The sequence below is a fragment of the Echinicola shivajiensis genome (assembly GCF_018642165.1).
Lineage (GTDB): Bacteria > Bacteroidota > Bacteroidia > Cytophagales > Cyclobacteriaceae > Echinicola > Echinicola shivajiensis.
The window spans coordinates 1-57,671 of sequence record NZ_JAHHZM010000017.1 but is presented as its reverse complement, the minus strand read 5'-3'; the positions used below and the strand labels follow the sequence as shown (position 1 = coordinate 57,671).

The following is a 57,671-nucleotide window of genomic DNA, read 5'->3' as shown; positions in this document are numbered from 1 at the left end:
TTGGACATAAAAAAACCGAGCAGCTAAGGCTCGGTTCTCTGTTTAATATATTCAACTGTTAATTAAGCCAGCCAGCTGGCTACATCCTCCTTGCTAGGATTATTGGCTTTTAACTTCAGTTTTTTCCTTCTTCCACACACATCATTGAATAACTTATTGACATCTTGTTCCTTAAGTTGATCAATGGTATGAATATTTAGATCACGAATGGCTGGAACCAATTCAGGGTCAATTCCTAGTGCTACGAAATCCTCATCTGTGGCAATCTTCACTTTCTTCTCTGGTCTCATTTGAGGGAAGAACAGCACCTCCTGAATGGTTGATTTATTAGTAAGCAACATTGTCAATCGGTCAATTCCGATTCCCAAACCTGATGTAGGAGGCATACCATATTCCAAAGATCTCAAGAAATCCTCATCCATGGCCATCGCTTCATCATCCCCTCTTTCCGCCAGCTTCAACTGATCTTCAAATCGCTCCCTTTGATCAATAGGATCATTAAGCTCTGTGTAGGCATTGGCAATTTCCTTACCATTTACAAACAGCTCAAATCTCTCTACCAAGCCTTCTTCAGTTCTGTGCTTCTTGGCCAATGGAGTCATTTCAATTGGGTAATCAGTGATATATGTTGGCTGGATCAAATTAGCCTCTACCTTCTCTCCAAAAATCTCATCGATCAACTTACCTTTACCCATGGTATCATCTACCTCAATCCCCATATCGGCACATACCTGACGTAATTCCGCTTCATTCATTTTGCTAACGTCAACTCCAGCATATTCCTTGATGGAATCAAACATGGTCAACCTTCTATAAGGCCCCGCAAAATCGATCACATTTTCTCCAACCTTCACTTTAGAACTTTCATGAACAGAAAGGGTAACTTTCTCCAAAAGATCCTCTACCATTTCCATCATCCATATATAGTCCTTATAGGCAACATAGATCTCCATTGAAGTGAACTCTGGATTATGGGTTCTGTCCATTCCTTCATTACGGAACATTTTTCCGAACTCATATACACCATCAAAACCACCTACGATCAAACGCTTCAAATAAAGCTCATTGGCAATCCTTAAATATAAAGGCATATCCAAGGAATTATGGTGAGTTCCGAATGGCCTTGCTGCTGCACCACCATGTACAGCTTGCAAAATCGGCGTCTCCACTTCTAACCAACCATGGTCATCAAAATATCTCCTCATATTGGAAATAATTTTAGACCTGGTAATGAAGGTGTTCTTCACTTCAGGGTTAACGGTCAAGTCTACGTAACGTTGACGATACCTCAATTCAGGATCAGTAAACCCATCAAATACATTACCTTGCTCATCTCTCTTCACCACCGGTAGTGGCTTAACTGACTTAGAAAGCAAAGTAAGTTCAGTCACATGAAGTGAAATCTCACCTGTCTGAGTAGTAAAAATATATCCTTTTACTCCTATAAAGTCTCCAATTCCCAAGAGCTTTTTAAAAACAGTATTATAAAAGGTTTTGTCTTCACCCTGACAAATATCATCCCTTCTCACATAAATCTGTAATCTCCCTGAAGCATCCTGGATTTCAGCAAATGACGCTGACCCCATAATCCTTCTGCTCATCAAACGACCAGCTATAGAAACATCCTTATAGTCATTTTTATTATTTTCATAATTTTTATGGATGTCCTTAGAAGTGACATTTACAGGAAACTTAACAGCAGGATATGGGTCTACCCCCAGCTTTATCAAGGCTTCCCTGTCTTTTCTTCTTTCTATCTCTTGTTCGCTCAGTAATTGCATAGACTTGGATATATTTATTTTTATTTTTTAATGGATGCTCTTCGCGCCATTTCTTTTTTTATCAATTCAAACTCTCTACTGCTCTGTCCAGAAACACTGGTGTTTTCTGCAGCTCTTCTATATAGATAAGGCATTACTTTTTCCACAGGACCATAAGGCACATATTTAGCCACATTGTATCCTGCAAAAGCCAAATTATAGGAGATATTATCACTCATACCGTAAAGCTGAGCGAAAAACACCCTATCATCAGATGGTTTAACACCATGCAAATTCATGAGCTCTGTCAAAATGATATTACTCAATTCATTGTGGGAACCGCTTACCAAATAAATCCCCTGCTTATTTTCCATACAGAATTTAAGCGCATCATTATAGGAATTATCTGAATCCTCCTTGGTATCGTTGATTGGACTTGGGTAACCTTTATCTTCAGCTCTGTCTCTTTCTTTCTCCATATAAGCACCCCTTACCAATTTGGCCCCTATATAATAACCTCTCTCTTCTGCCTCAGCATAAGCTTTCTTTAAAAGCCCCAACATATCCTTACGATACATTTGGTAGGTGTTATAGACAATGGCTTTTTCACGATTATACTTTTCCATCGCCTCGTAAGCCATTTCATCAATCACATCTTGAAACCAACTCTCTTCCCCATCAATCATGATCCTTACATCATATTCATGGGCAGCTTTGCATAAACTGTCTACCCTGGCCTTTGTTTTTTCAAAAGCCATAGCTTCCTTATCAGAAAGTTCCTTACCTTCCTGTACCTTGGTCATAATCTTGGAGGATCCTAAACCAGTTACCTTGAACACCGTGAAAGGTATTTCCTTTGCTCCAGCAGACCTCCTAATGGTACTGAGGATTTCATCACGTGTAAAATCATAACTTTTTTCTGTCCCTTTCCCCTCAACAGAGTAATCCAGAATAGTACCTATTCCATATTGCTCTAACTCCTTGATGGACTTTTTACAATCATCAATGCTCTCTCCTCCACAAAAGTGGCCGAACATTGTTTTTTTCATGATCCCCTTTACCGGCAACCTCAGCTTAAATGCTACATCTGCTAGGCTAGTCCCCAGCTTCACAGCCATATTACTGTCCATGACGGCAAAAATAAGATACATTTTTCTGAGCTCTACATCCGTCCTGGACGCAAAAGCTATTTCTGTGTTTTCAAAAGAAATATTGGGCTTAGTATTCATCTTTTTGAATCAAGGTGCAAATATATTAAAAAAACGTCTATTGACTTTATTTTTATACCTTATAAATAAGTCGCAAGAAACTTGCCATCCTAAACTAAAAACAATCTCTTTAATCCAATCCATTTATTCGCTTTCCCCTCATCTCCAACACTTTTAAAATTCCAACCAAGCAATTCACAAAAAATCAAAACAGGATTTCTCAAAATCTAAACTCAAACCGCTGAAAACAATAGATAATATTGAAACTCGCCAATACAATTACCTTAAAATAATTGGCATTTTTTAAGGTATTCATAATGGTAAGGAGGAAAAAGTATAATATTATGAAAAATTAATTCATGTTTTATTGGTTATTTAAAATCCAGCTCTTAATTTTGGGACAATGATTAAACAAGCAGCTACATATTTTATCTTTTTTTTCTTTTACTTTCGACCTCAAGGCCGAATCGGAGCTGCTTATTGTCTGGATAAAAAATAAAATTCATACATAAACCAAAAAGCCCGATTCGAAAGAGTCGGGCTTTTTTATTTCAATCAAACAAATGAAAGATCACTTAAAAACGTCAGAATGGGGCTTAGGACTTAACGGTCATGTAATTATCGCTGGTCCTTGTAGTGCAGAAACTCCAGAGCAAGTTGAAAAAGTTTGCCTGGAAATGAAAAAAGAAAACATAATCCCTTCAATGTTCCGTGCTGGAATCTGGAAACCAAGAACCAGACCAGGAAGCTTCGAAGGTATTGGTGAAGATGGTCTTAAGTGGATGGAGATTGTAAGAAATCACCTTAACATCCCTATTACTACTGAAGTTGGTAACACTGCTCACGTTGAGTTAGCGCTTAAGCACAAAGTTGATGTGCTTTGGATCGGTGCCAGAACTACAGTAAACCCTTTTGCTGTTCAGGAAATCGCCGAAGCCCTTAGAGGTACAGACATTCCTGTAATGGTTAAAAATCCAATGAACCCAGACCTTCAACTTTGGATCGGTGCTTTGGAAAGACTTCACGCAGTAGGTATCCACAAGCTAGCTGCCATCCACAGAGGATTCAGCGATGCTTACGATAAGCGTTTCAGAAACAAGCCAAACTGGTCCATGCCAATCCACTTGAAGAGAGAATGGAAAGGCATGGAAGTGATCAATGACCCTAGCCATATCGTAGGTAAAAGAGATGGTATCTTGGAAGTTTCACAAAGAGCTATCAATTTCGGACTAGACGGTTTGATGATCGAAACTCACCACGATCCAGACAATGCTTGGAGTGATGCAAAACAACAAGTAACTCCTGCTCAGTTGAAAGAAATCCTTTCTAAAATTGATTTCAAAAACACCTTGGATTCACAAAATCCAGATGAGCAACTTAACGACCTAAGAACTGCTGTAGACCACTTGGATGATCAATTATTGGATCTATTCGCTGAAAGATTCTCTGTGATCGACCAAATTGGTGCTCACAAAAGAGAACACAAGCTTACAGTATTTCAGTCTGACAGATGGAAAAACGTAATGGAATCAAGAACCGAGAAAGGCGTTAAGAAAGGTATGAGTGAAAAATTCATGAAAGAATTACTTTTCACTATTCATGAGGAGTCTGTAAAAAGACAAGAAAAACAACTTAGAGAAGGTGACGCTGTAAAAAAAGAAGCGTAAAAAATTATTTATATATAAAGTATCAATCCCTTGGAATCAATAATTTTCTCGACTCAAATTGCTGCAGACCTAGAGCGGTATCTAAAAACCAAAAGTTTTTCCAAACTAGGCCTAATAGCTGATAGCAATACCTATCAAGCTTGTTATCCACTGATCCAGGAAATCCTCCCAGAACATGAGCATTTCCAATTCAAAGCTGGAGAGGTCAACAAAACCTTGACCACCTGCACCGAAATATGGCAATGGATGACAGATTGTGGATTTGACAGAAAATCACTGATCATCAATTTAGGAGGTGGAGTAACTGGAGATATGGGTGGATTTTGCGCCAGCACCTATAAACGCGGCGTAAAATTCATCAATATCCCCACCTCCCTTCTTTCCCAAGTGGACGCCAGTGTAGGCGGAAAACTTGGGGTAGACTTTAACGGCTTCAAAAACCATATTGGTGTTTTTAACGAACCTGAAGCCGTTATCATTTCAGATGTCTTCCTAAAAACGCTGCCCTTACCTGAATTAAGATCTGGCTACGCAGAAGTAATCAAGCACGGTTTGATCCAAAACGCCAATTATTTCAATTGCCTAAAACTTGACAATTGGGAAAACCAAAGCTGGAAGGACATCATCGAAAAGTCAGTACAAATCAAAAAGGAAGTGGTCACCAAGGACCCTAAAGAGGAAGGCCTAAGAAAAATCCTCAACTTTGGCCATACTGTAGGCCATGCAGTAGAATCATTTTATCTGGACACAGAAAGACACCTTCTCCACGGAGAAGCCATTGCCATAGGAATGATCGCTGAGGCATATCTTTCTCATCATCACATCAGATTGCCCAAGGAAGATCTTGACACCATCACCGAAACATTATTCAAAGTTTTTGGCAAGGTGGAAATTCCAAGTGAAGACCTGGAAACCATTGCCCAACTTTGCTTTCAGGACAAAAAGAATGATGGACAAACCATCAACTGCTCCCTACTGAAAAAAATAGGTGAATGCGATTATAATATAGCAGTAAGCCTTGAAGACATCATCTCTTCTTTGAATTTTTACAATTCACAACACCCATGAACAAAATCACATTAAGCACCAAAGCAAGCTTTGGAGAAGTAAACATCCCTTTGCCATCTTCAAAAAGTGAAAGCAACAGGGTTTTGATTATTGATGCCCTCACCAAGGGGGGAAATCACATTACCAACCTAGCTGAAGCCAGAGATACCCAAACAATGATCCGGCTATTGGAAGAGGATCCGGAAATTTTGGATGTCTTGGATGCGGGGACCACCATGAGGTTTTTGACTGCTTATGCGGCACTAACCAACAGAAACAAAACTTTGACCGGTACACCTAGAATGTGCGAACGTCCAATTGGCATACTAGTAGATGCACTAAGAAGCCTGGGAGCTGAGATAGAATATAAGGGCAAGGAAGGCTATCCCCCAATGGAGACCAAAGGATTTTCCAAACAGTTGACCAACCATATAAAAATCAGAGGAGATGTCAGTAGCCAATATATCTCTGCTTTGATCATGAATGCCCCCCTACTTCCTGAGGGCCTAACCTTGGAATTGACGGGAAAAATTGGGTCTAGAACCTATATAGAAATGACCCTGAAATTGATGGAGCAATTTGGCATCCAATACAGTTTCGAAGAAAACATTATTAAAATTGCTCATCAAGATTACCATAACACGAATTTTGCGGTAGAAAGCGATTGGTCGGGAGCCAGTTATTGGTTCAGCCTCTTAGCTTGTGCAGATGAAGGGCAGTTCTTCCTTAAAGGACTTAAAAAAGACAGCCTTCAGGGAGATTCAAAAATCGTGGAAATCATGGATCGCCTTGGTATCAACAGCGAATTTAACGAAGAAGGAATCCTATTGACAAAAAAAGCAGTCAGCGGCTTGGAAAGTTTTGACTTTACCCACTGCCCTGATTTAGCTCAAACCGTGGCAGTAACCTGCGCATTGATTGGGCAGACCAGCAAATTCACCGGACTGGAAAGCTTGAGAATCAAGGAAACCGACCGTATTCATGCCCTTCAACAGGAATTGGCCAAATTTAACGCCAAATTGGTAGAGGGAGAAAATGAGGTCTTCACGCTTATTCCTTCCACAGGTATACCTGAAGAGGTCAATATCAGCACTTATGATGACCACAGAATGGCCATGGCCTTTATGCCATTAGCGACCAAAACCAAGGTCACCTTTGATGATAAGGAAGTTGTCAACAAATCCTACCCGAGCTTTTGGAAACATTGCCAATTGGCCGGACTGGAGACCATATTAAAATGATTGCTGCCTGACCTAACAAGTCAGGCAGTTTTCTTTCATGTCATTTTTTATGGAATAAAGACATAAATTGTTTTTGACTTTCTGGCATCCTTCATCTAATTTCACAACAAAAAAATTAGCGGTTCACCGCCCAATCCACAACAACTACAAAATTGAAAGCAACCCAAGAAAAAGTAGCCATACAAGGTATCAAAGGTTCTTACCATTATCAGGTGGCCCGCACTACTTTTGGCCAGGAGGCAGAAATATTGGAATGCCTGACCTTTGCGGAACTGGTCAGAAAAATCACAAGTGAGGAAGCCACTATCGGTGTACTCGCGTTGGAAAACTCCATTGCAGGAGCGATTCTCCCTAATTATGACCTTATGGACAGAAACAACCTGAGGATCACCGGAGAATTTTACCTGCCCATTTCCCATCAGTTAATGGCTTGGCCAGGGCAAAGCATCCAAGAAATCCAAGAGGTCCGCTCCCATCCAATGGCCTTATTGCAGTGTAAAGCTTTCTTTGAAAAGTATCCGCATATCCGTTTGGTAGAAGATCTGGACACTGCTTCAGTGGCTAAGACCATCCATGAGGAAGAGTTAAAAGGAGTAGCAGCCATTGCAGGAAAATCAGCAGCAGAATTTTATGAATTGGACATTCTGGCTTCAGATATTCAAACCATCAAAAACAATATCACCCGTTTTTGTATAGTCACTAAGGACAAGGGACAGGTACCTGCAGAAGGTTTTGACAAGGTTTCCCTAAAATTGGTCATCCAAAATGAAAAAGGAAGCTTGGCCAAAGTGCTCAATATTATGAGCGAAAACAATCTTGACCTAACTAAAATCCAATCCCTACCGGTTATTGATAAACCATGGCATTATGCCTTCTTTATTGATTTAATTTTTGAAAAACTTTCCGATTATCAGTTAGCCATGCAAAAAATACAAGATGCAGGCCATCAGATAAAAATAATGGGAGAGTACAAAAACACCAAAATTGCCTAAACATGATCCAAGCAGCAAATCGCCTGAATAAGGTCAAAGAATACTATTTTTCCAAAAAGCTTAGAGAGGTGGCCAGATTAAAATCTGAGGGCCATGACATCATCAATATGGGAATAGGAAGCCCAGACCTTCCGCCACACCCATCTGTAATAGAAGCACTAAACAAGACAAGCCAGCTGGACAATGCCCATGGCTACCAAAGCTATCAAGGAGTTCCTGCCCTCAGGGAAGCCATTGCTGCATTTTATGAAAAACATTATGGAGTCAGCCTGGACCATGCCCATGAAATCCTACCCATGATGGGATCTAAGGAAGCCATCATGCACATTTCTATGGCTTACCTGAACCCGGGGGACAAGGTTCTTATTCCTAATCCTGGCTACCCTACCTATACTTCGGTAACAGAATTGGTGGGAGCTGAAGCAATATATTATGACCTTAAGGGAGAAAACCAATGGCTGCCAGACATGGATCAGCTAGAGGAATTTGCTAGCAAAGGAATTAAATTGATGTGGATCAATTACCCCCACATGCCTACAGGTGCCAATGCTAGCAAAGAGACATTAAAACAGTTGGTAGATTTTGCTAAAAAACACCAGATTCTTTTGGTCAATGACAACCCTTATAGCTTTATCCTCACCAAGGAACACATCAGCATTTTAAGTATCGAAGGTGCCAAGGAAATCGCTTTAGAATTGAACTCCTTGAGCAAAACCTACAATATGCCGGGCTGGAGAGTCGGCATGCTCTGTGGAGATAGCCACTTTGTAAAGGAAGTATTAAAGGTAAAAAGTAATATGGACTCAGGTATGTTCCTAGGCATTCAACAAGGTGCCATTGCGGCTTTGAACCTTGACAATTCCTGGTTTGAACAAATGAACGATATCTACGAAAAACGTAGGGCTCTAATATGGAAGCTAGCGGAAAGAATAGGCGCTTTTTGTGACAAGGAAAGCTCAGGGATGTTCGTTTGGGCCAAGCTAGCAGACAAAACCGATCCTCATTCCTTAGTGGATAAACTGCTGTACGAAAACCAAATATTCATTACTCCGGGAGACATCTTTGGCAGCAATGGAAATGGGTATATAAGATTTTCACTTTGTGTGCCTGAAGACATTATCCAAAAAGCATTTGACAGAATAAACAGCGCTTGGACCAAATAAATTGAGAAGCATGAGGAAAATACATATAATAGGACTTGGCCTCTTGGGCGGCTCATTTTCACTGGGCTTAAAATCAGTACTTCCCGACCTCACTATTACGGGTATGGACCATAATAAAACCCACCTGGATCAGGCGCTCAAACTAGGGATCATCGATGAGGTAAAGGAAAGCCCTGACCAAGACACCGATATCGTTGTGGTGGCCATTCCAGTAAATACTATTATTCCAGTTCTCAAAGATTTATTGGACAAAGTGAGCGACCAAACCCTAGTAATGGATTTTGGTTCAACCAAAGAAAACATATGTACAAGCCTTAGTGATCATCCCAAGAGAAAAAACTTCCTTGCCGCACATCCTATAGCTGGTACGGAATACTCTGGCCCCCAAGCAGCATTTCCTGATTTGTTAAAGGAGAAAATCATGATCCTTTGCGAGATGGAAAAAACCGATCTCCACCTTAAAGCAAAGGCCTATAAGGCCTTTGAAGCCTTGAACATGAAAATCAGGTTCATGGAACCTCATGACCACGATAATCAACTGGCTTTTGTCTCCCACCTTTCACATATCAGCTCTTTTATGCTAGGAAAAACAGTGCTTGACAAAATGCAGGATGATAAAAACATCCTTGATATGGCAGGAAGTGGCTTTGCTTCTACTGTAAGATTAGCCAAAAGTTCTCCAGAAATGTGGTCTCCTATTTTGCAAGAAAATAAGGACAATGTACTTGAAGCCCTTAATGGTTATATCAAAAATCTAACTGAGTTCAGGGACCTTTTAGCCTATGAGCAATTCGAAGATCTTCGTAAAAGCATGAAAAAGATCAATCAGATCGGGGAAATCCTAGATTTCAAAAGTTAATTCAAACTGTTTTTTAAAGAATTAAAGTAAACCGGAGCATACCGTAAACGGCTACCATACCAGGAAAACATTTCACCATCTACCAAAACAGGCTTGGCATTTGGGAACCTATCCTTAAAGAAGTCCATATGTTTTTCTTTGAAGGGAAACGGCTCAGAACTTAGCAAAATATACTCCGGGTCCAGGTCTTCAATATCCTGAATTTGAAGACTTGGGTACCTTTCCCCTCCGAGCACATTCCTAAACCCTATCATTTCCAGCATATTATTTATAAAAGTATTTTGACCAGCTCCTATAAATGGATCCTGCCAAATAAGATATAATACAGAACCTTTAATCTTTTCCAAATCTTGGAATGAGGATTTAATTTCGCCTACCAAATTTTGTACAGCCTTCCCACTGCCAGTAATCTCCCCTATGGATTCCATCATTTCATAAGCATTGGACAAGTCATATATATCACTCATCCAAACAGGAAACTCCTTTTCTAATATTTCTATCCCCTCTTTATAGTTCTCTTCTTTATTGCCAATGATCAAATCGGGTTGAAGGGAACGAATAGTATTAAACCTAAAATTCTTGGTCCCACCAATAATTGTCTTTTGCTGCTTTAGCTCCTTGGGATGAACACAAAATTTGGTAAGCCCCACTATTTGATCTGATAAGCCCAAGTCTATCAATAATTCCGTCTGCGATGGCACCAGTGAAATAATCCGACTTGGTTGCTTGACAATCTTTACCTCTCGGCCCATTTGATCCTTGTAAAGTTTTTTCTCCATTTCTAATAAATCTCTTCAAATCAAAAAACTACCTGTTCCCAATGGTTTATATAAAAACATAAAACCTAACACTTATGCTGAAGCTCAAATAACACGATAAAATCAATAAAGACCAAAGCCCCTCCATAAAGGTTCCAGTCCTTTAATTGTGAAATATTATGGCACAAAAAAAATCCCTGAAATATCCAGGGATTTTTTCAATACCAATTAACCGCATGAAGATTTTTTTCGCTCCTTTTAATCAGAAAATCCATTTTGGAAATTCAGAGTACAAGCTTGCTACATTTAACGCTTTCGAAAAACAAGTTTATCAAAAGGAGACATGGCACAATTTACAATAAAAAAGTATACAATTAAATTTTTCTTTCAATTTATTTACTATTTTTCTTCGTTTTATTTCTTTAACAAAAAGACAAAGGAAAAATCTGTTATATAAACGAACATTCTCCCAAATTGACTGGACACAACAATTCCCATCACCCCTTCATAAGGAACCAATTTCTCCATGATAGATAATGAAATAGAAGTTTATAATCCCACTAGATAAAATCGGGAAACTCTTGGATCTGCTTATAGGAGCCAGTAGTATGATTATACTGAAGGCAGATATGTTGTATGCCATTGCTGATCGCCATAAACTCTGCGCCAATGGTCTTATTGTAGACACATACCTGTTCTACCACATTTTGGTTTAACTTCACTTCTGGGGCTTTACATTCAACCAAGAAAAAGGGCTTACCTTGCCTATTGAGTACCAAAATATCAAAGCGCTTGTTCAGCTTATTATATTTCACTCCCTTTTCAAGGGAAAACAAACTTTTAGGATACTTTTTATAAGCAACTAAATAAAAAATGATATGCTGTCTTACCCATTCTTCGGGAGTCAAAACCAAATATTTCTTTCTTAATGAATCAAAAACACATAACTTTCCATTTTCAGAAGAAATTTGAAAGTCAGTTGTAGGCAAATTAAGTGGTTTATTCAAAAAAGGGTAATCAGCTGCTGTCATGCTACAAATATCACTGCTTCAAAACGGAAATAAAACTAACCTTGTAAAAAATGAATTTATCTACAGCAAAATATTTATTGGCGAACCTTTGTTTACTACTTTTTGCTTGCCAAGAAAAACAAAAGGTAGACCTTATCATCCATAATGCGGTCATTTACACGGTTGATCAAGATTTTTCAAAAGCTGAAGCCCTGGCTATTTCAGAGGGAAAATTCATAGATATAGGAAAAAACAGTGAAATATTGGAAAGGTATGAGGCCCCCAATATATATGACTTCAACGGACAATTCATTTACCCAGGCTTTATAGACGCCCACGCCCATTTCTACAGATATGGAACCAGTCTAAAGGTCATTAATCTCGTTGGTGTTAAATCTCCAGAAGAAATGTTCAACCGGGTAAGGGAACACAGAAAAAATCACCCCAATCAGGCTTGGATTCTCGGAAGAGGTTGGGATCAGAACCAATGGGAGGAAAAAACCTTTCCCAATAAATCTGCACTTGACAAAGCCTTTCCAAACACACCTATCTTATTAACCAGAATAGATGGACATGCTGCACTTGCCAATCAAAAAGCTTTGGACATGGGAGGTATCAATGAAAGCACACAAATCCTGGGAGGAAAGGTAATCCTAAACAATGGAAAGGCCACGGGGCTTTTAGTGGACAATGCCATTGAAATAGTTAGTGCTAAAATCCCTGCCATTAGTGAAGCAGAGTCGCGTCAAGCATTACTGGATGCACAGAAAAACTGCTTTGAAGTAGGCCTTACTTCAGTAGTCGATGCTGGAATAGACAAAGGAACCATTGATTTAATGGAGTCCATGCAAAATTCGGGACAACTTAAAATGAGAATATATGCCATGATCAACCCCACAAGGGAGAATAAAGCGTATTATTTCGAAAGAGGCCCCTATCAAAACGAATCTATAACCATTAGAAGCTTTAAGATTTATGGTGATGGTGCACTTGGATCACGAGGGGCCGCTCTTTTAGCTCCCTATCATGATAGACCAGATGAAATTGGCATTTTGCTGAATACCTATGAAAACTTTTTGAACACTGCTGAAGAACTTTATGAGCATGGATTCCAAATGAACACCCATTGTATTGGAGATTCTGCCAACAGAACCTTATTGGATATATATGCCAAAGTTCTGAAAGGAAAAAATAACCTCAGATGGAGAATTGAACATGCACAAGTGGTCAGCCCAGAAGACCTTATCAAATTCGCGGAATACAATATTATCCCATCAGTACAACCTACACATGCCACTTCTGACATGTATTGGGCAGAGAACAGGTTAGGACAGGATAGAATAAAAACTGCCTATATTTTCAAGGATCTTCTTGAGCAAAACGGCAAAATTGCACTGGGCAGTGATTTCCCTGTAGAAAGCATTAATCCTATATTTGGATTCCATGCTGCAGTGGCAAGACAAGATGCTAATGATTGGCCAGAAGACGGGTTCCAATCAGAAAACAAATTGAGTAGAGAAGATGCACTTAAAGGGATGACCATTTGGGCCGCCTATGCCAATTTTGAGGAAAGGTTAAAGGGAAGTATTGAGAAGGGAAAACTGGCAGATTTTGTTGTACTAGAAAGAGATATAATGACCGCACCTGAAACAGAATTAAGAAACCTGAAAGTAAAGTCCACCTATATTGGAGGCGAAAAAGTTTATTGATCAATTCCATTATTCTGAAAGGGTCAAATAAGGCCTAAGTCTGTCCAGCCAGTCCTTGGTAAAGATCTTAATATCGAGTACATCATCCAAGGACTGGTAATGGCCATGCTGTTCACGATAGGCGATTATTACTTTTGCCTCTCCGTATTTCACATATGGATGAGCTGACAAATCCCGCACCGTAACATGATTTAAGTTGATCTTCTTTTTTATTAGTGGATTGAAATCAAAATATTCAAAAATTCCTTTAGCGACTTCCTCTTTTAAGCCATAAACCTCTAAAAGCTGGGACTTTTCATGCATCCCACCTAATTGCTCTCGGTACTTAACGATCCTGGATGCCAAGGTATTCCCAATACCAGGAACAATCTGAAGAAGAGAAGAATCGGCTTCTGAAAAATCAATTTTATTGATTAATTCTCCTTCACGTTTGGGCTTTTCCCATCTTCCAGTATCGGCAATAACACTTTTCTTGTTGGCTACCTTCTCCTTTCCATCCTCTCTATCATGATATGAATTTTTAATGAACACATTATCCGATTTCCGTTTTACCATCATCAAGTATTCTTCATATTTAATTTTGGCATCACGTTCCCAATACCAATCCAAAACACTCGGGATCCAAGCAAGAATAAACAATAAGGGAACTACTAATAAAAATCCCCTCGATTCTCTTTTTGTAAAACCTAGATAGGCTTTCAAGAAATAAAAAATGCTCTTCCTCATAAAAAATAACCTTTAATTGAAATAATACCTCCCTAAAAAACAATAAATTGGAGTTATGATAGAATTTGACTATCACCTATAATATAAATGTATTGGAATTATTTTCAAAGATTTAGCATTATTGCATTGGATTAGGAATAAAAAACCACGCTTCTTATTTAGACAGATTTTAAATTACATAGAGGAAGCTGAAATAATTCATTTCGTGCCTATTCTGTAATAAATTTGCAGTTTAATAACACTTAAATAATGCAGCATAAGTTTAGAGCCATAAGTCTATCATACAAAAATGCCCCTGTAGAAATCAGGGAAATCATTGCTTTAGACAATAAGGCCATTCAATCACTTCTGGTAAAGCTAAAGGAGTTTTTCAATGTGAAAGACACCCTTATCTTATCTACCTGTAACAGGACAGAGGTGTACTATGCGCATGAACTTGACTTAAGTGTTGAGATCATCAAATTGATCGGATCTGAAAAATGTGTCCACAATATCGTCTCGTATCTTGAATTCTTCACTATCATCAATGATGATAAAAAAGCCATCGAACACCTGTTTAAGGTATCAATGGGACTTGAAGCACAAGTTGTGGGAGACATGCAGATATCCAATCAAGTAAAAAGAGCTTATCAAGCAGCTGCAGATGAAGAAATGGCCGGTCCATTTTTACACCGCTTGATGCACACTATTTTCTTCACCAACAAAAGAGTAGTTCAAGAAACTGCATTCCGTGATGGTGCTGCGTCGGTTTCATACGCTGCTGTCGAGTTGATAGAGGAACTTACTTCGAATACTAGAAACCCAAGAATCCTATTAATGGGTCTGGGAGAAATTGGTGAGGATGTAGCCAAAAATATGGTTTACCTTCCTGAGGCGGAAGTAACCTTAACCAACCGTACATTTGAAAAAGCCCAGAATATGGGAGCAGAATTAGGCTTCAAGGTCATTCCTTTTGATGAAGTCTATGAAGCCATGGAATCTGCTGATGTAATCGTATCCTCTATTTCAACAAAAGATCCTTTCATCACCAAGGAGCTAGCCAAAAAATTAGACATTAAGAGTTATAAACTATTTGTTGACCTTTCAGTACCAAGAAGTATCGAAACGACGATTGAAGATGTCCCTGGCGTATTGCTTTATAATGTAGACAATATCCAAAGCAAAGCTACCGCAGCTCTTGAGAAACGATTAGCTTCCGTACCTCAGGTGGAAAGTATCATTGAACAAAGTATTGAGGAATTCTACGACTGGAAAAAAGAAATGATGGTTTCCCCAACCATTAACAAGCTAAAAAATGCGCTTGAGCAAATCAGAAAAGAGGAGCTTGAACGCTACTTGAAAAATGCCAGCGAGAAAGAATATGCTATCATTGACAAGATCACTAAAAGCATGATGCAAAAGGTCATAAAAGTACCAGTAGTACAGTTAAGAGCAGCATGTAAAAAAGACCAAGCTGAAGAGATGATTGACATTATCTCCGATTTGTTTGATCTCGAAAAAATAAATACCAAGCACTAATATTCATCTTCCTTTGTGTGGTGGGCAGGCTCAAAAACACATCAGTCTATTCACCTGTTTCATGATTTTTTTACCACACAAATAAACATTTTTTGAAAATACGCACATTCCTAATACTTTTAGGAATTCTATATTAATAAGTAAGCATCTATGAGCATTTATGGGAAATGGGCCTTGGCCATTTCAATGTTTTTAATAAGTATCAATCTTTGTCAATCCCAGATTTACGAAGTATATGATCAGCAGTATAATATGGTCCAAAAAATCAATAACGACCATATTTTCCTTTTGGGCGAATCCATTCGGGTAAGCGACAAAGACAAAAAGCTAAAACTTCTCAATCATAGCTATGAACCTTTCATTGAACTGGAAGGGGCTGAAATATACCAATACCTCAACCCATGGATCATTGTAACCAATGAGGGTAAATTTGGGGCGTACCACGAATATGGGGAACAAATACTCAAGCCGGAATATGACCATATTGACACCCACTATAACCAGTTATTGGCCAATAAAGGCAACACCTATTTCCATTATGATATAGGCAGTAAGAAATTTCAATCTTTAGGGAATTTCCAAAATGCATTCATCGCCCAAAACGGACAAGTAATAGCTAAAATCCCTTCAGGTTACTTACTACCTCTCTCTCCGAATCCCAATCAGATTTATCAAAGCTTAAGTTCGGTATCCAATGGAACGATCATTTCCCATGAACCATCCGGTTTTGGCATGATTAACAGACAGGGAAAATACATTCTCGAACCTATTTTGGATAGCTTGTACCATCTGGAAGGCGAGTATTTCTATGGCTATAACGAAAACCAATACATGTTGATCAAGGCCTTGGAAGATGATGCTGACATTCGTTACAGCAGCTATCATAAAATTAGCTTAGAAGATGATGTCATATTGGAATATATACACGGAAAACTGAGAAGGGTCATGAAAAAAGACGGCATCCTTTTGGACATAGTAGGCATGAAAGAGGTTGTCCGTAAAGATCCAGAACACTATAATGTGTACTTCAAGAATGGAAAGGTAGGACTGCTTGACCAAAAAGGAGTATGGAGAGTAGTGCCGATGGATGGAGTCACTGCTATTTACCCAGGAAAAGAAGATCTATTCGGGGCTGTAAAAGATCAAAAATTCGGTTTTGTAAACAGAAGTGGAAATTTGATAATCCCTTTTCAATTTGATGAAATCAACAAATTCTCAGAAGGCTTTGCAGGTATAAAAACTGGCAATCAATGGGGCTATATAGACCGCAGTGGAGCACTCGTCATTCCTTATCAATTTGATGAAGTAGGCGAATTTAATAGAGGTTTGGCCATTGTTAAGAAAAATGGAAAGTCTAACCTAATTGACAAAACTGGAAAAATTCTCCTTCAAGATTACTACAACACCATCTCACTTTTGGATGACTATTATTACATCACTGAAGAAAACAACCTATATGGAATAATTGATCCGCTAGGTCATGAAATCAGTTCTCCCTGTTTTCAATCTGTCAGAAGAGATGGCTACGATAGAATCATTGTACAGAAGAACAACAAATTCGGAATATTAAAAGAAAACGGTGAATTGGCCTTGCCGATTTACTACCAAGCCATTTTGGTAGACAACGCTACGAATAAAATACTGGCTGAAGACATTTATATCCCACCTGTAATAGAAGAACCTAACGGGAAAAAGAAGAAAAAACGGAATAAGTAATCCAAAAAGAAAGGCGCTGAATTCAAATTCAGCGCCTTTCTTTTAAAATTCAAAATAGGATCTTAGGAGTTATTTTTCTCCTTTGGATTTATTGTCTCCTTTCTTTCCTTCGTCAGGTTTTGCAATGGAATCCCTCATTTCTGTATCAGACTTGATATTCTCCATCTTATAGTAATCCATGATACCAAGGTTTCCACTGCGAAAGGCCTCAGAAATAGCCTTTGGCACTTCTGCCTCTGCCTCTACTACTTTCGCTCTCATCTCCACATTACGGGCTTTCATTTCCTGTTCAAGGGCTACAGCCATTGCCCTTCTTTCTTCAGCCTTTGCCTCTGCTACTTTAAGGTCAGCAGACGCTTGATCAATTTGTAACTTCGCACCAATATTAGTTCCTACATCAATATCTGCGATATCAATGGATAGGATCTCAAAAGCAGTCCCTGCATCCAAGCCTCTTTCAAGTACCAACTTGGAAATTTTATCGGGATTTTCAAGAACGCTTTTGTGAGTTTTGGCTGAACCAATTGAAGTAACAATTCCCTCTCCTACCCTTGCCAGGATGGTATCCTCACCAGAACCACCCACAAGCTGAGCAATATTTGCCCGAACTGTCACCCTAGCTTTGGCAATCAACTGAATCCCATCAGCTGCAACAGCCGCAACACTAGGAGTGTTGATCACTTTTGGGTTTACCGAGATCTGAACAGCCTCGAATACATCCCTACCCGCAAGGTCAATTGCTGTTGCCTGCTTAAAAGAAAGATTTATATTAGCCTTGTCAGCCGAAATTAACGCACGAATTACATTGGGAACGTTCCCACCTGCTAGATAGTGAGTTTCCAGCTCATTAGTAGTCAAAGCAAGTCCAGCTTTGGTTGCAGTAATCAATGAATTAACGATAATACTTGGCGGCACTTTACGGATTCGCATTCCGATTAATTCCCCAATTCCCACCTTCACATTGGCAAAAATTGCCGTAATCCACAGGTTGACTGGAACAAAATAGAGAAAAATAAATAGCAATATCAGCCCTCCAAAGGCTGCAACTAAGATGAGTGCTGAATTAGAAAATTCCATAGTTTATTGTTTAATGATAATTCTATTGTTTTCAAGTTGATGTATTTCCACTTCCGCCCCAGCTGAGATAAAACCTGAATTGGATTTGACTTCATATATTTTATCTCCAAACTCTGCCTTGCCATATGGTTTGATATCGGAAATGGTCTTGCCCCTTTGTCCTACCTGCAATCCTTCCAATCGATCATCATAAGTTCGGCTAGAAATCGTATCTTTTAATGAAAATCGCTTCCAAACCCCGGATTTAAACCCATAAAACACCACGATTACATTTGCCAAGATAGTACCTCCAAGAACCATAAGTGCAGTTTGGGATTCATAATTTTGGAAAGTAAAATAAATACCCAAACCACTAAATAGAAATCCCAAAACACCAACAAGGGTAGTTCCAGGGACAAAAAGCACTTCCAGTAAGACCAATGCCAAGCCAATTAAAAGAAGACTTATAATGATTACCCAAGTCATAAAAATTAAAAATTGATTTGTTGAAAATAGAGAGATTTTTCGGGATTATAAAATGAAAATAAATTTTGATAAACCGCCAATTTGAAAACCGTCTTCCTAAAAAACAAAACTGCCTCAACTGGTCCTTCAAGCAAAATCAACTTACTGAAGAACCATCTGAGGCAGCTTAACTTCTGGAGATATAATTTAATAGGCCTTAGCGAAAAGCACCCTTCCTTTAGACGGGTTTCCAGTCAACACACACTTTCCTTCCTCTGCTTCCTGATCCAATGGAATACAACGTATCGTTGCTTTGGTCAAATCTTTGATCTTTTCTTCTGTTTCTGAGCTTCCATCCCAATGGGCTGAAACAAACCCGCCTTTTTCTTCCAATACCTTCTGGAATTCCTCCCAAGTATTTACCTTGGTAGTTTTCTCCTCTCTGAACTGAAGTGCTTTTTGATAAATATTCTCTTGGATCTCATCCAGCAATTCCACCACTAACTTTTCTATTTCAACCTCTCCAAGCTTCACCATCTCCTTGGTCAAAGTATCTCTTCTGGCTACTTCAATGGTATTGTTGGCAAGATCTCTTGGCCCCATTGCTATCCTCACAGGAACTCCCTTCAATTCGTATTCTGCAAATTTCCAACCTGGTTTATGGGTATCCCTATGATCAAACTTAACCGATATGCCCAAAGGTTTTAATTTATTCATGATCTCATGGGCCTTTTCCTCAATAGCTTGCAATTCTTCCTCACTTCTAAATATAGGGACAATTACAACCTGAATCGGAGCCAATTTAGGAGGCAATACCAAACCCTTATCATCCGAATGAGCCATAATCAAAGCCCCCATCAAACGTGTACTCACCCCCCAGGATGTGCCCCATACATGCTCCAATCCGCCTTCTTTAGTGGCAAACTTCACATCAAAAGCCTTTGCAAAATTCTGGCCTAGGAAATGGGAGGTTCCAGCCTGCAGGGCCTTGCCATCTTGCATCATAGCTTCTATACAATACGTTTCCTCCGCTCCTGCAAATCGCTCGTTCTCTGTCTTAATACCTTTCACCACAGGCACACCCATATATTCTTCGGCAAACTGGGCATAGACATTCATCATTTGTTCAGTTTCCTCAATAGCTTCCTCACGAGTAGCATGGGCAGTATGCCCCTCTTGCCACAAAAACTCTGCTGTCCTTAGGAACAACCTGGTTCTCATCTCCCATCTCACCACATTGGCCCATTGGTTTACCTTCAAAGGCAAATCCCTATATGACTGAATCCAGTTTTTATAAGTACTCCAAATCACCGTCTCTGATGTAGGACGGACAATCAGCTCTTCTTCCAACTTTGCTTCAGGATCTACCACCACACTTTTATTATCGTCTGAATTCTTCAATCTGTAATGAGTAACCACAGCACACTCTTTGGCAAAACCTTCCACATGACTTGCCTCCTTGGACAAGTATGATTTAGGAATAAAAAGCGGAAAATAAGCATTGCTATGTCCAGTATCCTTAAACATCTGGTCTAGTTGCTGTTGCATCTTTTCCCAGATCGAATAACCATAGGGCTTAATGACCATACAACCTCTCACAGCGGAGTTTTCCGCCAAATCAGCTCTTTTCACTAGTTCATTGTACCACAGGGAGTAATCCTCACTTCTTTTTGGCAGACCTTTGCTCATTTGTATAATTTGTTGTTTTGAAAAAACTCTTTAACTTTAGTTCCTATTTTGGGAAGCAAATATAAATTAAAAAATCATAACCATCTTCCGAAGAGCACGTATATAGTGTTGAGTGTTGTAAACTAAACTATTATGAATAAAATTTTCACATATCGATACCTTGGTTTCCTTGCCGCCCTGGGAATGGTTGGCTGTAGCAGTAGTTACAGTGCTATGAATGGAGAATCAGACGACATGTATTTTATGGCTTCGGATGATGCAGTAGTAACTGCTAATGCGGTTTCCAACAATACACCTAATAACTTCAGTAAATACTCTGAAGTGGATGATTCAAACCAATATACTCAGGAAAGTTTTTCGGCAAAAAATGTCAATCCTGAATATATTGCAAAATATCAAGTTCAAAACGATACCGTCGCAGATGATATTGTTTATTTTGATGATGCAGCTGTAGAAGGCAATACCGGAGGAGAAGGTGATGTCAATGTTTACAATAATTTTTATGGCTACAGCAATCCAAAAGGTTCCAGTTCATGGAACACCAATCCATGGATGTACAGTACATTAGGGTTCTACGGAGGTCCTTATGGCTTTTATCCTAGTTTGGGCTTCGGTGGATTCTACGATCCATTCTGGGGCCCAGGATATGGTTTCAGACCAGGATTCAACCTTTCCATTGGTTTCGGAATTGGTTTTGGAAGCCCTTGGGGATACAGACCTTATTATAGCCCTTTCTATGATCCTTTCTGGGGTCCTAGCTATGCTTACGGAGGATATTACGGTGGTTACTATGGCGGATATTACGGCAGACCTGTCATTATCAACAATATCTATTCAAATGAAAGCAGAAGGATTGTAAGAGCCGCAAGTTCAAGAAGAGGAAGTACAATTACCTCTGCAAGTTCAAGAAGGGCTACTTCACCTGCAGCATCTAGAACTGATGCAAGAAGAAGCGTAGTGAACAGGGTGGATGCAAGTAGCAGAAAAGCCTCTTCAGATTTCAACAGATCTCAAAACGATTACACTAACGGTAGAAGTAGAATCACCTCTGCTAATCCTAGCAGAAGGACTGCGAACTCTGCAGTTATGACACGCCCTAGCAGCAGCGAAAGAACAAGAAGTGCATACAGCCCAAGCAGAAGTACTTCAACGAGGTCAATAGCACCTTCTACAAGCAGATCAAATAGTTCTAGTTATTCTGCACCTAGCAGCAGAACCAGAAGTTCTTCACCATCATACAATAGAAGTTCTTCACCTAGTCGTTCAAGCAATAACACGTATTCAACACCTACTAGGACCAGAAGTTCCAGTAGCTATACACCTTCAAGAAGCAGTAGCTCATCGTCTTCCAGGAGCTCAGGAAGCGCTACTAGAAGCTCAGGAGGTTCAAGAAGAGGGGGAAATTAATCCCCCTTTTTTTACAACTTTTTCTATCCCTTTCGTTAAAATATTCGAGTATCCTGACAATAAAACTTAATGGCCAGTCATTTGGCCGATGGGATTTCTATTTTAAAAATTTATGAGAATTAGTATTAAGACAATTTTAGGCTCAGTCCTTTTAGGAGTTTTATCCATCAATTTATCAAAAGCCCAAACCTTTGATGACGCATTACGCTACAGTTATTTCAATGCGACGGGCTCTGCAAGAATAATGGGACTTGGCGGAAGCCAGTTCGCACTTGGTGGTGACATTTCCAATATCTCTGGCAACCCAGCCGGTTTAGGCTTCTTCAGAAAGTCTGAGTTTAGCTTAACCCCTTCTTATGAAAACTGGCAATCTAATTCTAGTTTCATAGACCAAAAACAATCAGATAACACAGGGAATTTTGCCCTTCCCAACGTGAGTATAGTACTTAGTACTGTGAAAGATCCACTAAACAGAGACAATTGGAGAGGTCATTCCTTTGGTATCAGCATCAACAGGATCAGTAATTTCAACAATTCTTATGGTTACTTCTCCAATATTCAAGGCCTGAATTCTCTCTTGGATTATTATGTGGATGACTATAACGAGTTTGGGGCACCACCAGTGGGAGATCCAGCTGGTTTACCTCTTGATGTCGGCATAATTGGTCAAAATGGCAACAATTTCTATCGTTCTGACTACACTTATGAGCCTGACGACTTTGTTGATCCAATCTACCCATTCCAAGATGAGTTCATTGAAAACGAGGGCAGCTTGAGCCAAATTACCTTTGCATATGGTACCAATTATAAAAACAAACTGTTCCTAGGTGGATCAATAGGTGTTACTTCATTTAATTTTTCTTCGTTTAAAACTTATAACGAGGAATTTATTGATGGAAATGACAACACCTCATTATATTACTCTTTGAGAGAAAACCTACAGCATAATGGCACAGGAATCAACCTCAATGCTGGATTAATCTACAAACCCATCGACCAGATCAATTTAGGGGTCTCTTTTAGTTCTCCTACCTGGTACAGATACGACGAGAATTTTGATGCTGACATAAATGCAGAATTTTTCGATTTGGAGGGGAATCCTGAAAATCAAGAATTTGCACAAAGTGACATTTACTACTCTGTAATTAACCTAAGAACACCGACTAAATTAAGTGCAGGTGCGGCTTTCTTTATCAATAAAAATGGATTTATTACAGCGGATATTGATTATCTAAACTATGGTTCAATGCACCTTTCATCACCGGATTATAGGCTTGATGGAGCAAATGATGAAATTGATAATTCCGCAGGAAATGTCCTGAACTATAGAGTTGGCGCAGAATACAGGATAAAAATACTAAGATTAAGAGCCGGCACAGCACTCTATGGCGATCCATACAAAAACACTGAATTTGACAGAACCAAAGCCCAGTACACAGGTGGCATAGGTGTGAAACTAGCTAAAATGTACGTAGACTTTGCCTTTGTTCATAGTCAGTTCGACACCTATTATTCACCATATCCTGGTGCTGACATTTTATCCATAGATAATAAAAGCAATAAAGGAATGCTTACTTTAGGATTTAATTTCTAAAATAAGTCATCAATTCAGAAACCAGAAACTCAGTGGTAATATCATCTCCACTGAGTTTTATTTTCGCCTTTTGATAAAACTCTTCCCTTTCAGTCAATAAATCCTGAAGCTTTTGTGAGATTTCGGGGGTATCCAAGCCCTGAAACATAGGGCGCTTATCTGCCTCATTTTTAGTCAAACGCTGCAAGAGTTCATTAACACCTACTTCCAAATAAACAGAAATTCCCTTTTGATTGATACGTTCCAAATTATCATTATAACATGGAGCTCCACCACCTGTGGAAAGTAAAAAGGAATCCTCTTTATCCAAAATAGCACTTAAAACCCTTGTTTCCAATCTCCGGAAATACCCCTCTCCTTTTGTAAGGAAAATCTTAGGTATCTCCATTCCTTCTGACTTAACGATTTCCTCATCAAGATCATAAAAATCAAAATTTAATTGTTTCGCCAATATTTTGCCAAGGGTTGATTTTCCAGAGCCTGGCATACCTATTAGAATGATCTTTGAATGTTCCTTCATTGGGTGAATAAACTTTTCACGTCCTCTGGATGAGGAGTATTATTGATATGATATTTCTTTAATATAGTTCCATCTTGGATCAGCATTATGCCGGGATTTGAACGGATCATCGTTTTTACGACGGTAGCATCCCCGTAGTAGTAGGGGACATCCCAGGATTTTTCCTTCATAAGAAGCTCCATCTCTTCAGCTGAGCTTGCTGTAATGATTACCACCTCTATATCTCCCTTTAATTCCTGAACCAAAGGGCTAATCATCTCCAACTTGTCTCTGTCAATTTTCTCAAGGCTATTGAATAAAATCAAAACTTTATTCCCCTCAAGCACCAAATCGGTAAAATCGCCATCATCATTCCATATAGCAAAGTCTGAGATCTTTGGTAAGAATTCCGGGTTTTTAAGCTGCATATCTACAAACTCATAGCTTTCATCCGTAGGATACTCATCCAAAACAACTTCCTCACCGTTCTTAGTCATGATATAACGGTATTCTAATGTCCCAGAGGGCTGCATCGCTAGAGGTATATTCACCCCTTCCTTATACGCTCTAAAATCAATAATTGGCAAGTTCCTAATAGCATAAATAGATATAAGCAAAGAAGCTAACAAACTAATGACAACAGCTGTTTTTGCGCCCAATCCATTGCTATCTGTCAGCTCTTTCTTATACAGGAACAATACCCCTATCAAGACCAATAGAACAATATCTTTATAAAATGATTGCCAAGGAGTCAGTTTGATTGCATCCCCAAAACAACCACAGTCTGTCACTTTATTAAAAAAAGCAGAATAAAAAGTCAAAAACGTAAAGAAAACAATAAGCAGCAATAACAGGTTTACTGTTAGGTTTTTCTTAAAATTAAAAATTAGCATCACTCCCAAAACCACTTCCAACACAATCAAAAAAACAGCAATTGGAAGTGAAAAAGGCATAAAAACCTTGAAGAAGGAAGCTATATCATGAGAAAAAACCTCAAAATACTCCTTTAGTTTGATTGAAGTCCCTACGGGGTCATTTACCTTTATAAGTCCCGAAAAAATAAACAGCCCCCCTACTAAAAAGCGGAACAAATTCAATATCAATTTTTTAAGCATTTTGCGCTTCCTTTAGCTTGATCAAACAAAAAACTGAATAGTTAATCATATCTTGATAATTGGCATCCACTCCCTCTGAAGCCAAGGTTTTGCCTTGATTATCCTCAATTTGTTTTACCCGGTATAATTTCATCAAGATAATATCAGTTATAGAGGAAACACGCATATCTCTCCAAGCTTCCCCATAATCATGGTTTTTATTTTCCAAAAGGGATCGGGTAGCATCAACCCACTTTTCATATAGGGGCTGTAACTCCTCATAACTCAGTTCAAGCCGCTCGTCATCCTTTAAATCCAATTGGATAAGTGCAATGATACAATAGTTGATGATTCCTATAAATTCATCTTGAATAGGATCATTAACCATCTGTGTACCTTTCTCCTGAATGGAACGGATTCTCTGAGCCTTGATGAATATCTGATCTGTAATAGAGGGCAGACGAAGTATTCTCCAGGCTGTTCCGTAATCTATCGTTTTCTTCTTAAAAAGTTCTTTACAAAGGGTGATAACTTGATTATATTCGCCTACTGTTTGCGTTTTCAAAGCAATATTGATTTAATGAAAGATATTCCAAAGTCTTCTTTAGAAATCGAAGATAAATTATTTCCCTCAAAAATAACACTTCAAATCAAAGGAAAGCTCCTAATACTGGAAGATCCTTGTGTAATGGGAATTCTAAACATGACACCCGACTCTTTTTATGCAGATAGCAGAATCGGTCAAAGTGAACCCCAAATCTCAGCTCAAGCAGAAAAAATGATTTTGGATGGCGCTGCCATTCTGGACATTGGAGGCTACAGCAGTAGGCCAGGTGCAGTAAACATTAGCACCGAAGAGGAGATCCAAAGAGTCATTCCGAGTATAAGTATTATTAAAAAGCGATTCCCGGATATTCTAATCTCGGTAGATACTTTTAGACACGAAGTAGCAAAAGCTGCAGTAGAGTCAGGAGCTGATATTATCAATGATATTTCTGGAGGAGAACTTGACCCAAATATGATTCCGACGGTGGGGAAATTAAAAATTCCTTATATATGTATGCATATGAGGGGAAATCCTGAAACTATGCAGAGCAAAACGGAGTATAATAATATTGAAAAGGAAGTTTTACTTTTTTTTAGTGAAAAGATAAACCAATGCCGGGAAGCTGGTATACATGACATCATCATTGACCCTGGCTTTGGCTTTGCCAAAACTATCGAGCAAAATTATAGGATTCTTAAAAACTTATCTTATTTTAAGTCTATTAAAAGCCCTATATTAGCAGGAGTCTCTAGAAAATCTATGATTTATAAAACTTTAGAGATTGCTCCTGAAGAAGCCTTAAACGGAACAACAGCCCTTAACATGGCGGCCCTGATTAATGGTGCAAAGATCCTAAGAGTACATGATGTAAAAGAAGCTAAAGAGACTATAAGATTATATAAAAACATTTACCCTTGAACTTACTATTTAAAATAGGTTTTTTAGACGTATCTATCGTCAACATTATAGACATAACCTTAGTCAGCGTGCTGATCTATCAAGTCTATAAGTTGATGCGGGGAAGTGTTGCGATTAAAATATTTTTGGGTTTCCTATCTCTTTATCTGGTTTACTTAGTGGTCAATGCTGCCAAAATGGAATTACTCTCCATCATTCTAGGTCAGTTCATGGGAGTTGGGGTAATTGCCGCTATTATCCTCTTTGCCCCTGAAATCAGAAAATTCCTGTTGATCATTGGCAAGACCTCCATCTTATCCAATGAAAATGTACTGCAGGAATTGCTATTCTGGAGAAAAAAGGAAACCATGGCTTTTAATATTACTCCGATCATTGAGGCTTCCAAGTCTTTGGCAGGAACAAGTACCGGAGCACTCATAGTAATTTCTAAAAATTCAGAGCTAAAATTCTACGCAGATAGTGGGGACCTTATCGACGCCGTGGTATCCAAACGATTATTGATTTCCATCTTTAACAAATACAGCCCATTGCACGATGGTGCTGCCATCATCTATAACGGAAAGGTAAAAGCTGCCCGTTGTATTTTGCCAGTAACAGAGAAGGAGCTTCCTGCTCATTTTGGGTTGAGGCACCGGGCAGCAATAGGAATGTCTGAAGCCACTGATACATTAGTATTGATTGTATCTGAAGAGACTGGCCAGGTTTCAATGGCCAAAAATGGCAATATACTTCACAATCTTTCTTTTCAAGAAGTAAGAGAAATGATCAATGCTTATTTGACAGGAACTGATATTGATGACAAATTTGAATATATCAGCCCTTTTGAAAACAAAAAATTCAAACAGCGCACAGCTGAAGCATAAAAAAGCAGCCTATTAAAATAGGCTGCTTTTTTATTATTACTTGATCACATCCAATTCTTTTCCAACGGCAACAAATGCCTCAATGGCTTTATCTAAATGCTCTCTCTCGTGAGCTGCAGAAATCTGAACCCTGATTCTTGCCTGGCCTTTCGGTACCACAGGGTAATAGAAGCCTATTACATAAACTCCCCTTTCCAATAGCTTTTCCGCCATCTTCTGAGACAATACCGCATCATACAACATGATCGGAACAATAGGGTGTACACCTGGTTTTATGTCAAAACCTGCCTCGGTCATTTTTTCTCTAAAATACTGGGTATTCTCCTCCAACTTGTCCCTTAGCTCAGTTGTGCTGCTAAGCAGATCAAATACAGCTATCGAAGCCCCTGTAATTGACGGCGCCAAAGTATTGGAGAACAAATATGGTCTTGATCTTTGTCTAAGAATATCTATGATTTCTTTTCTTCCAGATGTAAATCCACCAGAAGCCCCTCCAAGAGCCTTACCTAGCGTACCAGTAATGATATCCATCTTACCCATCACACCTTTTAATTCATGCACACCTCTACCCGTCTTACCAATAAAACCGGTTGAGTGACATTCATCAGACATAACGATTGCGCCATACTTCTGGGCCAATTCAACAATCTTGTCCATTTGAGCAATGGTACCATCCATAGAGAAGGCCCCATCAGTTACAATTATTTTTTGCTTCGCTCCTTTTTCATTAGCCGCTTTAAGTTGCTCTTCCAGATCAGCCATATCATTATGCTTATATCTAAAACGCATGGCCTTACATAACCTAACACCGTCAATAATTGAGGCATGGTTCAGGGCATCTGAAATAATGGCATCCTCAGGACCTAATAGTGGCTCAAAAACACCACCATTAGCATCAAATGCAGCGGCATAGAGAATGGTATCTTCGGTACCCAAAAACTCACTGATCTTCTTTTCCAGTTCTTTGTGGATGTCTTGGGTACCACAAATGAAGCGTACTGAAGACATGCCATAACCATGACTATCAATAGCATCCTTGGCCGCTTGAATCACTTTTGGATGACTGGAAAGCCCCAGATAATTATTGGCACAAAAATTCAAAACCTGCTTTCCATCTTCTGTGGAAATTTCAGCTCCCTGTGGGGAAGTAATGATTCTTTCAGTCTTATAGAGTCCTGAATCTTTAATTTCTTTCAGTTCCTTTCCTAATTTCTCCTTCAAACTTTCGTACATTTTTTATTTGGATTTAAATTCTATTTATTACTTTGAGAAATCTTTCGTCTAAATGTAATTGAAATAATTTATAAATGGTAAAATTGAATTTATTAATTTTACACCAATATAAACCCTAAACGTTAAAAGAGATTAAGCTAAAATGATTTAGCTTCGCTCAGGAATATTATGGAAAGAATATTAATTACCGGAGCAGCCGGACAGTTGGGCTCAGAACTTACCCAAGCATTAGCAGGTATATATGGTGGAGAGAACATCTTCGCCACAGATATCAACGAGGCAGTAGCGCACAAATTTGATTATTGCAACTTTGCCTCCCTCGATGTGATGGATCGAGATGGCTTGGCAAAAATTGTTAAGAGCGAGAAGATCACACAGATTTATCATCTCGCGGCCATCCTTTCGGCCACTAGCGAAAAAAATCCTCTTTTTGCATGGCAGCTAAATATAGAAAGCTTGTTGTCTATTTTAGAGCTGGCAAGAGAGCAAAAGCTAAATAAAATCTACTGGCCATCTTCAATTGCTGTTTTTGGTCCAAACACCCCTCTTCAAAACACTCCTCAACATTGCGTAATGGATCCCAATACGGTCTATGGCATTTCAAAACAGGCAGGAGAAAGATGGTGTGAATACTACTTTCAGAAATACAATGTTGATGTAAGAAGCATTAGATACCCTGGTCTGATTGGCTATAAATCATTGCCTGGAGGTGGTACTACCGACTATGCCGTGGATATCTTCCATAAAGCCATAGAAGGAGAAAATTTTGAGTGTTTCTTGAAAGAAGACACCTATCTTCCGATGATGTATATGCCAGATGCGATCAAAGCCACCCTTGATCTAATGCATGCTCCCGCTGAAAACATCAAAATCAGGTCTAGCTACAACCTTGGAGGAATCAGTTTTAACCCGAAAGAACTATATGATTGTATCATTGGCCAAGGAGCAAAATTTGATATAAGTTACAATCCTGACTTTAGACAAAACATAGCTGACAGCTGGCCTGACAGCATTGATGATAGTGCCGCTCAACGAGATTGGGGATGGAAACATTCCTATGGTTTAGAAGAAATGACAAAGGATATTTTGACTAACTTACCAGAGTATTTAGTCAACTTTAAATAACAACCAGATGAAAAGTTTCTATCTACTTGGTCTTGCCTCGCTATTTAGCCTGACCATTGCCTGTGATCAGCCTGCCAATGAAACTGCTAATCAAGAAACTAGTAGTGTAACACCTTCCTCTACTGCTGATAAGATTTTAGAGCAAAAAACCTCTACTTGGTACACCTACGAAGGTACCATTCCCTGTGCTGACTGTGAGGGCATCAAAATGGTCCTGCAGCTTGAAAACAACCCTGATGAGGTAACAAGAGAATTCAAGCTAAAAGAAACTTATCTAGGAACTCCGGAGGGTGACAGAACTTTCGAAACCAGTGGCACCTACGAAGTGAGCTATGGCATGGAAGGAGATCCCGGAGCAATGCTAGTTAGCTTAATTGATGAGAATGATCAGCAGTTCAAAACCTTTCTTCAAGAAAAAGACGGCATTCATTTTACACTCTTAGATCGAAACAAAAATAAAATCGAATCGGACTTGAATTACACTTTGACGCAAAAATAAAACCTGGCTAGCCAGGTTTTATTTTTTATTCAATATTTCATCTTTTTTAAAGCCTGCCTGAATATCCCCATCAGGAAAAATCATTACTGGTCTTTTTATCATGCTACTATTTTTTGCCAGTAAAGGGATAGCAGTTGACGCTGTTTCCGCTTGTGCTTTTTCATCATCACTCAGCTTTCTATAGGTAGTTCCCCGTTTATTCAACAAAACTTCCAAAGGAACCTCGGAAAGAAAGGACTCTAAAAGTTCAGCTGTTGGTTGCTCTTTTTTATAATCATGAAAATCATATTCCATCCCATTTTCTTCCAATAACTTAAAAGTCTTCTTCATTGTATCGCAATTCTTGATACCATATACTTTTATCTTTTCTTGCATATATTTTCTATTTTAATGCTAATTATTAGATCAAAAGTAATAGACAGGCTTTTTCCGGGCAATTATTTAATTAAAATATCGAGCATAAAACACGATCAATAAGCACAATAACTAGGTAAGCCACTTATTAGGATTGAATGAAAAAGAGCAGAAAATTAACCCAATGCCTAAACTGTGACCAAAACTTGAGTCTTGAGGACAATTTCTGCCCTCATTGCGGTCAGGAAAATATGGACAAAAATGTTTCTATTGGACTTTTTATCAAGGATTTTTTCTCCAATTATATCAGCTTCGAAACCAAACTTTTTAGAACAATACCGATTTTCATCAGCCAACCAGGAAGACTAAGTATTGAATTTAACGAGGGTAAAAGAACGAAATACATTCACCCTATTAGGATGTACCTCATTCTGTCTATTTTCTATTTTTTTATTATCAGTAGCCTCCTTCCAAAAAATCTTATGGACAAGGCCATTAACCTGAATTCTACGCCACCAGATTCATCATCTTCAACAGTAGTCAACCTCGCAGATTCTTTAGAACAAAAAGAGATACAAGAATTGAAAGAAACTTTTGGAGATATAGGTACAGATAGTCTCTCAAAAAAACTTAACCTCCCTGACACATTAGATTCGTCACCACTGCCCACAAAATCTGATTGGCAGGAGTTAAAAATCATGGCACAGGATGAAGAAATCCCTGACAGTACTTTTATGGATTTACTTCATCATAAATATAATTTCATGACTGATCTCGACGATACTATTGTTCGAAATTTCATTGCCAACTCCAACCTCTTCTTTATCGAATCGGCTAAAAACCTTCCAGTGATGATGTTTGTGCTACTTCCTTTTTTTGCTTTATATATGAAGCTTTTATATATCAGGAATCCTGGTTTCTATGTGGAGCATTTAGTCGAAGGCCTGCATTTGCACAGCTTTGCCTACCTCATTTATGGACTTGGTCTATTATTCATAAAATTCACTCCCGGGATTAGCACGGGAGCATTTTGGCTTTGCTTTATTGCAGTCAGCACCTATACATATATATCCCTCCTTAAAACCCAAAAACAAGGCTGGTTCAAAACCCTGATAAAATTCTGGTTATTGGGATTTTTCTATTTCACTACCCTGTCCATTGCAATTATGGCTGAACTCTACCTTTCCTTATTATTGGTATAAAAAAAACCAGTTCGATTGAACTGGCCTAAATTCCTTATGAGTGAATCTCTTTGAGTGATTCCTCATTGGCATGAATAATACGCTCAATATGCTCCTGCTTCAATGAGGTTGAAAGGAACAAACTTTCAAATTGAGATGGGGCTAAATACACCCCTCTTTTCAGCATTGCCTGAAAATATTTCCCAAACAAAGCAGTATCTGACTCCTTGGCGGACTCAAAGTCTGTCACCTCCTTATTTGTAAAAAACAAACTGTACATGCTTCCCAAATGGGTTACTGAATAATCTAGCCCAAGTTTGCGCAAACTCTCCTTTACACCTGCAACTATAGCATCACCTGTTGCCTGCAAGTCTTGATAGACAGAAGGTGTTTCATGCAAGTAATTAAGCATAGCCAATCCAGCAGCCATAGCGATAGGATTCCCGGAAAGTGTTCCAGCTTGATAAACTGGACCTGCTGGTGAAACAAATTCCATTATCTCCTTCTTTCCTCCATACGCGCCCACCGGCATACCTCCACCGATAATTTTCCCCATGGTAGTTAAGTCTGGAGTAACACCAAACACTTCCTGAGCACCACCTTGTGCAAGTCGGAAACCGGTCATTACCTCATCGAAAATCAACACAATTCCCTCCTCATCACAGACTTTTCTCAAGCCTTCCAAGAATCCTTCCTTAGGCAATACAAGCCCCATATTTCCAGGAACAGGCTCCAAAATAATCGCTGCAACTTCACCCTTATTTGCAGTAACCAATGCTTTAACCGCTTCAAGGTCATTATAAGGAGCCAGTAAAGTATCCTTTGCAGTTCCTTTGGTTACACCAGGTGAATTGGGTTCCCCCATAGTAATGGCTCCAGATCCTGCAGCGATCAAAAACGAATCACCATGTCCATGATAATTCCCTTCAAACTTGATGAACTTATCTCTACCTGTAAATCCCCTGGCCAGTCTCACTGCAGACATTGTCGCCTCAGTTCCCGAGTTAACCATTCGAACTTTGTCAACAGATGGAACCATCTTAGTGATCAGCTCAGCTATTTCAATCTCCTTAGAGGTAGGTGCTCCAAATGAAGTACCATCTTCCATGGCTTTAATGATCGCCTCTTTTATCATTGGATGGTTATGTCCTATGATCATTGGCCCCCAGCTATTGATCAATTCAATAAACCGGTTATCATCCGCATCAAATAAATATGGCCCATCGGCTTTTTTGATAAACAATGGATCTCCCCCTACAGCTTTGAAAGCTCTTACAGGAGAATTTACTCCTCCAGGAATAAAATTCTGGGCGTTTGCAAAAAGCGCCTTGCTGTTATTAATATTCATTAAAACTATAATTTAATTTCTTCCAGTTTCCCTTCATTCAATTTCAATACTGGAACGTATTGGTTGGACTGACTGTTGCTAAAATTCAATCCAAAGCTTAAACTTCCTTTCACCATACCGTTTCGGTTAAGGTTTTCCCTAAAATCAAAGCCTCTCTGTTCATTAATAGTTTCAGCCACCCAGTTCATAAGATCATAACCTACATACGCATTTGCTCCAGGATAAACATGGTAACGCTCGAAAAAATGGAACCTATAATCTTCTACTGCCTTTTTAGACAAATCAATAGTATTATTCCCTACGAAATACAGTTCATTTCCATCCAACATATCAAAATTGGCAAAATTGAAATACAACCAACTGTCCATAACAAAAATAGGAGTCTGCGTAGTTTGCGATTCCAATAATGAAAGTGTTGGTGAGGCAATATAAGGATCGTCAGAGAAAATAACTATTTCGTCAACCGCTGGAGTCTCACCAGGTCTGATCCCTATATTTTCCATAAAATCCCTGATATTACTGGAATTAACCTTTTGGTTGAACACCACTCTATATCCCCTCTTTGAAGCCTCTTCGGCAAACTCCCTGGCCATCAACTCATCTCTGGTTGAACCAGAATAAGCCAATGCTATTCGGTTTCCAGTAACATTTGATCTACTATAATTTAAAATCCTGTCCACAATCTCTTTTGTGGAAGGCCTAAATAAATAGGCGTATCCCATTCCATCAAAACCGTCAGTGATATTAGAAAGGGGATTGATGAATGGGATTTTATTAGCTTGGGCAAAACCGGCCACAATTTCAGTTTCCTCAGGGTATAAAGGCCCAATGATCACATCGGCCTTAGAAAAAAATGAATCCGTTAAAATCTTCCTTACAACCTCATTTTTTCTTTCAGTATCAAAAGTTTTGACATTAATATCCATACCCTGTGAACGGGCGTTTTCAACAGCCATATTAATCCCTTGATATAATTCGAAAATAAAATTATTTCCCTCAAGGTTTTTAACACCCGTACCGCCCTGATAGTTGAACGGCAATATTATAGCTACATCCAAAGTCTGATTCCTAATCTTGGCTGTACTTGTCTCTCCCCCTCCTAGATCCATATTTTCCATATCAGTAAGGATCTGCCTTTCGCTGCTCGTCAATACTGATTGGCTAAGTAATTTTTCCTTAAGGGCTAATACATACCCTTTGTTTTGCTTAAATGCCGCCCAGTGAGCAGCCAAAAAACTGGTGGTAGCGTTATTATTCAAATAATCATAGCTCGCCTTAAAGCCCTCCTCTTTTAATTCATCACCATCTATCTTACTTATTTCACTCAATCCCGCATAAGCCTCATTTTGGGCAAAATAGGTCAAAGCCAATAAATAAAGTCCTTCATCCTCACGCTCCCAATTATAGTTCCCCAACAAATCAACCAAGGTCGCCTGAGCCAATTGGTATTGGTTGTTTTTATAAGCAGCCCTCGCAAAATGGTAACGGGCATAGAGGGACAAATTCCCATATTCCTTATAATTTAAATAGGGCCTTAATTGCTCCATGGCCTCCTCTTGATTGCCAAGATCTATTAAGCGTACAGCACTACTATATCCTTCTCCTTTTTGTTGGGCCATTACTGTTAACTGGAAGAAAAGCCCCAAAAGTACTATTAGATGAATTTTTTTCATGGGTAAGATTAACTTATGATGATTTGCCGGAACCAAAGGAAAAACTCCCTCAAAAGATATGAGCAGAAATCAATTGACTTGCTCATCGTTAGCCCTGTTCCTGAACGGCTTGAATCAAATTTTATACCTTTCTTTGAAGGTTTACGAATTTAATTGATTTTGATACAAAACCAGATAAAAAAAGCCTGATTTACACCAGGCTTTTAAATTTTATTCCCACTCAATGGTGGCAGGCGGTTTAGAACTGATATCATAAACAACTCTGTTCACCCCTTTTACTTTATTAATAATCTCATTGGATATCAAACCAAGGAATTCATACGGCAAATGCACCCAATCAGCAGTCATGCCATCCACAGAAGATACCGCTCTTAAGGCTACCACTTTTTCATAGGTTCTTTCATCCCCCATCACACCTACAGATTGTACAGGCAATAATATAGCTCCAGCCTGCCAAACTTCATCATACAAACCATGGTTTTTCAAGCCCTGAATGAAAATATGATCAACCTCTTGAAGGGTTGCTACTTTCTCTTCAGTAATATCACCCAAAATCCTAATCGCTAAACCAGGTCCTGGGAAAGGATGTCTTCCAATAATTGCTTCAGGGATTTCCAGAGCCCTTCCAACAGCTCTTACTCCATCCTTAAACAAAGTGTTCAGTGGTTCAACCACTTTTAATTTCATAAAGTCAGGCAAACCACCCACATTATGGTGGGATTTAATGGTAGCGGACGGTCCATTTACTGACACAGACTCAATCACATCTGGATAAATAGTACCTTGCCCCAACCATTTCACTCCTTCTATTTTATGTGCCTCATCATCAAACACTTCAATAAAAGTATTTCCAATGGCCTTACGTTTATCTTCAGGATCCGTCTTACCCTTTAAAGCATCATAAAAACGTTGCTTGGCATCTACTCCAATTACATTCAGCCCAAGGTCTTTATAAGATTCAAGAACTTCCTCATATTCATTTTTCCTTAATAGACCATTATCTACAAAAACACAAGTAAGATGATCGCCAATAGCTTTATGAATCAAGATCGCAGCAACTGAAGAGTCCACTCCACCTGATAAACCCATCACCACTTTATCATCTCCCAACTTCTCTTTTAACCCTTCAATAGTAGAATCTATGAAAATATCTGAAGTCCAATCTTGGCTACAGCCACAAATTTGAACCACAAAATTCCTCAAAAGATTTTTTCCTTCAAGGGAATGGGTTACTTCCGGGTGAAACTGGATACCATAAGTTTCTTCACCCTTCACTTTAAATGCAGCTACCTTGACTGAAGCTGTACTTGAAATGACATCAAACCCTTCTGGTAATTCCTTAATAGTATCACCATGAGACATCCATACTTGGGAATCATAAGATACTTCATGGAATAAATCTACATGTTTGTCTATATAGCTAAGGTTTGCTCGTCCGTATTCTCTGATCTCAGAAGGCAATACGGTTCCTCCATATTTCTGCGCCAATAGTTGGGAGCCATAACATACGCCCAATAAAGGAAGTTTTCCACGGAATTGATCAAGGTCCAAATCTGGAGCCCCTTCATCCCTTACCGAGCAAGGACTGCCGGACAAAATAACCCCTTTTATATCGGGAGTAATTTCTGGGATGTTATTGAATGGATGAATTTCACAGTACACATCGAGTTCTCTTACTCTTCTGGCTATAAGCTGTGTATACTGAGAACCAAAATCTAGGATTAATATCTGTTCTGCCATGCGCAAAGTTAACCACACTTAAAGAAATGAAAAAATAGTTTCATAAAATTTCGAAATAATATTTGGAATCACCTTAATTAAAAAATTCAACCACCCTTCAGCGAGGACAAATAACAGCTCGAATCAGTTCTACTTAGTAAAAAAAAGTCCTGGCCAAAACAACCAGGACTTTATAAAAGAAAATTTTATATACTATTATATTACCACTTTGGTAGTTCCACCACCTTCAAGAGTAATGCTAACAGGTGTATTGGTTTTCCAAGCTCCACCTGTAAAGTCAGGCACATCGATAGAGCTTGCTCTATTGGCTACAGACCATTCAGACAATGGAGAGATGGCGCTCCAAAGAGCTGCATCATACACATCCTGATCCAAAGGAAGTCCATTTCTTAGACAATCTACCAATCTCCAGGTCATCATGAAGTCCATTCCTCCGTGACCACCAATCTTCTTGGCCATCTCCCCTACTTTTTTGGTGATTTCTGGAGTGTATTTCTCCTTAAGATCATTCATCTGCTCCTCGGTGAACCACTTGTGCCCAGTAGCTACACCTTCTTTAGGCCATTTTCTTGCAATTCCCTTTGTACCACTTACCAAATGGATTCTTGAATATGGTCTTGGAGAAGTTACATCATGCTGGATCATAATAGAACGGCCTTTCTTGGTTTTCACCATAGTGGTATTCATATTACCTCTATAATCCTCCTCAGCGAAAGAAGCGTAGAAATTATCCTCTTCAGCTAGTTCCTGAGCATGCTTTTTCATCATGAAATCATTACTTGACAAAGAGGTCAAATAATCCATTTGGTCACCCCTATTGATATCCATGATCTGGCAGATTGGTCCCAAACCGTGAGTAGCATAAAGATTACCGTTACGGAAGTTTTCCTTCAACCTCCACATATCTTCATAACCCGTTTTGCTAAAGTTCAAGCCTAACAAATCATGTAGGTAAGCACCTTCTCCATGAACTATGTCTCCAAAGAAACCATCTCTGGCCATGTTTAAAGTCATCATTTCGAAGAAATCATAACAGCAGTTCTCCATCATCATACAATGCTTCTTGGTGCGCTCAGAAGTCTCCACCAATTCCCAGCATCCTTCCAATGTAGTAGCTGCAGGCACTTCAATTGCTACGTGCTTATCTGATTCCATGGAATATACTGCCATTGGAACATGCCAGTCCCAAGGAGTAAGGATAAAGATCAAATCGATATCATCTCTGTCCACCATTTCTTTCCAAGCATAAGCCGATCCAGAATACGTATCAGGGTTGTGCGACGTCCCCTTCAACTTCGCCTTCATCTTTTCTACTTTCTCAGGAACAAGATCACAAATACCTTTTATCTCTACACCTTGTATTTTACTCATTCGCTCTACGTGACCTGGACCACGCATCCCCAAACCAATGAAGCCCACACGGACTACATCTAATTTAGGAGCTGAATAACCAGACATATTGAAGCGCTGGTTTGCTTTTCTTTTACTTTGTTTTAATACATTATCCATTTCGGCTTGAGTGAAGCCACTCATGCCTGCTCCTACCAACCCCATACCTGCCAATCCTGACAGTTTTAGAAAGTCTCTTCTATTATTGCTCATTTTTTTATATGGTTAGTGTAAATTTTTCATAGTTAATTTATCCTGATTCACGTCTCTCGAGAGCCTATTTCTACTGACCAAATCTATAAACTCTCGCAGCATTGGAATAAAAGATTTTTTCCAATACTTCTTCAGGCAAGGATAGTCCCTTGAAAGTACCAGAAAACTCAGGTGCCTCTAGCTCCTCGTCAGTGGCAAAGAAGTCCCAATGAAACTTCCATAAATGCTCAAGTCTATCAGCAACTCCTTGATCACCAAAGGAACCGTCATCAATCACATCAGTTCCATAGATGATCCTGTCCTGATACTTTATCATAAAGTTTCGGACATCTTCCCACCTTTCCTGAGATTGCAACTGTAAGTGACAAACCCTCTCGGCCAAATCAGTAATTAATTTAGGATACTTATCCAATCTCTTGCTCACCTCATCAATACTGTATTCCATACTTAATAAGTGGAGACCCACAAAATTAAGATTTGGATACTTCTCCAACATATTATCCCTAGCATCCATTTGTGCCATATAAGAAGGATACTCTGGATGAAGATACATATGATATTCAGGGTGGCCCTTGAAATAATTTCTATCCGAGTCAACTGTCATTTCTTCCAGTGGCAACCAGCAATTTCTAGGTTCTCCCTGGTGACCGATCAAAAGGATTTCATTATCCTCCAAGTACTTCAATATGGGCGCTAAACTTTCATCATCAATCATTATGAACCTACCATCTTTATCCTGTAAGTCCATACCGATGTTTTTCCAGATTTTTACGCCTACTGCACCATTGTCCAAACCTCTTTGTATTTGTGAAATGGACTTTTCTGCCCAACCAGGTTCACCCCAACCTTCTGCTGTGAAGGAAGTAATGTATTTGATTTGATTGGGATACTTTTTATCCAATTCCTTTATCACCTGCTCCTGCCCTTCAATCGAATCAAAAAAAGGAATATCTGTAATTATGGAAAGAAACGATACCCCATGAGCTAACGCTTTTTCCATTTTTTGGGTGGAAGTGGTGTTCAGATGTACGTGGGCGTCAATAAAGGGGCGTATCATTTACTGTTCGTTTTTCATTATTTCCAACTTCTTGGTTACCAAACTGGTAACCGATTCTGTAGCCTTAGGGAATACCTTTCTAAGGTCAATCTCCTCATTTTCTTTCAACAATTGTTGAAGTGTTTTCATGAAGATATTTTTGATTTCTGTAGCAAGGTTTACCTTACAGATACCTTTTGAAATTGCCTCACGTAATTGTGCTTCAGGTACTCCAGAACTACCGTGCAACACCAAAGTTGCCGGTGTAACAGCTGCAATCTCAGTCAGTAGATCAAACTGCAATTTAGGTTCCTCTTTATAGAATCCATGGGCAGTACCAATTGAAATCGCCAATGCATCCACTCCTGTTTGCTCCACAAAAGTACTTGCCTCTTCCGCTGTAGTAAAGCCTTGGTGCTCATGAGACTGACCTAACTTAGCCACATAACCCAATTCTGCCTCAACGTGCGCCCCATACTTATGGGCTCTTTTCACTACTTCTTGAGTGATTTTCACGTTCTCCTCAAATGGCAACTCACTACCATCAATCATGACAGAATCAAAACCAGCATCTAAACAAGCCTGAGCCAAATCAACCGAACCACCATGATCTAGGTGAATCCATCCTTTTACCCCATATTGCTCCAATGCCGCTCTACCCATAGCTACAGCTGTATTTAAGCCCATATAGTCAATCGAGCTTTGGGTCAACTGAAGAATGATAGGTTCGTTTAAAGCTGAAGCAGCTTTTAATACTCCCTGAAGGGTTTCAAGGTTATAGAAGTTGGTTGCTAAAAGGCCACGTTTCTGCGTGGTAAACTCTCTTAATTGATCTTTTATTTTCATTTTGACTATTAGATTTCTTGTTTTAAAATTTTCTTAGCCCTGTCTTTCAGGTTATCCATATTATCAAAGGCTCCAGTTCCCCCTGCAGCAGTAGTATTAAGTGCTCCAGTTAGATTGGCAAACTTCAAGCATTCTTCCCAGGTATTACCCTGTAAAAACTTACAGATAAAGCCTGCATTGAAACTATCACCTGCTCCAATTGCATCAACAAATTGATTATTGATATAAGGCGCTGCCTTGATAATATCTCCTTTTTGATAAACCAACCCTCCTTTTATCCCCATCTTTAGGGCAATAATATTGGCATAGTCCTTCAGCTCTGCCAAGGCTTCATCTATTTCAGTCTTTCCTGTAAGAGAAAGTAATTCGGATTCATTTGGAAGAAATATATCCACATAAGGCAAACAGGATTTATAATCGAAATCCCAAACATCATCTGGATCTACCTGAAGATCCAGTGAGGTGCTCATCCCTGCTTCCTTAGCTTTTTTAAATATCTCCGTGATATCTTTTTGAATTCCCTTTTGAAGAAAGTAATTGGACAAATGAAAATGTTTGTACTCTGATGCCTTTTCCCAAGGAATATCCTCAATGGTCAAGTCCTCCATTGCACCACAATAGGTCACATTGGCACGATCCTGATCATAGTTCATCACCACAGTAAGTCCTGTTTTCAACTCCTTTGAGATCGAGATATGTTCAGTCCCTACCTGTTTGTTTTTCAAGGTTTCGCAGACAAACTGTCCAAAATCATCATTCCCTACTTTTCCACAAAAGGAAGTCTGAATCCCCAGAGTAGCGATATTGGAGGCAAATATGGCGGAAGAGCTCCCCAAAGTCACATCCATCTTTTCAGCTACCTTTTCAGACCCCATTTCAGGAAATCCTTTGATTTGATTAAGAATCAAATCGATATTCAATTCACCTACTACTAAAAGGTCTTTTTTATGCATAGCTTAATTCTTTAATTGACACCTTAGGGAGTAATTCCTCCACATCAGAGCGATACAACATTCCTAAATCCTCTCTTAGGCAATTAGCAGCTCCGAAAGCAACACCATGTCTGGCGATCTCCTCTACAGAAAACCCTTTGCTTACCCCATAGGCTACCCCTGCAGTCAAACAGTCTCCACTTCCTACAGTGCTGACCACTTTTTTAAGGACTACATTGGCATGTACTACTTTTCCTAAATAACTCAAGTAAAGCCCTTCCTTTCCGCGCGTTAATGCCACCAAGTCAACTTTCTTGTTCAACTCCTGCATGGCCTCCAAGGGATCGTCCTTTCCACAAAGCTCCTTGGCTTCATGTTCATTCAGGTGCAAACCAAAGAAACCTTGCTGCAAAGCATTAGTAAGCTGCTTCCCACTGCAGTCCAATATGACCTTTTTACCTTTTTCTTCTGCTATAGTTATCATTTCAGCATAAGCTGTTTCGGGTGTTTTTTTTGGCCATGATCCAGAAAGAACCGCTAGGTTAGCCGAGTCTAATTGCTCACTAAAGTTTTCAATAAACGCATGATACTGATCCTTCTTCAATGCAGGTCCTGGCTCCAGCATTTCTGTATGATGCAAGCTTTCATTCTCTGAAAGAAAGGTATAGCATTTTCTATTTGCACCTTCTAATTCCGGTCCAAAGCTCTGTACACCCAAATCATCACAAAATTCCCTAATCCACTTGCCGGAATGCCCAGCCCAGTTTCCCAGCAAATCAGTTTTTGCACCGAATTCATTAAGGGCCATAGCCACATGAACACCTTTTCCTCCTGCAAACTCCTGTTGTTTTGAGATCCTGTTGGCTACACCAAATTCCAGGGAACTCAACCACGCATATGTATCTACTGAAGGATTAGGACAAACTGAAAGGATCATGTCAATTTATTTTTTGTAAATAATAACTCCTTGAACTACCCTGCTGATAGCACCGCTCACAGAAGGATTGTCTGGCTGAAGACCTAACTGCAGGCATTTATAAAAACCTAACAATTGCCCCACCATAGTAGCAGGCAACACATTAAACACTGCGTCTTCAGCATTTCCTTCAACAGGTATATTCAAAATAGAATTGTACTCCTCCGTATTTTCACCACCAAAACAAACGGTTTTGATAGCTCTTTTATCCTGTCCAATACTCAATGCCAGGTCATTTTCATATTTGGCAACATGTGCATCCTTTGCGAATAAATACACGACCAAAGAGTCTTCATTGGCAACAGCCCTAGGCCCATGTCTGAACCCTAAGAAAGAATCATGCTTACAAACCACTTGACCATCAGTAAGCTCCTGCAATTTCAAATGACACTCTCTTGAAACACCTAATAATGAACCTGAACCAAGGAAGATTACTCTTTTGAAGTCACGTTGTGCCAAAGCTTCAAAATCCTCTAATTGATTATGCAATATATGATTGGCAGTAGCAACAGCATTGTCAAAGGCTGGCTTTAGCTTATCCAATTCCTTAATTCCAGCAACCATCAATACAGTCAACAACATGGAAGTAAAGCTCCCGGTCATCGCAAGGCTGTTATCATTTGCTGCTTCAGGCAATACGATCGCCAAACAGTTTCCTTCGCATTCGTTGGCATATGCAGCCAATTGTCCCTCTGCATTACAGGTAATAATCAAGTGGTATATTTGATTACAGAATTTATCAGCCAACCTCACTGCTTCTACACTCTCAGGACTATTCCCTGATCTAGCAAATGACACCAATATGGTTGGTATATCAGCCATGAAAAATAATTCTGGATGCGTCACCAAATCAGTAGTAGCAATGGCCTGTGTCAACACTCCTGTTTTTTGCTGAACAATTCCCTGAGCTGATTCTCCGATAAACGCTGATGAACCGGCTCCCGTTAAAATTATTCTTGCATTTCCTTTTTCAAAAATTGGATCAACAAAAGCCTGGATCTTCTCTTTCATTTGATCCACTTGTTCATAAACTTGGCTCCAAAGTTCAGGTTGCCCAGCTATCTCTTTTGCTGTGTGAAATGCCCCTTTTTTCTCTGCTAATTCAGTGTTAAGGGTCAAATAAGTGGTTTGTATCATATCTGTTTTTTCTATAAAATCCAATTAATCGGCCATCCGCCCCTCACGCAATTCCTTATGCAGGAGCTGAATAATTACCTTTTGGCTACAAAATTCCCTAGAAATTAATCTTTTACCAATTTCCTTTCGTTTCATAACTACTTCAAATTAAACGAAATAAAATGAAACAAAAAAATTTCAATACGTTTTTAACAAAGCTAAAAACCTTAATACAAGTCCTTGTTATAGCCTTTTAACCTACTGTTAAAAAATTAAAACGAGACTTTCCCCTTACAATTGCATAAAACAATACAAGATCAACTTATCTTATCCTTTTCATAAGAGGTTAAAAATTAGTAATAAAATTATTTTTTTAAAAGAATTACTTTTCATTTTCTTACGGTTAAGAAAAACTCCACTGAACAAAGACAATATAAGACCATAAAAAAAGAGCAGCTACATACTGCTCTTTGTACTATTATAATACCAAAACTTTTCAATCGATATACTTAAAGTTAAATTCCGGATCCAAATCTTCCAAAAAGGCTACAATCAAATCAACTACCGATTCAATATCCTTTTTGCTCGCTGTCTCCACTGTGGTATGCATATATTTCAATGGAAGGGAAATCAATGCCGAAGGCACCCCCTCATTAGAATAGGCAAAAGCATCAGTATCTGTCCCAGTACTTCTTGAGGCTGCAGCCCTTTGGAATGGCAACTCTCTTTTTTTGGCTGAGGCAATGATCAGATCCAATAGTTTTTTGTGCACAGAGGCTCCATATGTCAATACAGGCCCATTTCCAGCCACCTGCTCACCACTAGTGATTTTATTGTACATAGGAGCAGTTGTATCATGACATACATCAGTAATAACTGCCACATTAGGCTTAATCTTGGCTGCAATCATCTCGGCCCCTCTTAAGCCTATCTCCTCTTGTACAGCATTCACGATATAGAGACCAAAGGGCAGCTCCTTTCCATTATCCCTTAATTTCTTGGCTACCTGGGCAATCATATATCCTCCTATTCGATTATCCAGGGCCCTTCCTGCATAGAACTTTCCATTCAGATCCATCAGTTCATCTCTGAAAGTCACCACACAGCCAACATGAATCCCTAAGTCTTCAACTTCTTCTTTGGACCTTGCCCCAACATCAATAAAAATATTCTCCAAGCTTGGCTTATCTTCCTTATCACCCTTTCTTACATGGATGGCCGGCCAACCAAACACACCTGCAATAATTTTCTCATCGGTATGGATATTCACCCTCATGGAAGGGGCTATCATATGATCAGAGCCACCATTTCTCCGTACATATATATAACCCTCAGCGGTGATATAATTTACAAACCAACTGATCTCATCGGCATGGGCTTCTATCACCACCTTAAATTGCGCATCAGGATTGATCACACCCACTGCTGTACCGTATGAATCAGTAAAATAACGATCAACAAATGGCTTGATATAATCCAGCCAAATCTGTTGCCCAGAGGCTTCAAAGCCCGTTGGAGAGGCATTATTAAGGTATTTATAAAGAAATTGTTCTTCGTTTGTCATAAAACTATAATATATGTTTACTTATTACACTATTTAAAATCCCTATCTGTGACTTTAACCAGGTGAATTTCTTACAAATTTCTGCCTTTTTTTAAATAAGAAATATGCCCATTTAAAAGTTTCAGACATTCAGAATGGTACTCCCTATAATCATTTAGGTTCTCTATGGTAATAAAACCTTCATCAAAAGCGACAATCATATGATCCAATGTTTCAAAAAGAGATCCTCTAGCTTGTCTACAAAATTGGATATTCTCCTGATAATGAAACCTTCCAAAGCCCTCTGCAATATTACTACCTATGGACCTCGAAGATTTTTTAACCTGACTAACCAGCATAAACTTCTCTTCAATTGGGAAATCACCTATCACACTAGAAACAAAAACCCTCAAGTCCCTAGCTTTTTCCCATACTTCGAGTTCCTCAAAACTATTCATAAATTGAAATCTGTAAAAAAACTACAATAAACCCATCTCCGATGCTTTAACATTTCTTTTATAATGGAATATTACCATGCTTCTTTTTGGGCAATACATCCACTTTGTTTTCCAACATTTTAAAGCCATTTATAAGTTTTATCCTGGTATTTGAGGGCAATATTACCTCATCCACATAACCCCTATGCGCAGCTCTATATGGATTGGCAAATTTACGGGTATATTCATCTATTTTTTCTTGGAGCTTTTCCTCAGGATTTTCCGCATTGGCAATTTCCTTTTTAAAAATAATCTCAGCAGCACCCTTTGCCCCCATCACTGCAATTTCAGCAGTTGGCCAAGCAAAATTCAGATCTGCTCCAATATGCTTGGAATTCATCACATCATATGCACCACCGTAAGCTTTCCGGGTTATCACAGTAATACGCGGCACAGTTGCTTCAGAAAAAGCATATAGGAGCTTTGCCCCATTGGAGATTATCCCATTCCATTCTTGATCCGTGCCAGGTAAAAAACCAGGAACATCTACCAATACCAACAAAGGCACATTAAAGCAATCACAAAAGCGAACAAATCTAGCTGCTTTTATGGATGCATGATTATCCAAAACTCCTGCCAGAGATTGTGGCTGATTGCCCACTATACCAATACTCCTTCCTGCTATCCGAGCAAACCCCACCACCATATTATCCGCATAGTTTTTATGCACTTCCAAAAAACTATCCTCGTCAACTATTCCCCTGACCACTTCACGCATGTCATACGGATGGTTAGGGTTTTCTGGCACAATGTCATCCAATAGCTTTCTGGTCTCATCCTTTTTAATCTCATAAGGATAAACTGGCGCATTATCTTCACAGTTCTGGGGAATGTAACTTAACAGGCTCTTTATATTTCTTATACAATCCACCTCATTTGCACAGGCAAAATGAGTCACCCCACTTTTTACGCTATGGGCACTGGCACCTCCTAATTCCTCAGCGGTGACATTTTCCTGGGTCACAGTCTTCACCACATTTGGACCTGTCACAAACATATAAGATGTTTCCTCCACCATCATGATAAAATCTGTTATGGCAGGAGAATAAACGGCCCCACCAGCACAGGGCCCCATAATAGCAGAAATCTGTGGAATCACTCCAGAAGCCAAGGTATTTCTATAAAAAATATCCGCATAACCGCCCAAAGAACTCACCCCCTCTTGAATTCTTGCCCCTCCAGAATCATTCAATCCGATTACAGGAGCTCCATTTTTCATGGCCATATCCATTATTTTGCAAATTTTCTCAGCATGTGTTTCAGACAAGGACCCTCCAAAAACCGTGAAATCTTGAGAAAACACATAAACCAGCCTTCCATTAACTTCTCCATAACCTGTAATCACCCCATCACCCAGATAATATTCCTTATCTAAACCAAAGTCCTTACAGCGGTGCATTTTGAATTTATCAATCTCCTGAAAAGTCCCCTCATCAATCAATAAATTCACCCTTTCCCTAGCAGTCAACTTGCCCTTTTTATGCTGAGTTGCTATGCGGTCTTTCCCTCCCCCTTGAAGTGCTTCCTCATTTTTCTTTTTTAGCAAATCCAATTTTTCTTGATTCCCGGGAAGGGTATACACTCCTTTAGTTGAACTTTTCATGGGTTTATCTTTAGTAGCTACAACCAAATATAATCAGCAGGGCCATAGCGATGAAATTTTACCCTTCATTATCCCAATAGAATAATTCTCTTTACTTTAAAAGTCATTTACCCTCTTTCTTTCATAAAGTCCTACAATCACTAAGCTTTTTAAATAAACTTTTTATATTCGCACAACTAAAAGAAGGGCATTATGACAGATGCAAAGGCAGCAATCATTGATATGGGCACCAACACATTCCATTTGTTGTTGGTAGAATTTGACCAAGGCGGTTTTAAAACCATATACAAGGAAAAAGTTCCAGTGAAAATTGGGCAACAAGGAATCAGTGAAAACAATATCCACCCTGATGCTGAAAAAAGAGCGCTTGATACCCTAACTCATTTCAGAAAGCTGATCGATAAAAATGATATCCAAAAGGTTTATGCTTTTGCTACTAGCGCTGTCCGTAATGCCCGAAATGGAAGCCAATTTGTAAAATATATCAAGGAACAAGTTGATATTAGAGTCAATGTCATTGATGGCGCACAGGAAGCCCAGCTGATTTATGACGGCATAAATTTTAGCGGATCCCTTAATGCCGAAAACAGCCTTATGATGGATATCGGAGGTGGTTCTGTAGAATTTATCATTGGCAATGAAAATGAAGCATTGTGGAAACAAAGCTTCGAAATCGGAGGGCAAAGACTGCTAGACCTGTTCCATTATCATGATCCTATACTTGGTGAGGAAGTCGTCAAACTCACCCAATACCTTAAGGAGAAATTAGTTGATCTAATCACTGTCTTAGAAAAGTACAAACCCAAGAGACTCGTAGGAGCATCTGGTACTTTTGACACCCTTACCGACATGTACTACGCTTCTTCAAAGCTTTCAAAGATCCAAGGGCAAAGTGTCTTTCACCTCCCAAGAGCAGAATTCGAAATACTGGCCCAAAAGCTGGTCACACTAAACAAAGAAGAAAGACTTCAAATCCCTGGCATGATCCCCATGAGAGTGGACATGATAGTGGTAGCTTCCTGTTTGATAGAATTTATCTTACAATATGTCGATGCATCTGAACTTGTTTGCTCCAATTACGCTTTAAAGGAAGGTGTAATTTCCAGACTGATCAACAAAAATGAAATGCTGCCTTGTACAGATATGGAAAGCGCCAAATCATAAATTTTAAAATAGACAAGCGAGTCACAGACCTTCAAATAAAAACCAGTATGAACTTTAACTTTGAAGGGCTATTTGCCTTTACCAAAAGTATTTTCATCAAAATGGGTTGTCCAGAGGAGGATGCCCAAACTGCCACAGAAGTTTTACTATCAGCTGACCTTAGAGGAGTAGATTCACATGGCGTAGCACGTCTTTCGGGCTATGTGAGACTTTGGGAAGCAGGAAGGATAAACACCAAGCCAAATATTAAGATCGTCCATGAAAGCCCCAGCACAGCGGTCGTAGATGGAGATGGAGGTCTTGGTTTAGTAGTAGCTCCCTATGCCATGAATGTGGCTATTGAGAAAGCAAAAAATGCAGGAACAGGTTGGGTTTCAGTCAAAAACTCAAACCACTATGGAATCGCTGGCTATCACGCCATGCAAGCCCTAAAGAACGACATGATAGGCATGTCCATGACCAATGCCAGCCCATTGGTTAGCCCTACATTCTCCAAAGAAAGACTATTGGGGACCAATCCTATTGCTGTAGCTATCCCTGCCAACAAGCAGCCAGCATTTGTGGCTGACATGGCTACCACAACCGCTGCTAATGGGAAATTGGAAATTTTACAAAGAAAAGAGGAAGAAGCACCTTCTGGTTGGATCCAAGATAAAGAAGGCAATCCAACGACAAATCCATATGGAGTAAAAGAAGGAGGAGCTTTGCTTCCTTTGGGAGGGGACAGAGAACATGGCTCACACAAAGGTTATGCGCTGGGCTCTATCGTTGATATTTTCTCTGCCGTGCTATCTGGAGCCAATTATGGTCCATGGGTACCACCTTTTGTAGCATTCTTACAACCTGACCCAAACCCCGTTGGAGAGGGAATTGGTCATTTCTTCGGAGCCATGAGAGTGGATGCTTTCAGACCTGCCGATGAATTTAAAGACCATATGGACAACTGGATTGGCCGGTTCCGAGAGGCCCAAACAACACCTGGCAACAAGAAGGTTTTAATTCCTGGAGACCCGGAAAGGGAACTTGAAAAAGAAAGAATTAAAAACGGCATCCCACTTTTAAAGCCAGTTGAAAACGACCTTAAAGAACTTGCAAAGAAATTTGAGGTAGAATTCGATCTATAATTGATCCAAAAAAATCCATTTCTAACCCAAGCCACTACATAAACTAGGCTTGGGTTTTTTATTATTTTTTTGAGATTTTTCTGATAAGCACTTCACGTTGGTAGAAAATTCAAGCTATTTTTTCTATCTTATTCACATGTCAAAATTCCATCATTACCAAACCGTTTTAGAGTGGACCGGAAATTCCGGTATGGGTACTCGTGGCTATCTTGCCTACCAAAGAAATTTTGAAATTATTACTGAAGGAAAGCCCCACTTGCTTGGAAGTGCCGATCCCAGTTTTAGGGGAGACAAAAACCGCCACAACCCTGAAGAAATGTTTTTAGCGAGCATATCCTCCTGCCATATGTTGTGGTATCTTCATCTTTGTGCAGAAGCAGGAGTAAGTGTGGTTGCTTACGAGGACCATGCAGAAGGCATCATGCATGAAAACAAAAACGGCTCTGGACAATTCAACGAAGTTGTACTTTACCCAGTAGTAACTGTTGAAACTGAAGCCATGAAAACAAAAGCTATGCAATTACATGAAGAAGCAAGAAAGCATTGCTTTATAGCCAACAGCTGTAATTTCCCCATTCGACACAAACCAGTAATCAGGTTGGTCAAAAAAAATGCATCAGCTCAATATTGAATAAAAAACTAGAATGTTAATTCCATATGAGGTTCTTGGAGCTTAAGCATTAATCCATCCCTTGATAAACAGTATGAGCTTTTAACACCATTTTTTTATCTAAGATCTTGTTAAAAAATCAAAAGGATTAACCTAAAGACAAATTGTTCTTTGGGTTAATCCTTTTTATATAGTTTGGACAGATAAACACCAGCCCTACTTAAATCTTAAATAAAATCCTCGCCTTTGTTTTTGGCATCAGAGACAAATTCCTTGAATTTTTTCTCAGCGTCTAGTTTACAAATAAGAATAACATTTTCAGTTTCATTAATAAGGTAATTGTCCAAACCATGGACAACTACCAGTTTTTTAGGGGAAACCTTGATATAACTATTGGTAGTATCATAAAGCACCGCATTGGCATCAACCACATTATTATCAGCGTCTCTTTCTTTTATCTGATGGACACTCATCCATGAGCCCAAATCAGACCATCCAAAGCTACTTTTAAGCACATATACGTCCTCTGATTTTTCCATGATTCCGTAATCCAAAGAAACATTTTTCACCAAAGAATAAGCTTTCTTCACAAAATCATATTCCTTCTCTGTGCCATAAAAATTATGTCCTTCTTCAAAGACCTCTGCTACCTCTGGCATCAGCTTTTCGAATGCCTGAATTATAGAGGAATTTTTCCAGACAAACATGCCGCTATTCCAAAGGAAATCACCACTTTCCAAAAAGGTTTCTGCCAGTTTTTCATTGGGCTTTTCAGTAAATGTCTTCACCTTTTTCAAAGCTCCTCCACTAGGGTTTTCTTTATACTGTATATAACCGTACCCTGTCTCTGGCCGATTAGGTTCAATGCCAATAGCAATTAACCTGTGATGACTCTCAGCTTCTTTTAAACCCTGCTTGATTTTTCTCTGAAAAGCCATTTCATCCAAAATCAAATGATCTGAAGGAGTCAAAATCACCCTTGCATTTGGATCTTCACTGTGGACTCTATAGCTAGCATAAGCAACACAAGTTGCTGTATTCCTTCTAAGTGGCTCTGCAAGAATTTGGCTTTCTGCAATTTCAGGAAGCTGCTCCTTTACAATATCAACATACATTTGATTGGTGACGACCAAAAAATGTTTAGGGTCTGATAATTTCACAAACCGATCAAAAGTCATTTGGAGCAAGGTTCTTCCAGTGCCTAAAATGTCCAAAAATTGTTTCGGATAATTATTTCTGCTATATGGCCAAAATTTGGATCCTATTCCTCCAGCGAGTACTACAATATATGGTTGTTTTTGCATGATTCGTTTTAAACAATCCCCTCTTTCATCAAGTCATGGATATGGATAAAACCTACAATCTTCTCATTATCCATAACGACCAGTTGGGTTATGTTGTATTCTTTCATCTTATTCAGGGCTCGAATGGCATATTCACCAAGCTCTATGGTCTTAGGCCCTTTGGTCATAATATCCACCGCCTTAACTTTCGACAGATCCTGCTTATGCTCCAGCATCCTTCTCAAGTCCCCATCTGTCACAATTCCTACCAACTCTCCCACTTCATTTTGGACAGCAGTTGCACCAAGCCTTTTTCCGCTAATCTCTAAAATCACCTTGGCTAAGTCATCATTTTCTGAAACGAGAGGAAGTGCATCCTTAACCACCAAATCGTCTACTGTAAGATAAAGTTGCTTACCTAATGAGCCTCCTGGATGGAACTTTGCAAAGTCTTCACTTCCAAAACCCTTTGCCTCCAGCAAACAGACAGCTAATGCATCACCAAGCGCCATATGGGCAGTGGTACTTGTGGTAGGAGCTAAATTAAGAGGGCAGGCTTCATTTTCAATCGTGGCATCCAACACAAAATCCGCATGCTTAGCCAGATAACTTTCCTTGTTACTGACCAATGCAGCAAGCTTAGACCCCATCTTTTTGAGCATGGGTACCAAAACTTTCACTTCAGGAGTATTGCCACTTTTGGAAATACAAATTACAAAATCTTCCTTTTGTATCATACCTAAATCTCCATGAATAGCATCAGCCGCATGCATAAATAATGCCGGTGTACCCGTGGAGTTCAATGTAGCCACAATTTTGGTAGCAACGATAGCACTTTTTCCAACCCCGGTAATAACCACTCGTCCCCTTGAATTCAATATTTCATTTACACAGGCTTCAAATTCATCATCAATTTGATTGATCAAATTTTGAACTGCTTCTGCCTCTGTTTTGAGGACATGAATGGCACTGTTTTTAATATTTTTTATTATATTCAATTTTACCGAGGTTATTATTAAATTTGTACAAAGGTAAAATTATTTACTTTAAATATTTAATGAAAAGCATTCGGCAAATCATTAAAAAGACAGAATGGAGTGGATATAAAAATTAAAGAGAACCTCAAGAAAATTTTTGGCTTCAACCAATTCAGAGGAAACCAAGAAGCAATCGTTGACAATATTTCTCAAGGTAACAATACCTTTGTCATCATGCCCACTGGGGCGGGAAAATCGCTTTGTTATCAGCTTCCTGCGGTAACAAGTGAGGGAACAGCCATAGTCATTTCTCCATTGATCGCTTTGATGAAAAATCAGGTGGATCAGTTGAATGCTTTTGGAATAAATGCCCATTTCCTCAATTCAACACTTAGTAAATCTGAAACTAACCGAGTCAAAAACCAAGTCCTAAGTGGTGATACCAAGCTGCTATATGTAGCACCTGAGTCCCTCACTAAGGAAGATAATATAGAATTTCTGAAATCAGCCAAACTCAGCTTTGTAGCTATTGATGAGGCACACTGTATTTCGGAATGGGGGCATGATTTCAGGCCGGAATACCGAAAAATAAAATCAATTATCGGTCAGATTGGAGAAAACCTTCCTATCATTGCCCTAACCGCTACAGCTACTCCCAAGGTCCAGCAGGACATCCAACGGAACCTAAACATGGAAGAGGCTGACCTTTTCAAGTCTTCATTTAATAGAACCAATCTGTTTTATGAAGTCCGTCCAAAGGTCAAGACAGAGACCAAAAAGCAACTCATCAAATATGTCAAGTCCCATAAAGGGAAATCCGGCATCATCTATTGCCTGAGCAGGAAAAAGGTACAGGAAATTGCCGAGCTTCTTAAAGTCAATGGCATCAATGCTGTTCCTTACCATGCAGGACTGGAAGCTGCCACTAGGGTAAAAAACCAGGACGATTTCCTTAATGAAGAAATTGAGGTGGTTGTAGCTACCATTGCTTTTGGAATGGGGATTGACAAACCTGATGTACGCTATGTCATCCATTATGATGTTCCTAAATCACTTGAAGGCTATTACCAAGAAACAGGTAGGGCAGGAAGAGACGGATTGGAAGGCCACTGCCTCATGTTCTATAAATTTGACGATATCCTTAAGTTAGAAAAATTCAATAAAGACAAGCCTGTCAACGAAAGGGAAAATGCCAAAGTGCTTCTGCAAGAAATGGCTGCCTATGCTGAGAGTTCTGTTTGCCGAAGGAGAGTTCTGCTCCATTATTTTGGTGAAAGCCTCAATGAAGATTGTGGCTATTGTGACAACTGTAAGAAAAAGAAAGATTCTTTTGATGGACAGAAAGATATCCAGATTGCTATTGAAGCCGTAAAGGAAACCAACCAACGTTTTAATCTTGATCACGTCGTCAAAGTCATCCAAGGAGAGCAAAACGAATACATGGAAAGCTATAAACATGATGGCCTCTCTGTGTTCGGACAAGGCAAGGACAAGGATGAGCGACATTGGAAATCAGTAATTAGACAGGCAATGATCCTTCATTTCCTCGAAAAGGACATTGAAAATTATGGCGTTATTAAGCTTTCTCCAATAAGTGAAGATTTCCTCAAAAACCCTCATGCAGTTACCCTGAGTAAGGATCATGACTTTGAGGAAATGATTGAAAACGAGGAATCTGATGAATTCAATAATGCCAAAAAAGCCTATGATGAAAAACTCTTTGAACTTCTAAAAGTTGAAAGAAAAAGAGTCGCTAAATCAAAAGGACTTCCTCCCTATGTGATCTTTCAAGACCCTTCTTTGGAAGAGATGGCCACCGTTTATCCAACCACCCGTGAAGAACTCGCGCAAATTAATGGGGTTGGTATGGGAAAAGTCGCTAAATTTGGAGCTCCATTCCTGAAACTCATCGAAAATTATGTTGAGGAGAATGAAATCATTACTGCTTCTGATGTAGTGGTCAAAACTGCCGGAACCAGGTCCAAAGTAAAAATATCCATTATCCAACAAGTAGACAGGAAGGTGGACCTCGATGAAATCGCTTCCAACCTAAACATTGGAATGACGGAATTATTGCAGGAAATAGAACAAATAATTTATAGTGGCACAAAATTAAATATCAATTATTATATAAATAATATCATGGATGAAGACCGTGAAGACACCCTTCACGACTATTTCATGAATGCAGAAACAGACAATATCAGAGAGGCATTGCACGAACTTGAGGACGAAGACTTCGGCGAAGAGGAAATTCGAGTGTACAGAATCAAGTTTATTTCAGACCATGCCAATTAAAATAGATTAAATTTCATGAACATATTATTATTAGGAAGCGGAGGCAGAGAACATGCCTTTGCTTATAAGATTGTTAACAGCCCAAAGTGTGACCAATTATTCGTAGCCCCTGGAAATGCAGGAACAGCAGCTATAGCCAATAACGTTGACTTGAGCATAACAGACTTCCCAGCTCTTAAAGAATTTGTTTTATCCAACAATATCGAAATGATCGTTGTTGGACCTGAAGAACCTTTGGTAAAAGGTGTAGCAGATTATTTTGCCGATCAGGAAGAAACCAAGAACATCCCTGTTGTGGGGCCTAAAAAATTGGGGGCTACCCTAGAGGGAAGTAAAGATTTCTCAAAACAATTTATGCAGCGGAACAATGTCCCCACTGCTGCTTCAGCAACCTTCACTAAAGAAACCGTTGAAGTAGGATTGCAATATTTGAAATCACAAAGCCTACCAATCGTTTTAAAAGCTGACGGGCTTGCAGCGGGCAAAGGTGTTTTGATTTGTGAAACCCTAGAAGATGCAGAGAACTCCTTCAAGGAAATGTTGCTTGAGAGCAAATTTGGAGCCGCATCTGATATGGTAGTCATTGAAGAATTCCTTACAGGAATCGAGCTATCTGTATTTGTAGCTACAGATGGAAAAAGCTATAAAATCCTTCCCGAAGCCAAAGATTATAAACGTATTGGTGAAAAGGATACAGGATTGAATACAGGTGGGATGGGCGCAGTTAGCCCAGTGCCATTTGCAGATGATGCATTCATGCAGAAGGTAGAGGAAAAGGTAATTAAACCCACCATCGCAGGCCTTGAAAAGGAAAACATTGATTACAAAGGATTCATCTTTATTGGATTGATGAACACCAATGGAGAGCCCAATGTAATTGAATATAATGTAAGAATGGGTGACCCAGAAACCCAGGCTGTTCTTCCAAGAATCAAGAGTGATTTTGTAGACTTACTATATGCCATTGGAACTGGAAAACTAGCCGAGTATGAGCTGGCATTGGAAGACTTCACTGCTACTACAGTGGTGATGGTGGCTGGCGGTTACCCTGGCAGCTACCCCAAAGGAGATAAAATCAGCGGCCTTGAAATAGAGAATGGCCACAGCATTACTTTCCATGCAGGAACCACCAATAATGAGGAGGGGGATGTAGTAACTAATGGAGGAAGAGTAATGGGGATTACCGGCAAAGGAAACAGTGTAGAAGAAGCACTTTCGAATGCCTATTCCAGGGTCAATGAAATCACCTGGAAAGATGTCTATTTCCGAAAAGATATCGGTCAAGACATTTTAAATTATGGTAAATGATACCATAACCTATTCACGAGGAGACTATCTTCAGTCTCCCTAAATAATAGCTAGCTTTATGGCAGGATGTAGTAGCTGCTCTACCACTTCAGGAAGCGGAGGGTGTCAAAACAATGGCACTTGTGGTACGAGCGATTGTAATAAAATGAATTCATTTGATTGGTTATCCCATATGGGAATACCAACAATTGATAATTTCGATATAGTTGAGATCAAATTCAAGGGGGGAAGAAAGGATTACTACCGCAATGTCAATCATCTCAAATTAACCACTGGTGACCCAGTGGTATTGGATGTACCCAATGGGCATCATATAGGATATGTTTCTTTGCAGGGTGAACTTGTTCGCTTGCAAATGCAAAAAAGAAAAATCAAAAATGATGATAATATCCTCAAGATTTATAGACTTGCAAACCAAAAAGACCTTGAAAAATGGGAAGAAGCAAAAAACCGTGAAGTTCCCACCCTTTATCGAACCAAACAGATCATTGATGAGATAAAACTGGAGATGAAATTGTCTGATGTGGAATTTCAGGCAGACAATTCAAAAGCCACTTTTTATTACTCAGCAGATGATCGAGTGGACTTTAGGGAATTGATCAAACTATTGGCCTCTGAATTCAAAATCAGGGTTGAGATGAGGCAAATCAGTCTCCGTCAGGAAGCTGGTAGACTTGGAGGAATTGGTGTGTGCGGTAGAGAGTTATGTTGCTCTACCTGGATACACGAGTTCAAAAGCGTAAGTACCTCAGCAGCCAGATATCAAAATCTTTCTCTCAATCCCACTAAACTTTCGGGGCAATGCGGGAGGCTCAAATGCTGCCTGAATTATGAGCTGGACACTTATATGTCCGCCTTAGAAGATATTCCCAATATTGAAAAACCATTATTGACAGAAGCTGGCCAAGCCAAACTCCAAAAGACTGATATCTTTAGGAAACTGATGTGGTTCAGTTATAATAATGAGAACAACTGGCATTCCATTGATTGTGAACGTGTACAGGAAATCATAGAAATGAACGAGCAAGGCAAAAAACCATTTAGCCTTGAAATGGACGATATGATGGACATCGACGATGATCGCAATAAATCCAATATGGATCTGGAAATGCTAGATCAAAAGTTCAAAAGCAAAACCAAGAAGAAGAAAAGACGCAAACCCAAACCAAAAGGTCCTAATACAAACCAAGCAGCCAAACAAGGAGAAGGCAACAAACCTGCCAATACAGCTGAAAAGCAGGGACCTCCTAGAGGCCGAAACAGTAGAAGGAATAATCAGGGCCAGGGTCAAAAAGATGGACAGGCACAAGGTCAAGCCAAGAGAAGGAATGAACCAAAAGGAGCAGCTCAAAACAAAGCTAATCCAAAACCTGCTGCAGCAAGTCCTAAAAATGAAGGCAAAGACACAACGGGTTCTGCTCAAAAACCTAGAGGCAACAGAAAGAAAAATGCCCCTAGGAGAAAAAATAACAGAAACAATCAAAACAAAGGTCCTAAGAACAATGAATAAGAAACCTTCGTTTCTCCCTTTTATTATATTAGGATTATTGACCTCTGGAATATTTTCCTGCGATACCAATAGGGTCTATGAAGAACATCAAGGTCTTTCTGGATATACTTGGCCAGTCAATGATACCTTAACTTTTGAGGTACCTGCTGGAGCTGCAAAAAACCTCAGGTCAACCTTGAGGATCAAGTATAATGACAGCTACGATTATTATAATATCTATGTCAGATATATCCTCAAAGATAGTCTGGATAGTCTTTTGGAGAATCAATTATTGGACATCAACCTTTTTGACCCAAAGACAGGTAAACCTTTGGGAGAAGGATTTGGAAATGCCTATACCCAATTGGATACCTTATCTCTCAAAAACATGGATGAGCAGATGCCTCTAAAAGTCCAACTGATCCAATATATGAGAAGTAAAGAGCTCAAAGGGGTTGAATCCATTGGATTAAAAATAGAAAAGAGGCTGTCTCAAAAGTAGATAGTTTAAAAGGCTAGCTGATATCTCGGCTAGCCTTTCCTGTTTAACTCAAAATGGATATTTTGAGGTGTGAAAAAACAAGACTTAAATGTAGCTTTTAAAGACT

The 57,671-nt window shown here is 39.3% G+C and carries 50 protein-coding genes; 23 read left to right on the top strand and 27 right to left on the bottom strand.

The features are described from left to right. Window positions 1–62 precede the first annotated feature (62 nt). Window positions 63–1,781: a lysine--tRNA ligase gene (gene lysS, locus KMW37_RS19600; protein WP_215226339.1), complete on the bottom strand. Its 1,719-nt coding sequence runs from the start codon at window positions 1,779–1,781 to the stop codon at window positions 63–65. Between the two features lie 20 nt (window positions 1,782–1,801). Further along, window positions 1,802–2,989: a proline dehydrogenase family protein gene (locus tag KMW37_RS19595; RefSeq protein ID WP_215226338.1), complete on the bottom strand. Its 1,188-nt coding sequence runs from the start codon at window positions 2,987–2,989 to the stop codon at window positions 1,802–1,804. Between the two features lie 542 nt (window positions 2,990–3,531). Here KMW37_RS19595 and KMW37_RS19590 point away from each other — a divergent pair. The 6 genes from KMW37_RS19590 (at window position 3,532) to KMW37_RS19565 (ending at window position 9,937) form a co-directional block, all read left to right on the top strand. After that, on the top strand, window positions 3,532–4,635 hold the full coding sequence (locus tag KMW37_RS19590) for a chorismate mutase (RefSeq protein ID WP_215226337.1): 1,104 nt from the start codon (window positions 3,532–3,534) through the stop codon (window positions 4,633–4,635). Between the two features lie 30 nt (window positions 4,636–4,665). Then, entirely contained in the window at window positions 4,666–5,703 is a 1,038-nt protein-coding gene (gene aroB, locus KMW37_RS19585) for a 3-dehydroquinate synthase (protein WP_215226336.1), read from the top strand. Continuing rightward, window positions 5,700–6,923 (top strand): 3-phosphoshikimate 1-carboxyvinyltransferase, encoded by a 1,224-nt coding sequence (locus KMW37_RS19580; protein WP_215226335.1) that lies wholly within the window; start codon window positions 5,700–5,702, stop codon window positions 6,921–6,923. The genes aroB and KMW37_RS19580 overlap by 4 nt, the downstream gene beginning before the upstream one ends. Window positions 6,924–7,075: 152 nt before the next feature. Then, the gene (locus KMW37_RS19575; RefSeq protein WP_215226334.1) at window positions 7,076–7,915 is read left to right on the top strand and encodes a prephenate dehydratase; all 840 of its coding nucleotides are present in this window, start codon (window positions 7,076–7,078) and stop codon (window positions 7,913–7,915) included. A 2-nt stretch (window positions 7,916–7,917) separates the two neighbouring features. Beyond that, entirely contained in the window at window positions 7,918–9,078 is a 1,161-nt protein-coding gene (locus tag KMW37_RS19570) for a pyridoxal phosphate-dependent aminotransferase (protein WP_215226333.1), read from the top strand. Window positions 9,079–9,088: 10 nt separating this feature from the next. After that, window positions 9,089–9,937 (top strand): prephenate dehydrogenase, encoded by an 849-nt coding sequence (locus KMW37_RS19565; protein ID WP_215226332.1) that lies wholly within the window; start codon window positions 9,089–9,091, stop codon window positions 9,935–9,937. Here the strand turns inward: KMW37_RS19565 and KMW37_RS19560 are convergent. Both KMW37_RS19560 and KMW37_RS19555 read right to left on the bottom strand, forming a co-directional pair. Then, a complete protein-coding gene (locus KMW37_RS19560; protein WP_215226331.1) occupies window positions 9,934–10,716 on the bottom strand; it encodes an ABC transporter substrate-binding protein in 783 nt (260 codons plus the stop codon). The genes KMW37_RS19565 and KMW37_RS19560 overlap by 4 nt on opposite strands. Before the next feature lie 539 nt (window positions 10,717–11,255). Further along, entirely contained in the window at window positions 11,256–11,726 is a 471-nt protein-coding gene (locus KMW37_RS19555; RefSeq protein ID WP_215226330.1) for a type I restriction enzyme HsdR N-terminal domain-containing protein, read from the bottom strand. Window positions 11,727–11,776: 50 nt separating this feature from the next. Between KMW37_RS19555 and KMW37_RS19550 the strand changes: the two genes are divergently transcribed. Next, the gene (locus tag KMW37_RS19550) at window positions 11,777–13,414 is read left to right on the top strand and encodes an amidohydrolase (RefSeq protein WP_215226329.1); all 1,638 of its coding nucleotides are present in this window, start codon (window positions 11,777–11,779) and stop codon (window positions 13,412–13,414) included. A 9-nt stretch (window positions 13,415–13,423) separates the two neighbouring features. Here KMW37_RS19550 and KMW37_RS19545 read toward each other — a convergent pair whose 3' ends face one another. Next, a complete protein-coding gene (locus KMW37_RS19545) occupies window positions 13,424–14,140 on the bottom strand; it encodes a ComEA family DNA-binding protein (RefSeq protein WP_215226328.1) in 717 nt (238 codons plus the stop codon). A gap of 249 nt (window positions 14,141–14,389) precedes the next feature. Here KMW37_RS19545 and hemA point away from each other — a divergent pair, with 249 nt between their 5' ends. Both hemA and KMW37_RS19535 read left to right on the top strand, forming a co-directional pair. Next, window positions 14,390–15,658, top strand: a complete 1,269-nt coding sequence (hemA, locus tag KMW37_RS19540; protein ID WP_215226327.1) for a glutamyl-tRNA reductase — start codon at window positions 14,390–14,392, stop codon at window positions 15,656–15,658. Window positions 15,659–15,808: 150 nt separating this feature from the next. Continuing rightward, window positions 15,809–17,374 (top strand): WG repeat-containing protein, encoded by a 1,566-nt coding sequence (locus tag KMW37_RS19535; protein WP_215226326.1) that lies wholly within the window; start codon window positions 15,809–15,811, stop codon window positions 17,372–17,374. A gap of 69 nt (window positions 17,375–17,443) precedes the next feature. Here KMW37_RS19535 and floA read toward each other — a convergent pair whose 3' ends face one another. From floA to proS, 3 genes are all read right to left on the bottom strand, one after another. Further along, window positions 17,444–18,451 (bottom strand): flotillin-like protein FloA, encoded by a 1,008-nt coding sequence (gene floA, locus KMW37_RS19530; protein ID WP_215226325.1) that lies wholly within the window; start codon window positions 18,449–18,451, stop codon window positions 17,444–17,446. 3 nt (window positions 18,452–18,454) lie between these two features. Beyond that, window positions 18,455–18,916 carry an NfeD family protein gene (locus KMW37_RS19525; RefSeq protein WP_215226324.1) on the bottom strand — a complete coding sequence of 154 codons (462 nt, stop codon included), beginning with the start codon at window positions 18,914–18,916 and terminating at the stop codon, window positions 18,455–18,457. 186 nt (window positions 18,917–19,102) lie between these two features. Continuing rightward, complete coding sequence (proS, locus tag KMW37_RS19520; protein ID WP_215226323.1) at window positions 19,103–20,584, bottom strand: proline--tRNA ligase; 1,482 nt, start codon at window positions 20,582–20,584, stop codon at window positions 19,103–19,105. Window positions 20,585–20,716: 132 nt separating this feature from the next. Between proS and KMW37_RS19515 the strand changes: the two genes are divergently transcribed. Beyond that, entirely contained in the window at window positions 20,717–21,991 is a 1,275-nt protein-coding gene (locus KMW37_RS19515; protein WP_215226322.1) for a hypothetical protein, read from the top strand. 112 nt (window positions 21,992–22,103) lie between these two features. Further along, a complete protein-coding gene (locus KMW37_RS19510; RefSeq protein ID WP_246581573.1) occupies window positions 22,104–23,585 on the top strand; it encodes an OmpP1/FadL family transporter in 1,482 nt (493 codons plus the stop codon). Here the strand turns inward: KMW37_RS19510 and KMW37_RS19505 are convergent. The 3 genes from KMW37_RS19505 to KMW37_RS19495 are packed head-to-tail and all read right to left on the bottom strand — an operon-like array spanning window position 23,575 to window position 25,743. Then, window positions 23,575–24,105, bottom strand: a complete 531-nt coding sequence (locus KMW37_RS19505) for a shikimate kinase (protein ID WP_215226321.1) — start codon at window positions 24,103–24,105, stop codon at window positions 23,575–23,577. The genes KMW37_RS19510 and KMW37_RS19505 overlap by 11 nt on opposite strands. Further along, the gene (locus KMW37_RS19500) at window positions 24,102–25,199 is read right to left on the bottom strand and encodes a BT_3928 family protein (RefSeq protein ID WP_215226320.1); all 1,098 of its coding nucleotides are present in this window, start codon (window positions 25,197–25,199) and stop codon (window positions 24,102–24,104) included. Before KMW37_RS19500 ends, KMW37_RS19505 begins: the two co-directional genes overlap by 4 nt. Then, on the bottom strand, window positions 25,192–25,743 hold the full coding sequence (locus tag KMW37_RS19495; protein WP_215226319.1) for a DUF1599 domain-containing protein: 552 nt from the start codon (window positions 25,741–25,743) through the stop codon (window positions 25,192–25,194). Before KMW37_RS19495 ends, KMW37_RS19500 begins: the two co-directional genes overlap by 8 nt. 15 nt (window positions 25,744–25,758) lie before the next feature. Here KMW37_RS19495 and folP point away from each other — a divergent pair, with 15 nt between their 5' ends. Then, entirely contained in the window at window positions 25,759–26,643 is an 885-nt protein-coding gene (gene folP / locus KMW37_RS19490) for a dihydropteroate synthase (protein WP_215226318.1), read from the top strand. Further along, window positions 26,640–27,506: a diadenylate cyclase CdaA gene (gene cdaA / locus KMW37_RS19485; protein WP_215226317.1), complete on the top strand. Its 867-nt coding sequence runs from the start codon at window positions 26,640–26,642 to the stop codon at window positions 27,504–27,506. Before folP ends, cdaA begins: the two co-directional genes overlap by 4 nt. Window positions 27,507–27,542: 36 nt before the next feature. Here the strand turns inward: cdaA and kbl are convergent, their stop codons facing one another. After that, on the bottom strand, window positions 27,543–28,739 hold the full coding sequence (kbl, locus tag KMW37_RS19480; RefSeq protein WP_215226316.1) for a glycine C-acetyltransferase: 1,197 nt from the start codon (window positions 28,737–28,739) through the stop codon (window positions 27,543–27,545). A gap of 168 nt (window positions 28,740–28,907) precedes the next feature. Here kbl and KMW37_RS19475 point away from each other — a divergent pair, with 168 nt between their 5' ends. Further along, window positions 28,908–29,864 carry an NAD-dependent epimerase/dehydratase family protein gene (locus tag KMW37_RS19475; protein WP_215226315.1) on the top strand — a complete coding sequence of 319 codons (957 nt, stop codon included), beginning with the start codon at window positions 28,908–28,910 and terminating at the stop codon, window positions 29,862–29,864. Between the two features lie 7 nt (window positions 29,865–29,871). Further along, window positions 29,872–30,363: a copper resistance protein NlpE gene (locus KMW37_RS19470; RefSeq protein WP_215226314.1), complete on the top strand. Its 492-nt coding sequence runs from the start codon at window positions 29,872–29,874 to the stop codon at window positions 30,361–30,363. A gap of 18 nt (window positions 30,364–30,381) precedes the next feature. Here the strand turns inward: KMW37_RS19470 and KMW37_RS19465 are convergent, their stop codons facing one another. Beyond that, window positions 30,382–30,738, bottom strand: coding sequence for a Spx/MgsR family RNA polymerase-binding regulatory protein (locus KMW37_RS19465; RefSeq protein ID WP_215226313.1), 357 nt, complete (start codon window positions 30,736–30,738; stop codon window positions 30,382–30,384). Between the two features lie 137 nt (window positions 30,739–30,875). Here KMW37_RS19465 and KMW37_RS19460 point away from each other — a divergent pair, with 137 nt between their 5' ends. After that, complete coding sequence (locus KMW37_RS19460; RefSeq protein WP_215226312.1) at window positions 30,876–31,919, top strand: DUF3667 domain-containing protein; 1,044 nt, start codon at window positions 30,876–30,878, stop codon at window positions 31,917–31,919. Between the two features lie 34 nt (window positions 31,920–31,953). Here KMW37_RS19460 and hemL read toward each other — a convergent pair whose 3' ends face one another. The 12 genes from hemL to KMW37_RS19400 all read right to left on the bottom strand — a co-directional run bounded on the left by hemL (window position 31,954) and on the right by KMW37_RS19400 (window position 46,810). Beyond that, window positions 31,954–33,246: a glutamate-1-semialdehyde 2,1-aminomutase gene (gene hemL, locus KMW37_RS19455; RefSeq protein ID WP_215226311.1), complete on the bottom strand. Its 1,293-nt coding sequence runs from the start codon at window positions 33,244–33,246 to the stop codon at window positions 31,954–31,956. Between the two features lie 5 nt (window positions 33,247–33,251). Beyond that, window positions 33,252–34,919, bottom strand: a complete 1,668-nt coding sequence (locus KMW37_RS19450; protein WP_215226310.1) for an ABC transporter substrate-binding protein — start codon at window positions 34,917–34,919, stop codon at window positions 33,252–33,254. A gap of 210 nt (window positions 34,920–35,129) precedes the next feature. After that, the gene (gene guaA / locus KMW37_RS19445) at window positions 35,130–36,659 is read right to left on the bottom strand and encodes a glutamine-hydrolyzing GMP synthase (RefSeq protein ID WP_215226309.1); all 1,530 of its coding nucleotides are present in this window, start codon (window positions 36,657–36,659) and stop codon (window positions 35,130–35,132) included. A 195-nt stretch (window positions 36,660–36,854) separates the two neighbouring features. Further along, window positions 36,855–38,261, bottom strand: coding sequence for a Gfo/Idh/MocA family protein (locus KMW37_RS19440; protein ID WP_215226308.1), 1,407 nt, complete (start codon window positions 38,259–38,261; stop codon window positions 36,855–36,857). Between the two features lie 70 nt (window positions 38,262–38,331). After that, entirely contained in the window at window positions 38,332–39,318 is a 987-nt protein-coding gene (locus KMW37_RS19435) for an amidohydrolase family protein (RefSeq protein ID WP_215226307.1), read from the bottom strand. Beyond that, on the bottom strand, window positions 39,319–40,143 hold the full coding sequence (locus tag KMW37_RS19430; protein ID WP_215226306.1) for a class II fructose-bisphosphate aldolase: 825 nt from the start codon (window positions 40,141–40,143) through the stop codon (window positions 39,319–39,321). Window positions 40,144–40,151: 8 nt separating this feature from the next. Further along, entirely contained in the window at window positions 40,152–41,096 is a 945-nt protein-coding gene (locus tag KMW37_RS19425; RefSeq protein WP_215226305.1) for a carbohydrate kinase family protein, read from the bottom strand. Further along, on the bottom strand, window positions 41,089–42,012 hold the full coding sequence (locus tag KMW37_RS19420) for a 1-phosphofructokinase family hexose kinase (RefSeq protein ID WP_215226304.1): 924 nt from the start codon (window positions 42,010–42,012) through the stop codon (window positions 41,089–41,091). The genes KMW37_RS19425 and KMW37_RS19420 overlap by 8 nt, the downstream gene beginning before the upstream one ends. 6 nt (window positions 42,013–42,018) lie before the next feature. Further along, on the bottom strand, window positions 42,019–43,188 hold the full coding sequence (locus tag KMW37_RS19415; protein ID WP_215226303.1) for an SIS domain-containing protein: 1,170 nt from the start codon (window positions 43,186–43,188) through the stop codon (window positions 42,019–42,021). Between the two features lie 475 nt (window positions 43,189–43,663). After that, a complete protein-coding gene (locus tag KMW37_RS19410; protein ID WP_215226302.1) occupies window positions 43,664–44,731 on the bottom strand; it encodes a M20/M25/M40 family metallo-hydrolase in 1,068 nt (355 codons plus the stop codon). A gap of 71 nt (window positions 44,732–44,802) precedes the next feature. Next, a complete protein-coding gene (locus tag KMW37_RS19405; protein WP_215226301.1) occupies window positions 44,803–45,168 on the bottom strand; it encodes a four helix bundle protein in 366 nt (121 codons plus the stop codon). 58 nt (window positions 45,169–45,226) lie between these two features. Next, window positions 45,227–46,810: an acyl-CoA carboxylase subunit beta gene (locus KMW37_RS19400; protein ID WP_215226300.1), complete on the bottom strand. Its 1,584-nt coding sequence runs from the start codon at window positions 46,808–46,810 to the stop codon at window positions 45,227–45,229. Between the two features lie 192 nt (window positions 46,811–47,002). On the opposite strand from KMW37_RS19400, the gene KMW37_RS19395 reads away from it, so the two are divergent. The 3 genes from KMW37_RS19395 to KMW37_RS19385 all read left to right on the top strand — a co-directional run bounded on the left by KMW37_RS19395 (window position 47,003) and on the right by KMW37_RS19385 (window position 49,729). Then, the gene (locus KMW37_RS19395; protein WP_215226299.1) at window positions 47,003–47,974 is read left to right on the top strand and encodes a Ppx/GppA phosphatase family protein; all 972 of its coding nucleotides are present in this window, start codon (window positions 47,003–47,005) and stop codon (window positions 47,972–47,974) included. 47 nt (window positions 47,975–48,021) lie between these two features. Continuing rightward, on the top strand, window positions 48,022–49,098 hold the full coding sequence (locus tag KMW37_RS19390; RefSeq protein ID WP_215226298.1) for an Ldh family oxidoreductase: 1,077 nt from the start codon (window positions 48,022–48,024) through the stop codon (window positions 49,096–49,098). Window positions 49,099–49,234: 136 nt separating this feature from the next. Next, window positions 49,235–49,729 (top strand): OsmC family protein, encoded by a 495-nt coding sequence (locus KMW37_RS19385; protein ID WP_215226297.1) that lies wholly within the window; start codon window positions 49,235–49,237, stop codon window positions 49,727–49,729. Between the two features lie 206 nt (window positions 49,730–49,935). Here KMW37_RS19385 and KMW37_RS19380 read toward each other — a convergent pair whose 3' ends face one another. Beyond that, window positions 49,936–51,012 (bottom strand): mannose-1-phosphate guanylyltransferase, encoded by a 1,077-nt coding sequence (locus KMW37_RS19380; protein ID WP_215226296.1) that lies wholly within the window; start codon window positions 51,010–51,012, stop codon window positions 49,936–49,938. A gap of 8 nt (window positions 51,013–51,020) precedes the next feature. Further along, entirely contained in the window at window positions 51,021–51,989 is a 969-nt protein-coding gene (locus KMW37_RS19375; RefSeq protein WP_215226295.1) for a KpsF/GutQ family sugar-phosphate isomerase, read from the bottom strand. 99 nt (window positions 51,990–52,088) lie between these two features. Here KMW37_RS19375 and recQ point away from each other — a divergent pair, with 99 nt between their 5' ends. The 4 genes from recQ to KMW37_RS19355 are packed head-to-tail and all read left to right on the top strand — an operon-like array spanning window position 52,089 to window position 57,565. Then, complete coding sequence (gene recQ, locus KMW37_RS19370) at window positions 52,089–54,266, top strand: DNA helicase RecQ (protein ID WP_215226294.1); 2,178 nt, start codon at window positions 52,089–52,091, stop codon at window positions 54,264–54,266. Between the two features lie 15 nt (window positions 54,267–54,281). After that, on the top strand, window positions 54,282–55,574 hold the full coding sequence (purD, locus tag KMW37_RS19365) for a phosphoribosylamine--glycine ligase (protein WP_215226293.1): 1,293 nt from the start codon (window positions 54,282–54,284) through the stop codon (window positions 55,572–55,574). A gap of 58 nt (window positions 55,575–55,632) precedes the next feature. Beyond that, window positions 55,633–57,084: a PSP1 domain-containing protein gene (locus tag KMW37_RS19360; RefSeq protein WP_215226292.1), complete on the top strand. Its 1,452-nt coding sequence runs from the start codon at window positions 55,633–55,635 to the stop codon at window positions 57,082–57,084. Then, entirely contained in the window at window positions 57,077–57,565 is a 489-nt protein-coding gene (locus tag KMW37_RS19355; protein WP_215226291.1) for a gliding motility lipoprotein GldH, read from the top strand. The genes KMW37_RS19360 and KMW37_RS19355 overlap by 8 nt, the downstream gene beginning before the upstream one ends. Window positions 57,566–57,671: the final 106 nt, after the last annotated feature.

Coding starts and splice junctions, on each gene's coding strand:
- KMW37_RS19550 (WP_215226329.1), top strand. CDS start 11,777: ATGAATTTATCTACAGCAAAATATTTATTGGCGAACCTTTGTTTACTA.
- KMW37_RS19450 (WP_215226310.1), bottom strand. CDS start 34,919: ATGAAAAAAATTCATCTAATAGTACTTTTGGGGCTTTTCTTCCAGTTA.
- floA (WP_215226325.1), bottom strand. CDS start 18,451: ATGGAATTTTCTAATTCAGCACTCATCTTAGTTGCAGCCTTTGGAGGG.
- KMW37_RS19440 (WP_215226308.1), bottom strand. CDS start 38,261: ATGAGCAATAATAGAAGAGACTTTCTAAAACTGTCAGGATTGGCAGGT.
- folP (WP_215226318.1), top strand. CDS start 25,759: ATGAAAGATATTCCAAAGTCTTCTTTAGAAATCGAAGATAAATTATTT.
- KMW37_RS19405 (WP_215226301.1), bottom strand. CDS start 45,168: ATGAATAGTTTTGAGGAACTCGAAGTATGGGAAAAAGCTAGGGACTTG.
- KMW37_RS19545 (WP_215226328.1), bottom strand. CDS start 14,140: ATGAGGAAGAGCATTTTTTATTTCTTGAAAGCCTATCTAGGTTTTACA.
- KMW37_RS19360 (WP_215226292.1), top strand. CDS start 55,633: ATGGCAGGATGTAGTAGCTGCTCTACCACTTCAGGAAGCGGAGGGTGT.
- hemA (WP_215226327.1), top strand. CDS start 14,390: ATGCAGCATAAGTTTAGAGCCATAAGTCTATCATACAAAAATGCCCCT.
- KMW37_RS19430 (WP_215226306.1), bottom strand. CDS start 40,143: ATGAAAATAAAAGATCAATTAAGAGAGTTTACCACGCAGAAACGTGGC.
- KMW37_RS19425 (WP_215226305.1), bottom strand. CDS start 41,096: ATGCATAAAAAAGACCTTTTAGTAGTAGGTGAATTGAATATCGATTTG.
- proS (WP_215226323.1), bottom strand. CDS start 20,584: ATGAGCAAAGGTCTGCCAAAAAGAAGTGAGGATTACTCCCTGTGGTAC.
- KMW37_RS19505 (WP_215226321.1), bottom strand. CDS start 24,105: ATGAAGGAACATTCAAAGATCATTCTAATAGGTATGCCAGGCTCTGGA.
- KMW37_RS19515 (WP_215226322.1), top strand. CDS start 20,717: ATGAATAAAATTTTCACATATCGATACCTTGGTTTCCTTGCCGCCCTG.
- KMW37_RS19460 (WP_215226312.1), top strand. CDS start 30,876: ATGAAAAAGAGCAGAAAATTAACCCAATGCCTAAACTGTGACCAAAAC.
- KMW37_RS19565 (WP_215226332.1), top strand. CDS start 9,089: ATGAGGAAAATACATATAATAGGACTTGGCCTCTTGGGCGGCTCATTT.
- KMW37_RS19560 (WP_215226331.1), bottom strand. CDS start 10,716: ATGGAGAAAAAACTTTACAAGGATCAAATGGGCCGAGAGGTAAAGATT.
- KMW37_RS19465 (WP_215226313.1), bottom strand. CDS start 30,738: ATGCAAGAAAAGATAAAAGTATATGGTATCAAGAATTGCGATACAATG.
- KMW37_RS19580 (WP_215226335.1), top strand. CDS start 5,700: ATGAACAAAATCACATTAAGCACCAAAGCAAGCTTTGGAGAAGTAAAC.
- KMW37_RS19395 (WP_215226299.1), top strand. CDS start 47,003: ATGACAGATGCAAAGGCAGCAATCATTGATATGGGCACCAACACATTC.
- lysS (WP_215226339.1), bottom strand. CDS start 1,781: ATGCAATTACTGAGCGAACAAGAGATAGAAAGAAGAAAAGACAGGGAA.
- KMW37_RS19380 (WP_215226296.1), bottom strand. CDS start 51,012: ATGCAAAAACAACCATATATTGTAGTACTCGCTGGAGGAATAGGATCC.
- KMW37_RS19470 (WP_215226314.1), top strand. CDS start 29,872: ATGAAAAGTTTCTATCTACTTGGTCTTGCCTCGCTATTTAGCCTGACC.
- KMW37_RS19385 (WP_215226297.1), top strand. CDS start 49,235: ATGTCAAAATTCCATCATTACCAAACCGTTTTAGAGTGGACCGGAAAT.
- KMW37_RS19525 (WP_215226324.1), bottom strand. CDS start 18,916: ATGACTTGGGTAATCATTATAAGTCTTCTTTTAATTGGCTTGGCATTG.
- KMW37_RS19590 (WP_215226337.1), top strand. CDS start 3,532: ATGAAAGATCACTTAAAAACGTCAGAATGGGGCTTAGGACTTAACGGT.
- KMW37_RS19390 (WP_215226298.1), top strand. CDS start 48,022: ATGAACTTTAACTTTGAAGGGCTATTTGCCTTTACCAAAAGTATTTTC.
- KMW37_RS19435 (WP_215226307.1), bottom strand. CDS start 39,318: ATGATACGCCCCTTTATTGACGCCCACGTACATCTGAACACCACTTCC.
- KMW37_RS19510 (WP_246581573.1), top strand. CDS start 22,104: ATGAGAATTAGTATTAAGACAATTTTAGGCTCAGTCCTTTTAGGAGTT.
- KMW37_RS19555 (WP_215226330.1), bottom strand. CDS start 11,726: ATGACAGCAGCTGATTACCCTTTTTTGAATAAACCACTTAATTTGCCT.
- KMW37_RS19410 (WP_215226302.1), bottom strand. CDS start 44,731: ATGACAAACGAAGAACAATTTCTTTATAAATACCTTAATAATGCCTCT.
- KMW37_RS19355 (WP_215226291.1), top strand. CDS start 57,077: ATGAATAAGAAACCTTCGTTTCTCCCTTTTATTATATTAGGATTATTG.
- KMW37_RS19570 (WP_215226333.1), top strand. CDS start 7,918: ATGATCCAAGCAGCAAATCGCCTGAATAAGGTCAAAGAATACTATTTT.
- hemL (WP_215226311.1), bottom strand. CDS start 33,246: ATGAATATTAATAACAGCAAGGCGCTTTTTGCAAACGCCCAGAATTTT.
- KMW37_RS19500 (WP_215226320.1), bottom strand. CDS start 25,199: ATGCTTAAAAAATTGATATTGAATTTGTTCCGCTTTTTAGTAGGGGGG.
- KMW37_RS19535 (WP_215226326.1), top strand. CDS start 15,809: ATGAGCATTTATGGGAAATGGGCCTTGGCCATTTCAATGTTTTTAATA.
- purD (WP_215226293.1), top strand. CDS start 54,282: ATGAACATATTATTATTAGGAAGCGGAGGCAGAGAACATGCCTTTGCT.
- KMW37_RS19595 (WP_215226338.1), bottom strand. CDS start 2,989: ATGAATACTAAGCCCAATATTTCTTTTGAAAACACAGAAATAGCTTTT.
- KMW37_RS19475 (WP_215226315.1), top strand. CDS start 28,908: ATGGAAAGAATATTAATTACCGGAGCAGCCGGACAGTTGGGCTCAGAA.
- kbl (WP_215226316.1), bottom strand. CDS start 28,739: ATGTACGAAAGTTTGAAGGAGAAATTAGGAAAGGAACTGAAAGAAATT.
- guaA (WP_215226309.1), bottom strand. CDS start 36,659: ATGGCAGAACAGATATTAATCCTAGATTTTGGTTCTCAGTATACACAG.
- KMW37_RS19415 (WP_215226303.1), bottom strand. CDS start 43,188: ATGATACAAACCACTTATTTGACCCTTAACACTGAATTAGCAGAGAAA.
- KMW37_RS19400 (WP_215226300.1), bottom strand. CDS start 46,810: ATGAAAAGTTCAACTAAAGGAGTGTATACCCTTCCCGGGAATCAAGAA.
- KMW37_RS19420 (WP_215226304.1), bottom strand. CDS start 42,012: ATGATCCTTTCAGTTTGTCCTAATCCTTCAGTAGATACATATGCGTGG.